Annotated in this window: 37 protein-coding genes; 22 read left to right on the forward strand and 15 right to left on the reverse strand. The window is 32.5% G+C overall.

Annotated features, from left to right (window positions below; genetic code table 11):
• Positions 1 to 189 precede the first annotated feature (189 nt).
• Genes ACIQ16_RS07150 through ACIQ16_RS07160 form a run of 3 tightly spaced genes read right to left on the reverse strand, consistent with a single transcriptional unit; the run spans position 190 to position 5,890 of the window.
• Entirely contained in the window at positions 190 to 1,236 is a 1,047-nt protein-coding gene (locus ACIQ16_RS07150; RefSeq protein ID WP_396150044.1) for a SusE domain-containing protein, read from the reverse strand.
• Between the two features lie 18 nt (positions 1,237 to 1,254).
• Positions 1,255 to 2,853, reverse strand: a complete 1,599-nt coding sequence (locus ACIQ16_RS07155; protein WP_396150046.1) for a RagB/SusD family nutrient uptake outer membrane protein — start codon at positions 2,851 to 2,853, stop codon at positions 1,255 to 1,257.
• A gap of 10 nt (positions 2,854 to 2,863) precedes the next feature.
• Positions 2,864 to 5,890: a SusC/RagA family TonB-linked outer membrane protein gene (locus ACIQ16_RS07160; protein ID WP_396150048.1), complete on the reverse strand. Its 3,027-nt coding sequence runs from the start codon at positions 5,888 to 5,890 to the stop codon at positions 2,864 to 2,866.
• Between the two features lie 291 nt (positions 5,891 to 6,181).
• On the opposite strand from ACIQ16_RS07160, the gene ACIQ16_RS07165 reads away from it, so the two are divergent.
• The 10 genes from ACIQ16_RS07165 to ACIQ16_RS07210 all read left to right on the forward strand — a co-directional run bounded on the left by ACIQ16_RS07165 (position 6,182) and on the right by ACIQ16_RS07210 (position 19,374).
• The gene (locus ACIQ16_RS07165) at positions 6,182 to 7,201 is read left to right on the forward strand and encodes a LacI family DNA-binding transcriptional regulator (RefSeq protein WP_396150050.1); all 1,020 of its coding nucleotides are present in this window, start codon (positions 6,182 to 6,184) and stop codon (positions 7,199 to 7,201) included.
• A gap of 207 nt (positions 7,202 to 7,408) precedes the next feature.
• The gene (locus tag ACIQ16_RS07170; protein ID WP_396150052.1) at positions 7,409 to 8,815 is read left to right on the forward strand and encodes an MFS transporter; all 1,407 of its coding nucleotides are present in this window, start codon (positions 7,409 to 7,411) and stop codon (positions 8,813 to 8,815) included.
• 9 nt (positions 8,816 to 8,824) lie between these two features.
• Positions 8,825 to 9,481, forward strand: a complete 657-nt coding sequence (pgmB, locus tag ACIQ16_RS07175) for a beta-phosphoglucomutase (protein ID WP_396150054.1) — start codon at positions 8,825 to 8,827, stop codon at positions 9,479 to 9,481.
• Between the two features lie 44 nt (positions 9,482 to 9,525).
• Positions 9,526 to 11,820 carry a glycoside hydrolase family 65 protein gene (locus tag ACIQ16_RS07180; protein WP_396150056.1) on the forward strand — a complete coding sequence of 765 codons (2,295 nt, stop codon included), beginning with the start codon at positions 9,526 to 9,528 and terminating at the stop codon, positions 11,818 to 11,820.
• A gap of 50 nt (positions 11,821 to 11,870) precedes the next feature.
• Positions 11,871 to 13,982, forward strand: coding sequence for a glycoside hydrolase family 97 protein (locus ACIQ16_RS07185; protein ID WP_396150058.1), 2,112 nt, complete (start codon positions 11,871 to 11,873; stop codon positions 13,980 to 13,982).
• Between the two features lie 65 nt (positions 13,983 to 14,047).
• Complete coding sequence (locus ACIQ16_RS07190; protein ID WP_396150060.1) at positions 14,048 to 15,886, forward strand: glycoside hydrolase family 13 protein; 1,839 nt, start codon at positions 14,048 to 14,050, stop codon at positions 15,884 to 15,886.
• 7 nt (positions 15,887 to 15,893) lie between these two features.
• A complete protein-coding gene (locus tag ACIQ16_RS07195; RefSeq protein ID WP_396150062.1) occupies positions 15,894 to 16,820 on the forward strand; it encodes an alpha/beta hydrolase in 927 nt (308 codons plus the stop codon).
• 2 nt (positions 16,821 to 16,822) lie between these two features.
• A complete protein-coding gene (locus tag ACIQ16_RS07200; protein WP_396150065.1) occupies positions 16,823 to 18,235 on the forward strand; it encodes an alpha-amylase family glycosyl hydrolase in 1,413 nt (470 codons plus the stop codon).
• Positions 18,236 to 18,246: 11 nt separating this feature from the next.
• Positions 18,247 to 18,936 (forward strand): T9SS type A sorting domain-containing protein, encoded by a 690-nt coding sequence (locus ACIQ16_RS07205; RefSeq protein WP_396150068.1) that lies wholly within the window; start codon positions 18,247 to 18,249, stop codon positions 18,934 to 18,936.
• Positions 18,937 to 19,374, forward strand: a complete 438-nt coding sequence (locus tag ACIQ16_RS07210; RefSeq protein WP_396150070.1) for a retropepsin-like aspartic protease — start codon at positions 18,937 to 18,939, stop codon at positions 19,372 to 19,374.
• On the opposite strand, the gene ACIQ16_RS07215 is transcribed toward ACIQ16_RS07210, so the two are convergent.
• The 6 genes from ACIQ16_RS07215 to ACIQ16_RS07240 all read right to left on the reverse strand — a co-directional run bounded on the left by ACIQ16_RS07215 (position 19,334) and on the right by ACIQ16_RS07240 (position 26,574).
• On the reverse strand, positions 19,334 to 20,593 hold the full coding sequence (locus tag ACIQ16_RS07215; protein WP_396150072.1) for a TCR/Tet family MFS transporter: 1,260 nt from the start codon (positions 20,591 to 20,593) through the stop codon (positions 19,334 to 19,336). The genes ACIQ16_RS07210 and ACIQ16_RS07215 overlap by 41 nt on opposite strands.
• 116 nt (positions 20,594 to 20,709) lie before the next feature.
• Positions 20,710 to 21,726, reverse strand: coding sequence for a type I restriction enzyme HsdR N-terminal domain-containing protein (locus ACIQ16_RS07220; protein WP_396150074.1), 1,017 nt, complete (start codon positions 21,724 to 21,726; stop codon positions 20,710 to 20,712).
• Positions 21,727 to 21,874: 148 nt separating this feature from the next.
• The gene (odhB, locus tag ACIQ16_RS07225) at positions 21,875 to 23,089 is read right to left on the reverse strand and encodes a 2-oxoglutarate dehydrogenase complex dihydrolipoyllysine-residue succinyltransferase (RefSeq protein ID WP_396150076.1); all 1,215 of its coding nucleotides are present in this window, start codon (positions 23,087 to 23,089) and stop codon (positions 21,875 to 21,877) included.
• A 54-nt stretch (positions 23,090 to 23,143) separates the two neighbouring features.
• Entirely contained in the window at positions 23,144 to 23,497 is a 354-nt protein-coding gene (locus ACIQ16_RS07230) for a DUF86 domain-containing protein (protein WP_396150079.1), read from the reverse strand.
• Positions 23,484 to 23,786, reverse strand: coding sequence for a nucleotidyltransferase family protein (locus ACIQ16_RS07235; protein ID WP_396150082.1), 303 nt, complete (start codon positions 23,784 to 23,786; stop codon positions 23,484 to 23,486). Before ACIQ16_RS07235 ends, ACIQ16_RS07230 begins: the two co-directional genes overlap by 14 nt.
• A gap of 19 nt (positions 23,787 to 23,805) precedes the next feature.
• On the reverse strand, positions 23,806 to 26,574 hold the full coding sequence (locus ACIQ16_RS07240) for a 2-oxoglutarate dehydrogenase E1 component (protein WP_396150084.1): 2,769 nt from the start codon (positions 26,572 to 26,574) through the stop codon (positions 23,806 to 23,808).
• Positions 26,575 to 26,699: 125 nt separating this feature from the next.
• Here ACIQ16_RS07240 and ACIQ16_RS07245 point away from each other — a divergent pair, with 125 nt between their 5' ends.
• Together ACIQ16_RS07245 and ACIQ16_RS07250 are read left to right on the forward strand one after the other, a co-directional pair.
• Entirely contained in the window at positions 26,700 to 27,254 is a 555-nt protein-coding gene (locus ACIQ16_RS07245; protein WP_396150088.1) for a hypothetical protein, read from the forward strand.
• Between the two features lie 59 nt (positions 27,255 to 27,313).
• Positions 27,314 to 28,639, forward strand: coding sequence for an alkaline phosphatase D family protein (locus ACIQ16_RS07250; protein WP_396150090.1), 1,326 nt, complete (start codon positions 27,314 to 27,316; stop codon positions 28,637 to 28,639).
• Position 28,640: 1 nt separating this feature from the next.
• Here the strand turns inward: ACIQ16_RS07250 and ACIQ16_RS07255 are convergent, their stop codons facing one another.
• On the reverse strand, positions 28,641 to 28,991 hold the full coding sequence (locus tag ACIQ16_RS07255; protein WP_353078524.1) for a hypothetical protein: 351 nt from the start codon (positions 28,989 to 28,991) through the stop codon (positions 28,641 to 28,643).
• Between the two features lie 78 nt (positions 28,992 to 29,069).
• On the reverse strand, positions 29,070 to 30,044 hold the full coding sequence (locus ACIQ16_RS07260; RefSeq protein WP_396150092.1) for a polyprenyl synthetase family protein: 975 nt from the start codon (positions 30,042 to 30,044) through the stop codon (positions 29,070 to 29,072).
• Positions 30,045 to 30,217: 173 nt separating this feature from the next.
• Between ACIQ16_RS07260 and ACIQ16_RS07265 the strand changes: the two genes are divergently transcribed.
• From ACIQ16_RS07265 to ACIQ16_RS07280, 4 genes are all read left to right on the forward strand, one after another.
• Positions 30,218 to 30,814 (forward strand): TetR/AcrR family transcriptional regulator, encoded by a 597-nt coding sequence (locus ACIQ16_RS07265; protein ID WP_396150094.1) that lies wholly within the window; start codon positions 30,218 to 30,220, stop codon positions 30,812 to 30,814.
• A gap of 10 nt (positions 30,815 to 30,824) precedes the next feature.
• The gene (locus ACIQ16_RS07270) at positions 30,825 to 32,162 is read left to right on the forward strand and encodes a TolC family protein (RefSeq protein ID WP_396150096.1); all 1,338 of its coding nucleotides are present in this window, start codon (positions 30,825 to 30,827) and stop codon (positions 32,160 to 32,162) included.
• Positions 32,163 to 32,180: 18 nt separating this feature from the next.
• Positions 32,181 to 33,308, forward strand: coding sequence for an efflux RND transporter periplasmic adaptor subunit (locus ACIQ16_RS07275; RefSeq protein ID WP_396150098.1), 1,128 nt, complete (start codon positions 32,181 to 32,183; stop codon positions 33,306 to 33,308).
• An 80-nt stretch (positions 33,309 to 33,388) separates the two neighbouring features.
• Entirely contained in the window at positions 33,389 to 36,850 is a 3,462-nt protein-coding gene (locus tag ACIQ16_RS07280; protein ID WP_396150100.1) for an efflux RND transporter permease subunit, read from the forward strand.
• Between the two features lie 58 nt (positions 36,851 to 36,908).
• Here the strand turns inward: ACIQ16_RS07280 and mscL are convergent, their stop codons facing one another.
• Genes mscL through ACIQ16_RS07295 form a run of 3 tightly spaced genes read right to left on the reverse strand, consistent with a single transcriptional unit; the run spans position 36,909 to position 40,401 of the window.
• Positions 36,909 to 37,283, reverse strand: coding sequence for a large conductance mechanosensitive channel protein MscL (gene mscL / locus ACIQ16_RS07285; RefSeq protein ID WP_291242620.1), 375 nt, complete (start codon positions 37,281 to 37,283; stop codon positions 36,909 to 36,911).
• Between the two features lie 50 nt (positions 37,284 to 37,333).
• Positions 37,334 to 39,766 carry a bifunctional UDP-N-acetylmuramoyl-tripeptide:D-alanyl-D-alanine ligase/alanine racemase gene (locus ACIQ16_RS07290; RefSeq protein WP_396150102.1) on the reverse strand — a complete coding sequence of 811 codons (2,433 nt, stop codon included), beginning with the start codon at positions 39,764 to 39,766 and terminating at the stop codon, positions 37,334 to 37,336.
• Between the two features lie 44 nt (positions 39,767 to 39,810).
• Positions 39,811 to 40,401 (reverse strand): thymidine kinase, encoded by a 591-nt coding sequence (locus tag ACIQ16_RS07295; protein ID WP_353079095.1) that lies wholly within the window; start codon positions 40,399 to 40,401, stop codon positions 39,811 to 39,813.
• A 181-nt stretch (positions 40,402 to 40,582) separates the two neighbouring features.
• On the opposite strand from ACIQ16_RS07295, the gene ACIQ16_RS07300 reads away from it, so the two are divergent.
• The 5 genes from ACIQ16_RS07300 (at position 40,583) to ACIQ16_RS07320 (ending at position 46,024) form a co-directional block, all read left to right on the forward strand.
• Positions 40,583 to 41,566 carry a hypothetical protein gene (locus tag ACIQ16_RS07300; RefSeq protein ID WP_396150104.1) on the forward strand — a complete coding sequence of 328 codons (984 nt, stop codon included), beginning with the start codon at positions 40,583 to 40,585 and terminating at the stop codon, positions 41,564 to 41,566.
• Between the two features lie 83 nt (positions 41,567 to 41,649).
• Complete coding sequence (gene rsmI / locus ACIQ16_RS07305; protein WP_396150106.1) at positions 41,650 to 42,327, forward strand: 16S rRNA (cytidine(1402)-2'-O)-methyltransferase; 678 nt, start codon at positions 41,650 to 41,652, stop codon at positions 42,325 to 42,327.
• A 54-nt stretch (positions 42,328 to 42,381) separates the two neighbouring features.
• Positions 42,382 to 42,693: a HopJ type III effector protein gene (locus tag ACIQ16_RS07310; RefSeq protein WP_396150108.1), complete on the forward strand. Its 312-nt coding sequence runs from the start codon at positions 42,382 to 42,384 to the stop codon at positions 42,691 to 42,693.
• 224 nt (positions 42,694 to 42,917) lie between these two features.
• The gene (gene recJ, locus ACIQ16_RS07315; protein ID WP_396150110.1) at positions 42,918 to 44,612 is read left to right on the forward strand and encodes a single-stranded-DNA-specific exonuclease RecJ; all 1,695 of its coding nucleotides are present in this window, start codon (positions 42,918 to 42,920) and stop codon (positions 44,610 to 44,612) included.
• Positions 44,613 to 44,782: 170 nt separating this feature from the next.
• Positions 44,783 to 46,024 (forward strand): MFS transporter, encoded by a 1,242-nt coding sequence (locus ACIQ16_RS07320; RefSeq protein ID WP_396150112.1) that lies wholly within the window; start codon positions 44,783 to 44,785, stop codon positions 46,022 to 46,024.
• Positions 46,025 to 46,152: 128 nt separating this feature from the next.
• Here the strand turns inward: ACIQ16_RS07320 and ACIQ16_RS07325 are convergent, their stop codons facing one another.
• Complete coding sequence (locus ACIQ16_RS07325) at positions 46,153 to 46,908, reverse strand: UDP-2,3-diacylglucosamine diphosphatase (protein WP_396150116.1); 756 nt, start codon at positions 46,906 to 46,908, stop codon at positions 46,153 to 46,155.
• 142 nt (positions 46,909 to 47,050) lie between these two features.
• Here ACIQ16_RS07325 and ACIQ16_RS07330 point away from each other — a divergent pair.
• The coding region (locus ACIQ16_RS07330) for a choice-of-anchor J domain-containing protein (RefSeq protein ID WP_396150114.1) at positions 47,051 to 49,010 on the forward strand (1,960 nt) is incomplete at its 3' end.

Below are 49,010 nucleotides of genomic sequence, written 5' to 3' on the forward strand. Positions count from 1 at the left end.
CATATAGAAATTAAATATTCTATTTTTTAAATTAAAAATGAGCTATATGAATTCATATAGCTCATTTCCTTTATTATAATTAAAATGAACTACAACTTAAAAATAGTAGTAATATAAAATAAATATTTCTCATAAAATTATGTAAAACAAAGGGCTGTAAAACAGCCCTTAATTAGTTTTGTTTTTTTATTATTGTATTGAATACGTGTAAGCTCTTGGATTACTTAAGTCTAAACTTACAAAGTAAGTACCAGCTGTTGCAACAGATAAGTTTGGTCCATCGTAGTTCATAGAACCATCTTGGTCGCTATCACCACCAATGTTGATTGTCCATGCATTGTTAGCTCTGAATTTAAATTCACCAGCAGTTAATGCCACAGTACCTTCCCATTTTTTAGTGGTAGCGTTGTATGTTAATGCTGTACTATTATCCCATCCTCCTGGAGTTGCAGCACCTACAATACCCCAATTTGTTAATGTTTCACTATATGTTAATGTAGTGGTATTTGCTTGAACTCTGTAGTATCCAGCTGTAGCTATACAGTCAGATTCTCCAGTAACTGCTAAAATACCAGCAAAAGAACCATTATCACCCCAATCTGTGTTTCCCCAGTTGTAATTACCAGCTGTATCAGGACCAACAAATTTATGTCCACCATCTAAATATACATATCCTTCATAATCTGTTAAACCAAAACCTGAAGCCGCAATTCTTGGTGCTGTACTAGGATTCCAACCTTGGTGGTTTCCTGGCACGGCTAATTTTGGTAATTCAGTAGTGTAAGGCGTAACTAAATATGTAATTTTACTTGAATATTTAGTCATTTCAGCATTTGTTCCAATTGTTGCTTTGATACGAATATCAACTCCGCCTTGAGTATATGGAGTTAAACCCGCGTCTACTACTGCGCCGTTCAAATCTTCTACGTTTACTGATGCAAAAGTATTGTTAGTTGATGTAACGTTAGTCACATTAGCAAAATTTGATCCAGCTAATGAAACTTGTACTGTATAATTTATTGCAGTTGGAGTTCCGAAATTTGCAGCTTCCCAAGTTAAACCTAATGCTGGATTAGTTGGATAATCTGGATTTAAAACTACACTACTACCTGAAGTTGGTGAAGTAATTCTAAAATCACCTGCTTCATTTACATACGCTAAGTTGCTTTCGTCTTCACAAGAAGTCATTGTAATAGCAACTAATATTGTCAAAATTGATTTAAAAATATTTTTCATAATTATTTATTTTATTTATTAATAACCTGTGTTTTGTGTTAAGTTTGAATTTGCTGATAAACTCAATGATGGAATAGGGAATACATTATAATGAGCTGGTAAAGCAATTCCATTAGAACCGTTACCTTTCCATACCCAGTTGTAGCTACCTCCAGCATATTTGTTAAAACGAACTAAATCTTGTCTTCTGTGTCCTTCCCAATGCAATTCTCTTGCACGTTCATCTAAGATAAAATCTAAAGTTAAATCAGTTGATGAGATATTTGCTGAAGTACCGTTGTTAGCGCGTTCTCTTAAATTATTTACATAAGTAACTGCTTGAGAAATAGTTGCGTTTCCAGCACCTCTTTTTGCACATTCAGCATACATTAAGTAAACATCTGCTAAACGGAATAAAGGGAAATCAGTATCTACAAACCCTTGGTTTACTCCTGCAGCACCTGTTGAAGTTTTATTTGAATATTTTGCTAATACAAACCCTTGATCTCTATCTGCAATAGTTGAAATTTCAATAGGTCTAGCGCCAGAAATGATTGTTTTTCTTTCGTCCGAATTAAATGATGATCCGTTGAATTTTTCAACAAATTGTTTTCTCAAACGTAAAGCACCACCCCAGCCACCTGAGCCAACACCCATAGCAGAACCATTTTGTTCAATTGAACCTACTTGGCCATTAATCATTACTGTTGTAGGACCGTAGTTTTGAGTTACGTTTCCATCAGATTGTAATGAAAAAATCATTTCAGTTGAAGTATGATTATCTGCAGTAAAGTTATGTAAGTAGTTCGCTTCTAGAGTATAACCGCCACCAATAACATTATTACACATAGTTACACATTGATCATATTTGTTTTGTCCAATATACACTTCAGCATTTAAATACATTTTAGCTAAAATCATCCATGCGAATGCTTTGTCTACTCTTCCGTATTCATTTGTTCTTGGTGCTTTTAAGTTTGGAACAATAGCATTCAATTCACTTTCAATGAATGTAAATAATTGTTGTCTGTTATATTCCGGACCTGCTTGTCCTACAATATCATTTTCAGTATTAAAAGCTGCTTTTCCAAACATATCCATTAAGTGGTAGTATGCTAATGCTCTTACCGCTCTTGCTTCGTTTCTGTAATCAGCAATATCAGCTAAAAGTTGAGAATTAGTAACACCACGATTACTTAATTTTTCAGAAGTTGTTTGTCTTAAATACTCATTACAAAAAGCAACTTGTGCCATTGATCTAGCAAACATTCCTAAAATTATTACATTGTTTGAAGTCCAAGTATTGCGTTGAATTTCAGCAACACCTGGGTCATTTTCATAACTCCAAATTACTTCATCCGTACTTAAGTTTTGTAAGTACCATAAACAACGGCCATATTGGCTTGTTCCTGCATCTAAACCTGAAATATTAGAAGAACCAGCTCCTGTTAATCCAGTTAATGATAAATTAGAATATACCCCTGCAATACCTTGTCTGTATGATTCAGGTGTACTAAAAAATGCTTCCGTTAAAAAGATGTCATCATCTTCTGGAATTACATTTAAGTCATCTGTACAAGAAGAAAATAGCATAGTGATTCCAAAGAATGCTATTAATTTTGCTTTAAAATTTTTCATATTAATTATTTTAAAATTTAACATTTACACCCAACAAAAATTGTTCTTGTCTTGGATAAATAGTGTTGTCAATTCCTCCAAATACTTCAGGATCTAACCCCGAATATTTTGTGAATAGTAAAAAGTTAGGATTTTGTAATCCAGCTGTAAATCTAATAGTAGATTTTCTTGTAGCTGTTTGTGGGAATGTGTATCCTAAAGTAATATTATCTACTCTTAAAAATGAAGCATCTTCTATATAGTAATCAGAAAAAATTACATTATTTCCTGAGCTTGTAAAGTTGCTATCAAATGTAGAACTTGGAACGTTAGCAATTGTACCTCCAACATCACTTAATAAAGTAGTGTAAGCATTTGCAGAATTCACGTTATTATAATTTTTATTTCCTAAACTAGCTCTCATATTGAAAGATAAATCAACATTTTTGTAACTCATACTAGATTGAAAACCTAATAAGGCAGCAGGGTCTGGATTATTAAAAATATATCTGTCATTTTCATTTACTATGTTATCTCCATTAATGTCTGCAAAAGCACCTTCAATAGGAGTACCATCTAAATTATATAATTGGTTGTAAACATAAAATGAATTTGGTGTCCAACCTTCGCTGAAAATTTGAATATTACCACCAGTACCACCACCAATACCTCCTACAGGAACATTGTTTCCTGCAGGTAAACTTTTAATTCTTCTTTCAAAAGTAGAAGCATTAAAGTTTACGTTCCATTTGAAATTAGTATCTCTAAAAATATCTGCATTTACATTAAATTCTATACCTTTAGTTGTAAAACTTCCTAGGTTTTGTGGTCCTTGATTAGAAAAGTTAGAACCGTCAGCAAATGGTGCATTACCGAATAATAAATCTTCAGATAATTTGTAAAATACATCTACACTTCCTGAAATTCTATTGTTCCAGAATCCGTAGTCAATACCTGCATTATAATTTGTAGTTTGTTCCCATTTTAATTGGTCATTAAAAGCTAATGGAGAACCTACGATAATTGGTGTGTTTCCGAAAGTATATTGAGAATCTGAATTACTAGTTTGATATCTTGGAATAAAGAAATCATTTACAAATAAATCTTGTTGTCCAGTAACACCCCAACCTGCACGTAATTTCAAGTCAGAAATTAAATTACTTTCTTTAAAGAAATCTTTGTTTACTTTCCAAGCAAAAGATGCGCCAGGAAAGTTACCATATTTTTCAGATTTTGGGAATCTTGATGAACCATCTTTTCTGTATGATAACGAGATAATATATTTATCACTCCAAGTAAAGTTAGTTCTTCCAAAGAAACCTAATAATACTAAATCTGGCGCTTTATAAGTATCTTCGTTTCTATTAGGATTGAAACTATTTCCAGAATTATATCTAGTTTGTTCAAATTTTTGATAAGAATAACCTGCCGTAGCATCTAAATCTAATTTACCGAATTTTTTTGCATAGTTTAAATATCCATCAAACAATTTGTTTGTTAAGTTGGAAGAATAAGACTCGTTAGAACCTAATTTATTAGATTGAACAGTTCCGTCTAAAATACTAAATGCTACAGAAGAATTTGCGTAAGTAGTATTTGTCCCTTTTCCTTCAGATTGATCCATACCTACATTAACTACGGCTCTTAATTCTGGTAAGAAATGAAATTTGTAGTCTACTTGAACATTTCCAAAAAATCTATTTACATTTGATAAACTACTATTTAATAATATGTTACCTACTGGATTTCTAGTTCCTCCTGAAGCCAATTGATTTGTTGTAGTATTCGGCGCTAAAAACTCAGTGTATCCACCCCAAGCAGAATTACCGCTTAAAACAGGTTTAGTAGGATCCATTCTTAAAGCAGCACCAATTGGTGTAGCTGCAAATTTGTTTTTCTCGTTTGAGTAATTTGCGTTAACATTTACTTTTAAGTGATTGTCTAAAAAACTTGGACTTAAAGCTAAACCTAAGTTGGTTCTGTTAAACTTGTCTGTTAAAACTAATCCTTCTTGATACGTATTACTTGCAGTTAATCGGGTAGGAATTTTGTTAAATAAACTTCCTCCTAAATTAATAGTATTAACTACATAATCTGTAGTTTTGTAAATTTCATCTTGCCAATCTGTATTTGAAAGTATTCTACCTTCTATTACTCCTGGTGTTGCTAAATTGTCTGTTAAAGTTGAATTTGGATCATCAATACCTAATTGATTTGTTAAATTAGGAAATTTAGATTCAATAGCATTAACAAATTCTGCAGCGTTTAAAACGTCAATTTTTCTTTTGTTTTGTCCTGAACCGTATTGAAAATTGTATTCAACACTTAACTTTTTACTCCCTTTTTTAGTTGTAATTAAGATTACACCATTTGAAGCTCTTGCTCCATAAATTGCAGTTGATGCTGCATCTTTTAATACAGTCATAGACTCAATTGTAGTTGGGTCAATTGTGGCTAAAAAGTTTCTTGAACCTGATGGAGTACCATCTGATGAATTTTGTAAAGGCAATCCATCAATAACAATTAAAGGTTCGTTATTAGCTGTTAATGAAGCTCCACCTCTAATTCTAATTGCAGATCCAGATCCTGGTCCACCACCAGTTGAAATTTGCACCCCAGCAACTCTACCATTTAATAAATTTTCAACAGTTGGTGTAGCACCTTTGTTAAAATCTTTAGCAGAAATTTGAGTTACAGCGCCAGTAGCGTCTTTTTTCTTAACCTTACCGTAACCTACTACAACTACCTCTTCAATTCCTTGGCCGTCTTGTTGTAAAGAAACTGAAATGTTTTGTTGATTTGTGTAAGCAATGGTTTCTGTTTTGAATCCCAAAAATGAGAAAGAAACATTGTCTCCTGATTTAACATTTTTCAAAGTAAATGTTCCATCAGAATTTGTGAACGTTCCATTTGTTGTTCCAGTAATTACTACTGAAACGCCAGACATAGCTTGATTGCTAGATGCGTCTGTTACTTTACCTGATAAGCTGTTTTGAGCCAAAACACTTAATGGTAAAACGAGCATAAAAAACAGTAATTTTTTTAGCATTGTTTTCATACATTTTGTTTAAATTAATAGTCAGTTTTTTGCTTATATATTCACTTCAAAGGTTAAATTTATGTAAAATTTTCATTAATCAAAATCTATTGAAATTTATTACGCAACGAAAACGTTTTCGTGTTGAAAACTTTATTATTTATGCATCTTTTTTACTGAAAATGAATAGGATAAATAATTTTTTTCGGATAAAAATTCCACTTTCGTAATTTCGAAAAAAAGTAGTCACTTTTCTACTTAAAATAAAAGAAGTATCTTGTAGCCGAAAATCAAATTTAATTCAAAATTATAATGAGAAGAAAAGTAACCTTAAAGCAAATTGCAAAAGAACTTGATATTTCTATTTCAACCGTCTCAAAATCATTACGAGACAGTCATGAAATTAGTGAAGAAACAAGACTGAAAGTCAAAGCGTTTGCAAAGTTGTATAATTATAAACCAAATAATATTGCATTAAGTTTAAAAAATAAGAAAACAAAAACCATTGGAATAATTATTCCAGAAATAGTGCATCATTTCTTTGCTACCGTAATTAGTGGAATAGAACATGTTGCCAATGAATTTGGCTATAATGTTATTGTGACGCTTTCGGACGAATCTTTTGATAAAGAAGTGATTAATCTTGAAATGTTGGCCAGCGGAAGTACGGATGGTTTTATCATGTCGCTTTCCAAAGAAACACAACTAAAAAAAGATTTTCACCATTTAGAAGAAGTCATTAACCAAGGCATGCCAGTGGTGCTTTTTGACCGCGTAACAAATGATGTTTTTTGCGATAAAGTAATTATTGACGATCAATTGGCAGCTTATAATGCAACTGAATTTTTTATCACAAATAAATATAAAAATATAGCCCTAATAACTACTGTTGACTATGTAAGTGTAGGAAAACTTCGTACAGAAGGCTATTTAAAAGCGTTGGCGGATTATGATGTATCAATTAATGATAAATTAATTATTAAAGTAGAAGACATAGACCATTGTCAGGATCAAATTATCGATTTAATTACAAATAATACAATTGATGCTGTTTTTGCAGTGAACGAACTATTTGCCGTAACAGCCATTAAAGCCATTAATAAAATTGGTTTAAAAGTGCCAGATGATATTGCAGTTATAGGGTTTACGGATGGAATTATTTCTCAATTTTCAACGCCAACAATTACTACGGTGAGTCAGAACGGAATTAAAATGGGTCAAAAAGCGGCAAAAATGCTAATTGAACGTCTTGAAAAAGAAGAAGATGACGAACAATACACTACAGAAATTATAGAAACCGAATTAATTTTTAGAGAATCTACGACAACGTAATAGTTTATATAACTAATTGAAAGTCAATATATTAAAAATTATTTTTTACTATATTCACTATTTTTTGAGGCAAATTTTTTAGATTATTTAAAATAATTTACTTTAATTTGTGTCAATCAAAGCTTATATTTCACTTCAAAAATTAAGTATAGTTTTGATAAGCACATAAAAAACGCTTATCGTAGTATTAATAACTAATTACGATAAATGGAAAAGCGTAAGTTACATTTCTGGGAAATTTGGAACATGAGTTTCGGATTCTTAGGGATACAGTTTGGTTTTGCCTTACAAGGCGGCTTCATGTCAAGAATTTTTCAAACCCTTGGTGCCGAAGTAGACGACATTCCAGGTCTCTGGGTTGCCGCACCTTTAACTGGTTTGTTGGTGCAGCCAATTGTTGGATATTTATCTGACAATACTTGGAGTCCAAAATTCGGAAGAAGAAAACCATTTTTTCTTATTGGAGCCATTTTAGCTTCTATTACTTTATTTTTTATGCCACATTCTCCTGCATTATGGATTGCAGCAGGCTTGTTATGGGTTTTAGATTCTTCTATAAATATTAGTATGGAACCTTTCCGTGCTTTAGTAGCTGATAAACTACCCGAATCACAGCGTTCAAACGGATTTGTGATTCAAACGTTAATCATCGGAATTGGAACCTGGATTGCCAGTAACTTACCGTGGTTAGTTAATAAATTAGGTGTAACTAATGAAGCAAAAGCAGGTGTTATTCCACAATCGGTAATTGTAGCTTTTTCTGTTGGCGCATTTGTGTTTTTTGCAAGTATTTTATATACTATATTTACTACAAAAGAAAATCCCCCAGAAGATTTAAATCAATTTCTTGCCGAAAAAAAAGAATCTCGCTTTGTTCCAGATTTACTAATTAGTTTGAAAGAAATGCCATCAACCATGAAAAAATTGGGATTAATTCAATTTTTTAGTTGGTTTGCATTTTTTACCATGTGGAGTTTATCCACACCAGCACTAACAGAACATGTTTTTCATTCTCCAAAACCAGATGTAAAAGAATTTGCGAAATTGGACGATAAAGGAGCTGTTCTAAAAAACAACAAAGAAGAAGTTGTTTTTCTAAGCACATTAAAAGAGCAAGAATATCAAGCAAAAGATAAAGTATACAATAATGCCGCCGATTTAGTAGGTTCTGCTACTGGTGTATATGGATTGTCTTCAATGGTTTTTGCCTTATTACTTACCTTTTATACGATGAAAAACAAAATAAATAGAAAATACATTCACATGGCTTCTTTGATTCTGGGTGGATTAGGATTTATTTACATGTTTTATGCCACACCAGAAACCTTAATGTATTCGTTTGTATTAATTGGTTTTTCATGGGGAAGTATTTTGTCGATGCCTTATGCTATGTTGTCAAGTTCAGTCAATCCAAATAAAATGGGAATGATGATGGGGCTTTTCAATATGTTTATTGTAATTCCACAAATTATTGCTGCACTTGGAGGAATCAATTATTTGTATAAATTAATTGGTGAAGCACACATTAATGCTATGCTTTTGGCTGGATTATTATTAATTATTGCAGGGTTATGTAATTTCTTTATTACAGATAAAAATGCAATTTCAGGTTAAACACACAGAATGAATAAAAAAGCATTTATATTCGATTTAGACGGCGTAATAGTTGACACCGCCAAATTTCATTTTTTGGCATGGAAAAAATTAGCCGATAGTTTGAATATTAATTTTACACACGAAATCAACGAACAACTAAAAGGCGTAAGTCGCGTGCGTTCGTTAGAAATTATTTTATCTCAAGGAAATGTGCAAGCGTCTCAAGAAGATAAAAACAATTGGTTGGTTCAAAAAAATGAAGACTATTTAGCATTTGTACATCAAATGGACAAATCTGAAATTTTACCTCGAGTAGAAGAAGTACTTCAGTTTTTAAAAACAAACAATCAATATGTTGTATTGGGTTCGGCAAGTAAAAATGCCCGACCAATTTTAGAAAAAGTAAACATTTTGCATTATTTTGATGTGCTTGTTGACGGAAATGATGTAACCAATGCCAAACCCGATCCAGAAGTTTTTCTGCAAGGGGCAAATCAAGTTCAGGTGGCTTATAAAGACGCTATTGTTTTTGAAGATTCAGCAGCTGGTATTCAAGCGGCAAATGTAGCTGGAATGACGAGTGTAGGTATTGGCGAGAAAGAAGTATTACACGAATCGGATTTTTGTTTTAGAGATTTTACAGAAATGAGTAACGATTTTATAATGCAATTAATTAACAAATAGAAATTGTCAAACTGACGAAAGAGAATTGACAAATTAGAAAGAAAATGAATCAGGATTATATCGTACCAAATAATTGGTCAATCATAGAAGAAGGATTTGAAGCGGATAGAGTAAAATCTTCCGAAAGTTTATTTAGTATTGGAAATGGTGCTATGGGGCAACGTGCCAATTTTGAAGAGCATTACTCAGGTGATACGTTTCAAGGTAGTTACATTGCTGGCGTATATTATCCAGATAAAACAAAAGTAGGCTGGTGGAAAAATGGCTATCCTGAATATTTTGCTAAAGTATTAAATGCACCAAATTGGATTGGTATTAATATAGAAGTTAATGGGGAAAATTTAGACTTAGCTACTTGTAAATCAGTTTCAAACTTCAGACGTGAATTGAATATGCAAGAAGGTTGGTACCAACGTTCGTTTCAAGCAGTACTTCAAAATGATGTAGCTATTTCAGTTGATGTTACTCGGTTTTTATCTTTAGATATTGACGAATTAGGAGCTATAAAATACCAAGTTACACCAATAAATACCGATGCCAAAGTAGTTTTTAAACCGTATTTAGATGCAGGTATTGAAAATGAAGATACCAATTGGGAAGAAAAATTCTGGGAAACCTTAGAAATTAAAAACGAAGAAAATAGCGCATTTATTGTGGCTCGAACTTTAAAAACAAAGTTTACAGTTGCCACTTATATGCAAAATCAAATTATAGTAAATAACGAAATTACCGATGTAAAACCTGTTGAGGTAACAAAAGAAGCTTCAAAAATTATGTTTTCTTATGAATTGGCTGCCACACAAGGACAAACAGTAAGTATACAAAAATTTGGTGGCTACACAATTTCTACCAATCATAAAGAAGAATACCTTATTTCTTCCGCAAAAAAAGTATTGCTTCAAGCGACTACTTTAGGCTATACTACTTTATTGGAAAATCAAAAACAAGCTTGGGCTAAAATTTGGGAAATGAGCGACATCACTATTGAAGGCGACACAAAAGCACAACAAGGTATTCGGTTCAATATTTTTCAATTAAATCAAACCTATTTAGGAAAAGACTCTCGTTTAAATATTGGTCCAAAAGGTTTCACAGGTGAAAAATATGGAGGTTCTACTTATTGGGATACCGAAGCATATTGCATCCCGTTTTATATGGCAACAAAAGATCAAAACGTTGCTCGTAGTTTATTAGAATACCGTTACAATCAATTGGATAAAGCCATCGAAAATGCTCAAAATAATTTAGGGTTTAAAAACGGTGCGGCACTCTATCCGATGGTAACTATGAATGGTGAAGAATGTCATAACGAATGGGAAATTACTTTTGAAGAAATTCACCGAAATGGCGCCATTGCATTTGCTATTTATAATTATTACCGTTTCACAGGTGATTACAGCTATATTCCTGAAAAAGGATTAGAAGTTTTAATCGGAATTGCTCGTTTTTGGCATCAAAGAGCTACTTTTTCAACAGACAAAAATCAATTTGTAATTTTAGGAGTAACAGGACCAAATGAATACGAAAATAACGTAAATAATAACTGGTATACCAATTATATCGCAAAATGGTGTATCAATTATACGTATGCTCAAATTGAAAAAGTAAAATCGGAATATTCTTCTGATTACGAAAGAATTATGAGCAAAGTAAACTTAAATGAGGCCGAATTACAATCTTGGAAAAATACCGCAGACAATATGTACTTCCCATTCTCGGAAGAACACGGTGTATTTTTACAACAAGATGGTTTCTTAGATAAAGAATTAGTAAAAGTTTCCGATTTAGACAAGTCACAACGACCAATTAACCAAAAATGGAGTTGGGACAGAATTTTACGTTCGCCATACATAAAACAAGCCGATACACTTCAAGGGTTTTATTTCTTTGAAGATAATTTTACCAAAGAACAATTAGAAAGACATTTCGATTTTTATGAACCATTTACAGTTCACGAAAGTTCACTTTCACCTTGTGTGCATTCTATTCAAGCAGCTGCTTTAGGAAGAATGGAGCAAGCATATACTTTTTATTTAAGAACCTCTCGTTTGGATTTAGATGATTATAATAAAGAAGTGCACGAAGGATTACACATTACATCTATGGCAGGAACTTGGATGAGTATTGTCGAAGGTTTCGGAGGAATGCGTGTAAAAAATAACCAATTGCACTTTGAACCAAGAATTCCAGAACAATGGAAAGGCTATTCGTTTAAAGTCAATTTTAGAAATGCTATCGTTAAAATAGAAGTAAACCATCAAGAGACCAAAGTTTCAGTTGAAGGAAATCAAAAAGTAGAAGTAATCATTAATGGCGCATCGCAATTAGTAAAAAATTAATAACATTCATTGTCATGCTGAACTTGTTTCAGTATCTAAAAACACTAATTATGAAAAATATTTTTTCGTTTATCCTTGTTTTAACAGCTATTTTTGGGGCTTCTGCCCAAGAATTTCAATCGCCAAATGGTAATTTTAAAATGTCGTTTTCACTTGGAAATGACGGTACACCTATGTATCAGCTTTTTTTTAAAAACAAAGAAGTAATTAAAAAAAGTAAATTAGGTTTAGAATTACAAAAGGATAAAAAGTCGTTAGTAAACGATTTTAAAGTGATTGATTCAAAAGAAAGCACGTTTAACGAAACTTGGAAAACAGTTTGGGGCGAAGAAACTCAAATTCAAAATCACTATAACGAATTAGCCATTACATTAAAACAAAATGAAACCGACAGAGAAATCATTATTCGTTTTCGTTTATTTAATGAAGGTTTAGGTTTCCGATACGAATTCCCACAGCAAAAAAACTTAATTTATTTCGTAATTAAAGAAGAAAGAACCGAGTTTGCCATGACTGGAAATCATACTGCATTTTGGATTCCAGGAGATTACGACACACAAGAATACGATTATACGGAAAGTAAATTATCTGAAATTAGAAGTTTATTTAGAGGTGCAGTTTCAGAAAATGCTTCACAAAAACAGTTTTCAGATACTGGCGTACAAACCTCATTAATGATGAAAACAGCTGACGGATTGTATATGAACATTCACGAAGCGGCCTTGATTAATTATTCGTGTATGCATTTGAATTTAGATGATAAGAATTTCGTTTTTCAATCGCACTTAACGCCAGATGCTAAAGGGAATAAAGGACATATTCAAGCACCAAGTGTTTCGCCTTGGCGAACCATTATCGTTAGTAATGATGCCAGAGAAGTTTTAGCATCAAGAATGACATTAAACTTAAACGAACCTTGTAAAATTGAAAATACTACTTGGATTAAACCTGTAAAATATGTTGGGGTTTGGTGGGAAATGATTACCGGAAAAAGCTCTTGGGCTTATACAGATGATTTGCCTTCTATTCAACTTGGTGTAACAGATTATACTAAAGTAAAGCAAAGTGCCAAACACGCGGCAAATACCAAACACGTAAAAGAATATATCGATTTTGCAGCATTACACGGTTTTGATGCCGTTTTAGTAGAAGGCTGGAACGAAGGTTGGGAAGACTGGTTTGGTCATGAAAAAGATTATGTTTTTGATTTTATTTCAGCGTATCCAGATTTTGATGTAAAAGGAATTCACGAATATGCAAAATCTAAAGGAATTAAAATGATTATGCATCACGAAACGTCTGGCGCTACAAGAAATTACGAACGCCATTTAGATGTAGCGTATCAATTTATGAAAGACAATGGATACAACGCTGTAAAAAGTGGTTATGTTGGAAATATTTTGCCTTTAGGTGAGCACCATTATAGTCAATCTATCTTAAATCATTACCAATATTGTATTGAAAAAGCGGTAGATTATGAAATTATGGTGAACGCACACGAAGCCGTTCGTCCCACAGGAATTTGCAGAACATATCCAAACTTAATTGGAAACGAATCCGCACGTGGAACAGAATTTCAAGCGTTTGGAGGTTCTAAAGCCAATCATACTACTGTTTTACCATTTACAAGATTAATGGGCGGTCCAATGGATTACACACCAGGAATTTTTGAAATGGATATTGCAAAATTAAATCCAGGAAATAATTCACATGTAAATACCACTTTAGCGAATCAATTGGGATTGTATGTGGTCATGTATAGTCCACTGCAAATGGCTGCTGATTTACCTGAAAATTATAACCGATTTTTAGACGCTTTTCAATTTATTAAAGATGTTCCAGTGGAATGGGCAACTTCAAAGTACTTAGAAGCAGAGCCAGGTTATTATATCACCACGGCTCGTAAAGATAAAAACTCAAATAATTGGTTTGTAGGAAACGTGAACGGAATAAACGCTAGAACGTCAACTATTTCTTTAGACTTTTTAGAAAAAGGTAAAAAATATGAGGCTACAATTTATGCAGATGCAAGCGATGCACATTACAAAACGAATCCGCAAGCGTATAAAATAACAAAACAAAAAGTGACGCATAAATCAAAACTAAAAATGGCAACTGCTCCAGGTGGCGGTTACGGAATTAGTATTGTTGAGGTAAAATAATAATTTCTTCTTTTTGTCATTCCGACGTAAGGAGGAATCTCATTAAGTGAATAAATAATTACATTATGAAAAAAATAATTTGCACATTAATAACATTAATAACACTTTCATTATCAGCACAAATTGATAAAGTAGAACCACCTTTTTGGTACGAGAACATGACAAACAATCAGGTTCAAGTTATGTTTTATGGTAAAAATATCGCTCAAAATACCGTAACAGTTTCAAACGGCGTAGTTATTACTCAGGTTCAAAAAACCGAAAATCCAAATTACGTTTTCGTAACGATTGATTTGAAAAATGTAACAGCACAAGAGTTGATGTTTACTTTCAAAAACGGTAAAAAATCATTTAATCAAGCATATTCGATTAAAAAAAGAAAGGAAAATTCGCGTAATCGTAAAAGTTTTGACTCTTCGGATATGATGTATTTAATTATGCCCGATCGTTTTGCAAACGGAAATCCAAACAACGATTCTTCATCAGAATTACAAGAAAAAGCTAATAGAAGTCTGCCTGGCGGAAGACATGGTGGAGACATTCAAGGTATCATAAATAATTTAGATTATTTGCAATCGCTTGGTGTAACAGCACTTTGGAGTACGCCGTTGTGTGAAGATAACGACAAAGGCTATTCGTATCATACGTATGGGCAATCAGATGTGTATAAAATTGATGCACGTTATGGATCAAATGAAGACTACGTGCGCCTTTCTTCAGAAATGAAAAAAAGAAATATGAAGTTAGTGAAAGATTATGTAACGAATCATTGGGGTGCTGAACATTGGATGTTTAAAGACATGCCAACTTACGATTGGTTTCATCAATTTCCTGGTTATAAACAAAGTAATTATCGCATGACCACGCAATATGACACAAATGCTTCTGCAATTGATGCAAAACTTTGTATGGATGGCTGGTTTGTGCCAAGTATGCCCGATTTGAATCAATCAAATCCTTTAGTATTAAATTATTTGACTCAAAATGCGATTTGGTGGATTGAATATGCTGATTTAGATGGTTTTCGAGTAGATACCTATTCGTATAACGATAAAGCAGGCATTGCAAAATGGACCAAAGCCATAACCGATGAATATCCGTATTTTAATATCGTTGGAGAAGTTTGGATGCACGATCAAGCACAAATTTCGTATTGGCAAAAAGACAGTCCAATTGCTAAAATTCAAAGTTATAATTCGTATTTACCAAGTGTAATGGATTTTACTATGCATGATGTTTTTGGAAATGTTTTTAACGAAGACAACACAAATTGGAACGATGGAATGTTTAAATTTTACGAAAATTTTGTGAATGATTTCCTATACGACAACCCAAATAATTTATTAATTTTTGCAGAAAATCACGATACCAACCGTTTCAATTATATTTATAAAAACGATTTAAATAAATATAAAATGGCGATGACTATTTTAGCTACGATGCGAGGGATTCCTCAATTGTATTATGGCTCAGAAATTGGTATGGCGGGTGATAAAGGCAAAGGTGATGCAGATATTCGTCAGGATTTTCCTGGTGGTTGGACTTCAGATAAAAACAATGCTTTTATAGCTTCAGGAAGAACAGCAGAACAAGCTAAGTATTTTGATTTCACTGCTAAAGTTTTCAATTGGAGAAAATCAAAATCAATAATTCATAACGGAAAATTAATGCATTATCTTCCAGATAATAACGTGTATGTTTATTTTCGTTACAACGACAACGAAAGCGTAATGGTTGTGGTTAATAATAGTAAAGACAAACAAATAGTAAAACTAGAAAGATTTAAAGAAAGTTTGGCTTCGTATTCAAGTGGAAAAGACATTATTTCTGATGCTAATTTCGATTTAAAATCAGAACTTTCAATTGAAGGAAAATCGAGTTTAATTTTAGAATTAAAAAAATAAGAATCATATGAGATTTTGGTTTTTAATAGCGTTTAGTTGTATGTGTTTTTCACAAGAATATATAAAAATTATTGATTTACAAAATAACAACGATTTTGTAGGACAAATAAAACGTATTGAAAACTTCCCATCAAAATATGTCGCTACCAGAACGGTGGATATTTGGTTGCCAAAAGCGTATTCCGAAACGAAAAAGTACCAAGTGTTATATATGCACGATGGGCAAATGCTTTTTGACGGGAAAACCACTTGGAACAAACAAGAATGGGGTGTAGATGAAAAAATAGATTCATTAACCCAAAAGAAAGCCATTAAAGAAGTCATTGTGGTTGCTGTTTGGAATATTCCAACCATTCGCCATTTAAATTATTTTCCACAGAAAGCAATTGATTTTTTAAGTGATGCAGATAAAAAGTTAGTCATAGATGAAGCAAAAAAAATCAATTTAGATATCACTCAAATTTCATCGGATAACTATTTAAAGTTTTTAGTTTCCGAAGTAAAGCCATTTATTGATTCTCATTTTTCAGTGAAAACCGATAAAAAAAATACCGCCATTATGGGTTCCAGTATGGGTGGGTTAATTTCTATGTATGCGCTTTGCGAATATCCAGATGTTTTCGGGAAAGCCGCTTGTTTGTCTACCCATTGGATTGGTTTAAAAAACGTTGAAAACAATCCAATTCCAAATGCTTTTTTCAACTATTTAAAGGCTAAATTACCCAATTCAAAAACACATAAAATTTATTTTGATTTTGGCACAAAAACCTTAGATGCGGAATATGTAAGGTATGAAAATAACGTCAATGACATATTAAAAGCTAAAGGATTTGATGCAACAAATTCTAAAAATTTAAAATTTGAAAACGCCGATCATACAGAAAATTCTTGGAACAAACGTTTAGAAATACCTTTACAATTTTTATTTAAATAGTTATGAAAAAATTAGCAATATTGGCAGTATTTGCCTTAAGTTTTACAAATAGTTATGCGCAAAATACATCTGATTTAACAAACGAAAAATTAGAAAACGCAGTTATTTATGAAGTAAATATTCGTCAATATTCACCTGAAGGCTCGTTTAATGCTTTCACCAAAGACATTCCAAATTTGAAACAATTAGGTATAAAAGTCATTTGGATCATGCCAATTTTTCCAATTTCGCAAACGAAAAGAAAAGCAACTGGTGGCGATGATAGTAAATTTGCATCAGAAATGCCAGCAGCAGAACAACATAAATATTTAGGAAGTTACTATGCGGTTTCTGATTTTAAGAAAGTAAATCCAGAATTTGGAACACTTGAAGATTTTAGAAATTTAGTAAAAACCGCTCATGAAAATGGTATTTATGTGATTTTAGATTGGGTGCCAAATCACACGGGTTGGGATCACGTATGGATTAAAGAACATCCAGAATATTATACAAAAAATGAAAAAGGGGAAATTATCGATCCAATCAATCCAGAAACAGGAAAAACTTGGGGATGGACAGATGTTGCGGATTTAAATTACGACAATCAAAACCTTAGAAAAGAAATGACTGCTGATATGAAATATTGGCTTCAAAAAGAAGGCATTGATGGTTTTAGATGCGATGTAGCCGGAAATGTTCCTGCCGATTTTTGGCAAAAAGCCATTCCAGAATTACGTGCTGTAAAAAACATCTTTATGTTAGCAGAAGCATGGGAACCAGAATTATTAAAAGATAATCTGTTTGATATGGCGTATGCTTGGGACGGACATCATACCAGTAATAAAATCGCACAAGGAAAAGATAATGTAACTGCTTTTGATACTTACATTACGGGTAAAAATAAGAAATACGAAGCCAATGATATTTTAATGAATTTTGTTGACAATCATGATGAAAACTCATGGAACGGAACCATTCAATCTCGATTAGGTGCTGCCGAAGAAGCCATGACGGCTTTAACGTATGTTATGCCTGGAATGCCTTTAGTTTATAGTGGTAATGAATATGGATTGAAACACAGTTTAAAGTTTTTCGAGAAAGATTCAATTCCAAAAACAAAAGGAAAAGAATGGGAATTACGAGCAAAATTAGGTCAATTAAAAAATGAAAATCCAGCATTAAATGGTGGAAAAAATCCAGCATCATATAAGCGTATTAAAACAAATGACGACACAAAAATTTTAGCGTTTGAACGTGAAAAAGACGGAAAAAAAGTCATCTATATTGCCAATTTATCGAATCAAACTATTGAAACAAAAATTCAATTAAAAGGCGATTTTACCGATTATATGTCTGGTAACAAAATACAATTTAGATCAGATGCACCAATTGGACTTAAAGCTTGGCAATATTTAATTTTAACGAATAAACTCTAAATTAAAACATCATGAAAAAATTTTTATATCTAATTACACTTTTTTTCATTCAAGTAAGTTGGTCTCAAATTATTATTACGCCAAACCCTTTTAGTATAAATTCGGGAACAATAACAATAACTTATGGTTCTGCTGGCAATTATTCGCTTTTTGACCCAATTAGCGATCCAAATTTGTATATTTACACAGGTTTAGAAACAGATGGTATTACAGCAACTTGGGATTATCATGACGTTTGGACGAATTTAACTACGTTAACTCCTTTAACATGGAATAGTGCTGCTAACGCATATGTGGCAACACTTAATATTGGAACCAGAAATTATTTTAGCGAAGCTACATCATCGATTACTTCACTCCCTAGTGGAACTACCGCAAATAACTGGTTTTTTATTATTAGAAATTTAGATGGAACTAGACAATCTACAGATTTATTAGGAGCTAATTTTGGCTTTGTTCCGGCAATTTTACAAACAGATTCATTTTTGTCTTCAAATGAAGTGATAATTTCAAACGGAAAAATTCAATCGGAATATTTGGAAACATTACAAGTTGAAATTTTTGGAATTGATGGAAAACAAATTGAAAAATTTAACTTAGAGGCTCAAACTACAAAAAACTTAAACTTATTGACTAAAGGAATTTATTTTGCTAAAATTACTAATAAAAATAAATTTAAAACCATTAAATTTATTTATTAAATGAATGCATTACCAGCGTTTTTAAAAGCCAAAAAATATAAAAAAATAAAATTTAAGTTTTTAAAAACACAACATTTACTAATTAAAGTAAAAGTAAATGGAGTAGCTGGAAATTTCATTTTAGACACAGGTGCATCGAATACTTGTATAGGTTTTGAATGTATTGAAAAATATAATTTAAACGCGGTGCATCATACGAATGTTGCCGCAAGTGCTAGTTCAACAACAATACCTACCAAAATAGCAAAAGACAATTGTCTTCAACTTGGTTCTTGGAAGCAATTGTCTTCTGTTTTTATACTTTTCGATTTATCTCACGTAAATGAAGCCTTATCCCAACAAAAAATAAAACCTGTCGACGGCATTATTGGTGCCGATGTGTTACTTAAAGGAAACGCTATAATTGATTATCCAAATCAGTATTTGTATTTGAAGTAGCGATTAATCGTTGTTTTTTAAACGAATAAAAAGCAATAATCGCGCTAAATAACATTAAAATTCCGCCCAAAACAAATGGAGCGCCAGGAAAATGAACCGCTGCATTTTTATTAGTAAAATTATAAAACACATTACTCATTAATGGCGGACCAATAATAGAAGTCACACTCATTAAACTGGTTAAGGTGCCTTGAATTTCGCCTTGTTCATTAGCAGGAACATTTTCTGTAATTACAGATTGTAAAGCGGGGCCAGAAATTCCGCCTAAACAATACGGAATTAAGAAGGTAAACATCATCCAGCTTTCTGTAGCGATGGCGAATAAAAACATCCCTAAAGTATATAACACTAAGCCGTAAATAATGCTTTTTTCATTTCCGATTTTCGGATTGATCCATCGGATTAAACCACCTTGTACAATTCCAACAAGTAAGCCAATGATTCCTAATGAAATTCCAACCATTTTTTCGTCCCATTTAAATTGGTACATGGTAAAGTAACTCCAATTGCTATGTACGGCGTGCGAACCAATATAAACCAATATAATGGATATAAATAAGCCAAATATTTTAGGGTATTTTTTTAAATTTATGATGGCACGAATTGGGTTGGTTTTGCTCCAATCTAAATCTCTTCGGTTTTCCTTTGGTAACGATTCAGGTAATACGAAATAACCATATAAAAAGTTAATGAAACACAAAACAGCTGCGGCATAAAATGGAACTCTTGCACCAAATTGCCCTAATAAACCACCAATTACGGGTCCGATGATAAACCCAATTCCGAAGGCAGCACCAATCATTCCAAAGTTTTTAGCTCGGTTTTCAGGTGTGCTAATATCGGCAATATAAGCGGTTGCTGTTGTAATACTCGCACCAGTTATTCCTGCAATAATTCTTCCAATAAATAAAAAAGTTATGGTAGGAGCAAAGGCTAAAAATAAATAATCCAATGAAAAACCTAAAAGTGAAAATAAAATGATGGGGCGTCGCCCATATTTATCACTTAAATTTCCAATTAGCGGCGACAATAAAAACTGAGTAAATGCATACGCAAATAGCAACCAACCTCCAATTTTAGATGCTTCACTTAAATCGCCGTGAATTAATTCTTGAATCAATTTTGGGATTACTGGAATAATAATTCCCCAACCCGTAATGTCAATTACTAAGGTTAAAAATATAAAACCAATCGCTGCTTTTTTCTCTGTTTTCTTCATAAAAACAAAGAAACAAAAAAAATCCCAAACTCTATTGAATTTGGGATTTCATATACTGGCAAACCTAACAGGTTTCAAAAACCTGTTAGGTTTTATATAATTATTTGATAAAAATTTTACTTTTGAAAGTAAATCATTGCGGCATCTAAAATTGTTTTCTTCATTGCAACAACACTTTCAATTCCTTTTACTTCATATTTTATTCCGTTAATTTCAAGTGAATAATTATTTCTTGAATTTAATATTTTACAAATAATTTTTTTGTTATTATCATCAACTAAAATATTAAAACTATTTTTTTGATCTCTATAGGTTATTCTATCTGCATCAATTTCTTTTCTATGGATTAGAATTGTTTTAATAGTGTGATAAATTTTTAACTCTTCGGCAGTCGTTATAATTAAACTTCCGTTTTTAGATTCTTCTTCAATTACTTTTTTAAGAGCATTTTGAATTGTATTTGAATTAATTTGTTCGCGAATTTTCAATTTAATTTGATCTGTCATTCTTTTACCATTCATTCTATTAAAAATAGCTTTGATAAAATCATCTGATGGATCATATAATTCATTGGCAAAAGCATTTGAAAAACCTTGAAGAAAATAAAAATCAGTTGCTTCTTCTAATAACTCTTTAATATCAATATTATTTTTATGTAGTTTTGATAAATTATCAATTAATGAATCATTGATTTCATTAAAGTTAAATACTAAAAAGGGATTCACATTTAGACTTGTTTCTTTGTTTGCTTCATCAGCACTATAAACTCTCCATTCTATTCCATTAGTTAGTATTCCTAATTTACAACTTGGTGTATTAATAAAATATCCGTTCAACTGCCAAGCTTCTTTATCAGTTAATGATTTGCCATATTTTTTACATTCGACAATTATTTCAGGATTTTTACCTTTAACTAATAATCCAATATCTGCTTTATCATTTTTTTGACCCCATCCTGCATTAATTTCAGTTAGCATATCATCCATTCTACTATAACCCAAAATCTCAATAATTGGCTCTATAAGATATTGTCGTGTTTGAGCTTCATTCGTGCATTTTTCTTCAAGTTTGCTGAAATCAATTTTAGCAAGAGATTTTTTAATAACGTTTGCTATTTGTTTGTTAATTGGCATATTTGGTAGATTTTTTTGGGTTTATTTTCAAAGATAAAAATTTCTTTTAATTTTGAGATGTTAACTAACAAAAAAAATCCCAAACTCTATTGAATTTGGGATTTCATATATTAGAATCTGAAACGAGTTCAGATTGACAAATTTTATTTTATAACTCCAACGCTTTCTTAGGATTGTTATCCATCAATAACTCCATTGGGTTTTCTAATGCTTCTTTAACCGCTACTAAGAAACCAACAGATTCTCTACCGTCAATAATTCTGTGGTCATAAGATAAGGCTAAAAACATCATTGGGTGAATTTCCACTTTACCGTTTACGGCAATTGGACGTTCAATAATATTGTGCATTCCTAAAATTCCAGATTGAGGCGGATTGATAATTGGCGTAGACAACATACTTCCGAAAACTCCACCGTTAGTAATTGTGAAGGTTCCGCCTGTCATATCGTCAACTGTAATTTGTCCGTCTCTTGCACGTAAAGCCAAACGTTTAATTTCTGCTTCTACACCACGGAACGTTAATAATTCTGCATTTCTAACTACAGGAACCATTAATCCTTTAGGTCCAGAAACTGCAATTGAAATATCTGCAAAATCAAAAGCTACTTTATGGTCACCATCCATCATCGAATTTACGTCTGGGTACAATTGCAAGGCTCTTGTAACCGCTTTAGTAAAGAACGACATATAACCTAATCCAAGACCATTGTGTTTCGCCTTAAATTCGTCTTTATATTGGTTTCTGATGGTATTAATTGGTGTCATGTTTACTTCGTTAAAAGTAGTTAACATGGCTGTTTCGTTTTTAGCTGCAACTAAACGCTCTGCTACTTTTCTACGTAACATAGAAAGTTTTACTCTTTCCGTTCCACGAGAACCTCCAGTTGGTGTTCCCATTGCTGGAATAGCGTTTGCAGCATCTTCTGTAGTAATTCTTCCACCTTTTCCTGTTCCAACGATGTCAGATGGACTGATGTTTTTTTCGTCTAATATTTTTTTAGCTGCTGGAGATGGTGCTCCCGTAGCATATGTTTTTTCTGCAACTGGTGCTGCTTTTACTTCTTCTTTTTTAACTTCTGGTGCTTTTTCAACAGCAGGCGCAGGTGTTGCTCCGTCTGGTTTAGCAGCTGCAGTATCAATATGGCAAACCACTTGTCCTACAGCTACAGCGTCACCTTCTTCGGCTTTAAGCGTAATAATTCCGCTAGCTTCTGCAGGTAATTCTAACGTAGCTTTGTCTGAATCTACTTCAGCAATAGCTTGATCTTTTTCAACGTAATCGCCGTCTTTTACTAACCAAGTTGCAATTTCAACTTCGGTGATAGATTCTCCCGGTGATGGGACTTTCATTTCTAAAATCATATTCTTTTTTAGTTTAAAAGTTTAAAAGTTTTAAGGTTTAAAAGCTTAAAACAGTTATTCTATTTTGTTGTTTTTTGTAATTATTAATTCAATTAAATCCAATAATTCTGGCACATTTTCTTTGGCTGTTATAAAAACCAAATTATAATCAACACCCATATAATCGTGAATTAATTTATCTCTCATTCCTGCCATAGATTTCCAAGGAACTTGATTGTATTTTAAACGGAAATCTAAACTCAAATTTTTTGTTGCTTCACCTACAATTTCTAAGGCTCTTACAACAGCTCTTTTTAAAATTTCATCATTAATAAACGAATCAAAACTTACTGAATTTGTTGCTTGTATTACAAATTTTAATTCTTCGTAAATATGACCAATAAATTCTAATTCATCAGATTTTGACATAATTTACTTCTTTTAAAATATGTGGACCAATATATTTACTTAATCCGTTTTTTGTAACAATATCTATTTTATTCTTGTTGAATAATGTTTCTATAAATTCGCAAGCGTTAAAATATTTTATGTATGATATTTTATCAATGTCATAATCAATTAAAATGTCAATATCACTCGTTTCCGTTTGCTCATTTCTTACATACGAACCAAACAAACCAATTTGAGTAACACCGAAACTTTTAATAGTTTCTTTGTTATCCTGAATGGTCTGAATTATCTCTTGTTTGGTTATCATATAACAAAATTACAACTTTTTATTGAAATAAATTTTTATCAAAAACCATAGCAATTGCGTTCGCTTGACGTTTTTTAGAACGTTCGTAACTTCCTGCTGCTGGCGCACTATATGCTTTTGGCGAGGCTAAACGTAATTTTACTAAATCGAAATTCATTAATAAATAGCCGTAAGCACCCATATTTTTTGGTTCTTCTTGTGCCCAAACATAATCGTCCACATTTGGATACGAATCGATAATCGCTTTAATTTGATCTGTTGCTAATGGAAATAATTGTTCAAAACGAATTACTGCTACATCACTTCTTCCTAATTCTTCTCGCTTGGCGATAATATCGTAATATACTTTTCCTGTACAGAACACTAAAGATTTAATTGTTTTTTTATCTGATACATTTGGGTCGTCAAGTATTTCTTGAAATTGTCCGTTTGCTAACTCTTCTGCTGAAGAAACAGCTAATGGATGGCGCAATAAACTTTTCGGTGAAAACACAATTAATGGTTTACGGAATTTTGTTTTCATTTGTCTTCTCATCAAGTGGAAGAAATTGGCTGGTGTAGTAACGTCTGCAATATACATATTGTGTTTGGCACACATCTGTAAATAACGTTCCATACGAGCAGAAGAGTGTTCTGCTCCCTGATTTTCATAACCGTGTGGCAATAAGAAAACCAATCCGTTTTGATTGTTCCACTTGTCTTCCCCTGCAGAAATGTATTGGTCAATCATAATTTGAGCTCCGTTAGAGAAATCTCCAAATTGCGCTTCCCAAATGGTTAAGGTGTTTGGCGAAGCTAATGCATAACCATATTCAAAACCAACTACACCATATTCCGAAAGGTGCGAATTGTATATATAAAAGTTTCCTTTTTTATTATTGATGTCGTTTAATAAAACCACTTCTTCTTCGGATTCTTCCACTTTAATTACGGCGTGACGGTGCGAAAACGTTCCGCGTTCCACATCTTGTCCAGAAATACGAACATCGTATCCTTCAGTAATTAAAGAACCATAGGCCAATAATTCTCCCATTGCCCAATCTAATTGGTCTTTTTCGAAGAACATTGCTTTTCTATCACCAATTAATTTTGTGATTTTGCTAATGAATTTTTTGTCTGATGGCAATTCCGTAATAGTTGATGCTATATCACTTAACTGCTTTTTATCAAATTTCGTATCAAATTTCGACAGCATCACATCATCTGAAACTTGTTCAAATCCATTCCATTCATTTTGCATAAATGGTGTAATTACAGTTAAACTTTTCTTACGAGATTCTTCTAAATTTTCATCTAATTTAGCTTTATATGTTTCTTCTAATGTTTTAACATACGTGCTATCAATTACACCTTCAGTTGTTAGTTTCTCTGCATAAATATCACGAGGATTTTTATGTTTGGCAATTGCTTTGTATAATTTTGGTTGGGTAAATCGAGGTTCGTCACCTTCGTTATGACCGTATTTTCTATATCCTAATAAATCGATAAATACATCGCTTCCAAACTCCATTCTATAATCTAAAGCAAATAACATGGCGTGAACCACTGCTTCTGCGTCATCTGCATTCACGTGTAATACCGGCGATAAGGTTACTTTTGCAATATCTGTACAATACGTGGAAGAACGTGCGTCTAAATAATTCGTAGTAAAACCAACTTGGTTATTAATAACTAAGTGAATGGTTCCACCTGTTTTATAACCGTCTAATTTTGCCATTTGTATAATTTCATACACAATACCTTGTCCGGCTACGGCAGCATCACCGTGAACGGCAATAGGTAAAACTTTTGAAAAATCATCAGCAAAATAGCGATCTTGTTTGGCTCTTGTGATTCCTTCAATTACAGCACCAACGGTTTCTAAATGTGAAGGATTTGGTGCTAAATTTAAGTTTATTTTTTTTCCTGAATCCGTAACTCGGTCGGATGTTAATCCTAAATGGTATTTTACATCACCATCAAAATACATATCGTCATCGTAGTCTTTTCCGTCAAATTCTGAGAAAATGTTTTGTGTGTTTTTCCCAAAAATATTGGCTAAAACATTTAAACGACCACGGTGTGCCATTCCCATTACAAATTGTTCTACTCCTTTTTCTGCAGCCGCTTCAATTAGTGCATCAAGTGCCGGAATTGCAGCTTCACAACCTTCTAAAGAAAATCGTTTTTGACCTACGTATTTTGTATGTAAGAATGTTTCAAACGAAACGGCTTCGTTTAATTTTCTTAATATATTTTTCTTAACATCACCTGAAAAATTAGGCTGATTGTCGTTAATATCCAATCTGTTTTTTATCCAATCCTGTACTTTAGGTTCTCTAATGTACATAAATTCCACACCAATAGATGAACAATAAACACTTTCTAAATGTTTAATAATATCCGCCAAAGTGCTTGGCTTCATATTAACTATTTTGGCAGCATCAAAAACGGTTGTTAAATCCGCTTGCGACAATTCAAAGTTTTCAATAGCTAAAGTTGGTGAAAACACCCTTCTTTCTCTAACTGGATTTGTTTTCGTAAATAAATGCCCTCGTGTTCGGTAACCATCTATTAGTTTTAAAACATTAAATTCTTTTTGAAGTTGTTCCGAATTCCCACCGGAAACAGCTCCGTTTGCAGTATGTGCAATTTGCTCACCTGGATTTGAAAATTCATTAGCAAAATCGAAACCTTGGAAAAAACTTCTCCAACTTGGTTCTACACTGTCTGGATTTTGTAAATATTGGTCGTATAAATCTGCAAAAAATGCAGTATGTGCTGCGTTTAAAAAGGAAAACCTATCCATAATTCTGTCTAAATGACGATTTGGTTAAAAAATTTTATGCAAAAGTATAAACTTTTATGCTAAATATTCAAAGAAATTAATACTTTTATCTTCAAATTAACAAATAAGTAATAAATACAATGAAAATGAAGAGAAAGTTATTAAATACATTTTTTTATACCCTTATTTTTTTCAATTCTGCATACTTGTTTTCTCAGCAAGACAGCATTCCTAAAACAAAATCTGTTTTTTGGCAAAAAGTTCAATTTGGTGGCGGTTTAGGATTGGCTTTTGGTAATGGCTTTTCGAATTTTTCCTTATCTCCAACGGGTTATTATCATATAAATAAAACAGTAAGCTTTGGTGTAGGAATTTCAGGAAGTTATGTTGCTCAAGAATCAAATCCATCAAATTATAATGCAACAGGTTATAAATCGACTATTTTTGGAGGAAGTTTAATTGGATTATTTCACCCAATACAAGATGTTCAGCTTTCTGCAGAAATAGAACAATTAGCAATAAACAGAAAATTTGATGCAGTGAATAGCAGCAAAGATTCATTTTGGAATACAGCTGTTTTTGTTGGTGCTGGATATCGGCAACAAAACGTAACTTTTGGGGTTAGATTTAATTTACTTCACGCAAATCAAAATAATATTTATGGGCAATCTTGGCTTCCATTTGTTAGAGTAATGTTTTAAAAGTAATTATATCTTAACATATATTCCATTTGAAATTCTTAATTTTACAAAAAAAAATTATGCGATTTATTCTTGCTTTTTTATTATATTCCGTAACACTTATTTCACAAAATAATTTACAATCTGGACCTATGGTTGGGTATTGTGAAATGAAAGAAGCCCTAATTTGGCTCCAAACGGAAAAGCCAGCTACGGTGTATGTTTCTTATTATTCTGTAGACAATGTTACAGAAGTTTTCAAAAGCGAAAAGTATACAACTTCAAAAGACAATGCATTTACTTGTCACGTGGTTTTAGATAAGCTTCAGCCAGGAAAAAAATATAATTATGATGTTTATTTGGAGAACAAAAAAATAATTTTGCCATATGAAACCTCTTTTTCTTCTAAAAAATTATGGCAATTTCGTGAAAAAGCACCCGATTTTACTATTGCTTTAGGAAGTTGTGCTTATATAAGTGAAGAAGCTTTAGACAGACCAGGAAAACCGTATGGTTCTAACTATTCCATTTTTGAAAGTATTGCCAAAAAAAATCCAGATATTATGATTTGGGGTGGCGATAATATTTATTTGCGTGAAGCAGATTGGGATAGTAAAACAGGAATTCATCACCGCTACACGTATTCAAGAAAGATAAAAGAAACGCAAGCGCTTTTAGCTAAAACTCAAAATTTTGCCATTTGGGACGATCACGATTTTGGACCAAATGATGGAGATAGAGGTTTTTATTACAAATATGAAACGCAACAAGCTTTTAAAGATTTTTGGGCTAATAAATCGTACGGGATGAATCCCAATCAAAAGGAAGGTATTTATTCTTGTTTTAATTGGGGCGATGCAGAAGTTTTTTTGTTAGACAATCGTTTTTTTAGATCGCCAAACGATAGATTAACTGGTGATAAAGTGCTTTTAGGAAAAACGCAAATAGAGTGGTTAATTGACGCCTTAGTAACGTCAAAAGCCAGCTTTAAAATTATCGTAATTGGCGGACAAGTTCTAAGTTCGGCAGCTGTTTTTGAAAATTACGAAAATTATAAAACAGAGAAAGAGGCATTGTTAAATGAAATTACAGCGAATAAAATCAAAGGAGTTACTTTTATTTCTGGCGACAGACATTTTACAGAATTATCAATGCTGAAAAGATCTGACACTTATTCTTTGTATGATTGGACGGTTTCTCCATTAACTTCTGGGTATGGAAATATTGAAAAAATCGCTAAAGAAGAAAATAAAAACAGAGTGGAAGGCAGTCTATTTGCGCAACATGTTTTTGGAACCTTATCATTTTCTGGGGAAAAAGAAACCCGACAAATGAAATTAACATTATTTGATAAAGAAGGAAAAGAATTGTGGAATAAAGTAATTTTAAAGAAAGACTTAGAATAAATTAATATTTATTTCTAAACCATACTTTTTGCCATTCGCGTTTTAAAATCAAAAACGTCACGTCTTCGGATAATTTAAAAACATCTGAACCGTCCAATTTTTTAATTTGATCTTCGGAAACATCAATAATATATAGTAAATTTAAGTATTCTGCGAATTTGTAATTGATTAATTTTATAATTTTCTCCTGAATCAAAAGCTTTAATTCGAACGGGAAAATATCCAAAGGAATATCAATATTTTCATTTGCTAAAGCAAAATCTTTATTGGTTTGCTCAATTAATTTGAAATATAAATCTTGCTCTTCAGCTTCTTCAATTAATGAATCGATGGATGTTGGTGGTAAATACATAAAATTCCAATTTTTTAAATTCCAAATTCCAAAATTTCTCAAACCAAATTTGGAATTTGAGATTTTTATATTGGAATTTTATACCTTTCTGTTCATTAATTTTTCGCCAAATAATTTTAAAACCATTTTTTTGTCTTCAGAAATTTTCATTTTTTCTAATGTTTCAAAGGCTATTTCTGTATAATTAGCAATCGCGTCTTGAGTGGCTTTGCTGGCACCTGAAGTATTAAAAATTGTTTTTACGGATTCAATTTTATCCGAATTGTCATTGGGTTGTATAGAAAATAAATGCAATAATTGTTGTTTGTTTTCTTCAGACGAAAACGCCATGGCTTTTAAATACAAATAGGTTTTTTTGTTTTCAATAATATCGCCACCTACTTGTTTTCCAAAGGTTTCTGGATTTCCAAACGCATCTAAATAATCATCTTGCAATTGAAAAGCGATGCCTAAATTTAGCCCAAAATTATATATTAAATCCGCATTTTCTTCTGAAGTTTCTGCAACAATTGCGCCCATTTTCATAGCTGCTCCTAATAAAACGGCTGTTTTAAATTCAATCATTTTTAAATATTCCGGAATAGTAACATCGTCCCGCGTTTCAAAATCTACATCGTATTGTTGTCCTTCGCAAACTTCTAAAGCGGTTTTGCTAAATAATTTCGCCAGTTTTTGAAATATATTTGGTTCGTACACTTCAAAAAATTGATAGGCCAAAATTAGCATAGCATCACCAGATAAAATTCCGGTATTAATGTTCCATTTTTCATGAACGGTTTCATTTCCTCGTCTCAAAGGGGCGTCGTCCATTATATCATCGTGAACTAATGAAAAATTATGAAATACTTCAACGGCTTTGGCTGCAGAAACCGCTTTTTTATAATCGCCATCAAAAATATCAGTTGCCATTAATGTTAACACAGGACGAATTCTTTTTCCGCCAAGCGATAAAATATAATCTATGGGTTCATATAAGTTTTTCGGTTGTTTATGAATATGAATATTTGAAAACTCTTCCGAAATAACATTTTGATATTCTGATAATGAAAGCATATTAGTAATTTTTTTGGCTAATTTAAGCTAATAATTGCATACTTGCGCCACAATTTTAATGTTAAATTTATGTGAAGATTACGGAAACTATTTTAGTTTTAAAAGTTTCCGTTGTACTTTTGTCATCGAAATTAATTATACACTATAAGTAATATCAAGAAATTACATTAAAAATGAAGGAAAAAATTATCAATAGAGCGAAAGAAATGTTTTTGAAATTAGGTTTCAAAAGCATTACTATGGATGATATTGCCTGCGATATGTGTATTTCAAAAAAAACGATTTATAAATATTTTTCAAATAAAGAATTGTTAATTGAGGAAAGCACACAATTGGTTCACAAGGAAGTTAGAGAAACTATAGACACAATTGTGGCAAAAAATTTTAACGCTATCGAAGAAAATTTTCAGATTCGAAGAATGTTTAAAGAAATGTTTAAATATAGCGAAACTTCTCCAGTGTATCAGTTAAAAAGACACTATCCTGAAGTATATCAAAAAGTAGTAGGCTATCAAATTGAAATATGTGAAGGTTGTTTTCGAAATAATATTTTAAAAGGAATTTCCGAAGGGTTGTACCGAGAAAATATTGATGTTGAAAATTATGTAAAATTTTATTACACCTTAATATTTAGCATTAGCGAGAATACCGCCTTAGAGAGAGATGCAAACAACTTAGAACACAAAGCATTAGAATATCACACTCGTGCTATGGCAACGTTAGCCGGAATTATAGAATTAGAAAAACAATTACAGATTATAAATAATTAAATTTAAAACAATGAAGATTAAAATAACAGTATTTCTGTTTCTTTTGAGTGCCATTCAAGTTTTCTCGCAAACAGAAACTACAAGTTTTACGCTCAAACAAGCTATTGAACAAGCCCAAAAGAACAATTACAGCATACAAAACGCTAACAGAGATTTAGAACTTGCAAAACAAAAAAAATGGGAAACCACTACAATGGGATTACCACAATTAAACGGTTCTGTAAATTACCAAAACACATTTGAATTTACCAAGCAAGGGGCTGCAGCAAATGCTTTTAATCCAATGGCCAATCCGAATGACATTATGTTATTGGCTTTTGGTACGAAACACGTCGCAATCGGAAATCTAACATTAAGTCAACTTATTTTTGATGGTTCGTATTTAGTAGGTTTACAATCGGCAAAAACGTATTTGAAAATTTCTGAAAACGCCAAAGAAAAAACGAATCAAGAAATTAAAGAAATTGTCATTAATTCATATGGTAATGTACTTTTAGCAGATGAAAGTATTTTAATTATCAATAAAAACAAATCAGTTTTAGAAAAAATTCTATCCGATACAAAAGAAATTTATAAAAACGGATTAATTGAAGAAGAAACGATTGAACAACTTCAAATTACATTAAATTCGGTTAATAATGCATTGGAAAATGTAACCAAACAAAGAGTTATTGCCTTAAATATGGTGAAATTATTGCTTGGAATTAATTTAGAGGAACCAATTGTTTTATCAGAAAAACTAAATGATTTAACTCAAAATAATATTGATTTACAACTTTTAATTTCTGAATTTAATGTAAACGAAAATATCGATTATAAAATTGGTAAAAACGTAGAAGAAAGCAAACAACTTTTAGTAAAATTAGAAAAAAGCAAAGGTTTACCATCGTTAGGAGCGCAAGTTAATTTTGGATACAATGCCTTTTCAAATGATTTTTCATTTATGAATGCAACTCAGAAATGGAGTAATTTTTCAAATGTTGGCGTGGGATTAAATGTGCCAATTTTTAGTAGTGGTGGAAGAAATTCTCGTGTTCAACAAGCCAAAATTGATTTAGAAAAATCAAGAACCCAACTTACAGAAACAGAACAAAAATTAAAATTACAATATCAAAAAGCCAAAAGCGATTACGAATATAGTATTAATCAATACAATAACGCTCAGGCCAATTTAAAATTAGCAGAACGAATTGAAGCCAAACAGCAAGTCAAATTCAAAGAAGGTTTGTCGTCAAGTTTTGACTTTGCTGAAGCTCAAAAACAATTATATGCTGCCCAACAAGAAACATTACAAGCAATGCTTGAAATTATAAATAAAAAAGCAACTTTAGAAAAATTAGTAAATTAAAAATAAATGAACTTAGATATGAAAAAAGTAGTACTTATTGCCACCAGTTTATTACTTATAGCTTGTGGAGAAAAATCAACAGATGATTTAATTAAAGATAAAAACATTACCGAATTAAAAAACAGAAAAGCAACCATTCAAGCAGAATTAGAAAAAATTGATGCGGCATTAGTAAATGGCAATAAAACCCCAGAATCTGAAGCATTAGTTTCGGTAGTAACAATTAAAGATACTGTTTTTAATCACTATTTAGAAGTGCAAGGAAATGTAAATACGAAAGAAAACATCTTAGTTCAACCAGAATTCAGTGGAACTTTAACCACTTTAAATGTAAAAGCTGGACAACGTGTTGCAAAAGGGCAAATTCTTGGTAAAGTTGACGATGCAGGAATGAGTCAGCAATTGGCAAGTATTGAAAATCAATATGCTTTAGCTAAAACCACTTTTGAACGTCAAAAAAATCTTTGGGATAAAAAAATTGGTTCTGAAATTCAGTTTTTACAAGCGCAAGCTCAAATGATTTCAGCTCAAAAATCAGTAGCACAAATGCGAGCTCAAGTAGCAAAAACCGTAATTCGTGCACCATTTTCTGGAACAATTGATGAGGTTTTCGTTGAAAGAGGACAAGTTGTCGCTCCAAGCCCACAAGGATTAATGCGCATTGTTAATTTATCCAATATGTATGTTTCTACTACTGTTCCTGAAACCTACATTGGTAAATTGAAAGTTGGAACAGTTGTAGATGTTTTCTTAACGTCTTTAGGAAAAACATATAAAGGAAAAGTTCGTCAAGTAGCTAATTTCATCAATCCAAGCAACAGAAGTTTTGGAATAGAAGTTAGTGTTCCTAATCCAGATAATTTATTACGTCCAAACCAAGTCGCAAAACTTAAAATAATTGATTACACAACAAACAACGCCATCGTAGTTCCTACAAACGTAGTACAAGAAGACGGAGAACATAATAAATTTGTTTTTATTGCAACTAATGTGAATGGAAAATCAGGTATAGCCAAAAAAGTACTTGTAAAAGTAGGTAAATCTTCTAACAATGTTACTGAAATTTTAAGCGGCTTAGCTGCAAATGATGTAATTATTACCGAAGGTGTAAATAACATCGCTGACGGAATGAAGCTTAATTTCTAAAATATAATTGTTTCAAGTTTAAGGTTTCAAGTTGTTCTCAAAACGCTTAAACCTGAAACTTGAAACCTGAAACTAAAAATATGTCACATAAAAACAAAGAATTCGGAATATCGAGTTGGGCTGTAGACAATCGAGTTACAGTATATATCTTAACATTGCTTATTGTTATTACAGGTGTCATTGCCTATGTAACAATGCCACGTGAAGATTTCCCAGAAATTATCGAAAATAAAGTATACATTTCTTCTGTTTTCCCAGGAAATTCAGCTGAAGATGTCGAAAAATTAATTATTAAACCACTTGAAAAAGAAGTTAAAAACATTTCGGGAGTTGAGAAAATTACTTCGAATTCGTTTCAAGATTACGGAATGATTATTGTAGAATTTGCAGATAATGTTACCATTGAAGAAGCTAAAACAAAAATTAAAGACAAAGTAGATGTTATAAAAGCAGATACCGATTGGCCTAACTTGGATAACGGAAGTAAAGTGGAGCCAAGTGTTTTCGAATTAAATATTTCGGAAGAAGTGCCCATTTTGAACATCAATTTAAAAGGAAATTACACGACACAACAACTTAAAAAATACGGAGAATTACTTCAAGATGATATTGAAGAAATCCCAGAAGTCAAAAAAGTTGATATTTTAGGTGTTGATGATAAAGAAGTAGAAATTGCCGTTGATATTTTCAAAATGACGGCAGCTCAGGTTTCTTTTGACGAAATTCAAAATGCCGTGAAGTATGAAAATATGACACTTTCTGGCGGAAATTTAATTTCGCAAGGTTCACGAAATAACATCCGAATTGTAGGTGAAATTAAAGATCCTAAAGAATTAGAAAATATTATTGTAAAATCTTTTGGAGGAACAGTTTACCTAAAAGACATCGCCGTTGTTTCCTTTAAAGAAAAAGAAAAAACAACCTATGCTCGTGAAAAAGGGCAAGAAGTGGTAATGTTGAATGTAAAAAAACGTTCCAATCAAAATATGATTTCTGCCATTGAGCAAGTGAAAGAAAAATTAGAAAAAGCCAAAGAATCGTATTTGCCTTCTAATTTAACTATCGAACTTTCTAACGATCAATCTTCTCGTGTAGAGCATCAAGTAGACGAATTATCGAACCATATTATTTTCGGAATTGTATTGGTTATGATTGTCTTAATGTTTACGATGGGATTACGAAACTCATTGTTTGTAGGAGCAGCTATTCCGCTTTCGATGTTAATGGCGTTTACTATTTTATCAGCTTTCGGTTTAACCTTAAATACGATGGTACTTTTCGGATTGGTAATGGGATTAGGAATGCTTGTGGATGACGGAATTGTAGTGGTCGATAATGTATTTGCCAATATGCAAAAAGGAATGGATAGGGTATCCGCTTCAAAAATTGGAATTGGCGAAATCGCTTGGCCTGTAATTTCTTCCACAGCTACTACTTTAATGGCCTTTTTACCATTTGCTTTATGGCCTGGAACGATGGGAAAATTTATGAAATATTTCCCAATCACTTTAACGGTTACGCTTACGGCTTCGTTATTTGTAGCTATGGTAGTAAATGCAGCTATGACAGGTGGTTCAATGGACACGGAAGACAGAAATGTTTCGAATAAATCAGCAAAATTATATACAATTATCTTTAGTGTAGTTGGAATTGTGTTTGTGTTTTTAGGTCATTTAACCGATTCTACATTTGCAAAAGCGATTGGGCATTTAGCTATTATTTCCTTAGGATTAATGTGGTTGTATAAAATAAAATTATACCAATGGACGCAAGATTTTCAGTACAACTTTTTCCCAAAAATGGAAAACAAGTACAAAAATTTCTTAGCTAAAATTTTAACTGGAAAAAGAGCTTGGTTGGCATTAGCAACGATTATTGGAATGTTATTTTTCTCATTTATTTTATTAGGAATTTTCCCAAGAAAAGTATTGTTTTTCCCTGATAATATTCCAAATCAAGTAATTACATATATCGAATATCCGCAAGGAACCGATATTGCAAAAACCAATAAGGCGACTTTGTTTGTTGAAAAACAAGTAATTGAAATCTTAAATAAATATGTAGATCCAAAGACTAATAAAAATTACTTAGCCGAAAGTATTGTTTCGCAAGTGGGAGTTGGTGCCGGTAATCCAAATGTTGATGCCGGTTCCGCTTCAGAAACGCCTTACAAAGGAAAAGTTACGGTAAATTTCTCGGAATATAAATTTAGAAATGGTGTTAACACTACTGAAGTTTTAGATGAAATTCGTGCGAAAGTAAAAGGGGTTGCAGGCGCTACCGTTACGGTTGAAAAAGACGCCAATGGACCTCCAGCTGGATATCCAATTAGCGTGCAATTAACAGGTACAGATTATCAAGAAATGTTAGTGGAGGCAGATAAAATGATTGCTTATCTTAACGCTAAAAACATTCAAGGAATTGAGCGTTTAAGTGTGGATGTAAACAAAGAAAGTCCAGAGTTAGAAGTAAAAGTAGACCGCGTGAGTGCAGGAAGCTTAGGCGTTTCTACAGGACAATTAGGATTTAATTTGCGTCGTTCAGTATATGGTCAAGAAATTTCTACCTATAAAGAAGGCGATGACGACTATAATATTACGATGCGTATGCAAGATGACCAACGTAAGAATGAAGACGTATTGTTTAATCAATCCATTACCTTCCGAAATCAGAATAACGGTCAAATGATGCAAGTGCCTATTTCGGCAGTTTCAGAAACTAATAAAACCACAACCTATAATCAAATCAAAAGAAAAAACCAGAAACGTATTATGACGGTGTATTCTAATGTGTTAACGGGTTATAATGGTGATGAAATTACGAAACAAATTGAATCGGAATTAAAATCGTATAAATTTCCAAAAACGGTGAGTTATTCGTTTTCTGGAGTACAAGAAGAACAAGGGAAAAACCAAAGTTTCTTAATGTATGCACTGTTTTTAGCGTTAGCCGGAATTACGATTATTATCGTGTTGCAGTTTAATTCGGTTTCTAAAACTATGGTAATTTTATTTACGGTTTTATTGAGTTTTAGTGGTGTTTTCTACGGATATGTAATCGCCAATATGGATTTCGTGATTTTAATGACGATGATGGGAATCATTTCATTAGCCGGAATTGTAGTGAAAAACGGAATTGTATTAATGGACTTCTTCGTCTTATTATTAGATAAAAAAGTAGCGGAAAACAAATTGCAAAGCCACGACGATTTATCATTAGAAGAAATAAAAGACATCATCATCGAATCGGGTAAAAACCGTTTAAGACCGGTATTATTAACCGCATTAACCGCAATTTTAGGATTAATTCCGTTAGCGATTGGGTTAAACTTTGATTTCTTCTCGTTAATTACCGAATTTAATCCACACTTATATATGGGTGGTGATAACGTAATTTTCTGGGGACCTTTAGCGTGGACCATTATCTTCGGATTATCTTATGCAACCGTGTTAACATTGGTTATGGTTCCAGTAATGTTCTACTTGGTAAAACGAGTGAAATATTGGTTAAGAGATAGAAGAGCAAACGACATAATGGATTAATTTTTAGTCTGCAATTAAAAAAGCTGTTTCGAGAGAAACAGCTTTTTTTATGTAAAGTTTATTTTTTTAATAAATCTCTAATTTGAGTTAGAAGTTCTTCTTGTGTTGGTCCAGAAGGTGTTGGAATTTCTTCTTCGGTTTTTTTAATTTTATTAAGTGATTTTACCATTAAAAAAATTACGAAAGAAATTACTAAAAACCCAATCACAGCAGCTAAAAACTTACCGTATAAAATACCTCCATCGGTTTTTAAAAGCGCTAAATCGGCTACGTTTGCTGCTTTTAAAGCAGGGTTAAGAATGGCTGGCGTAATTACATCATCAACGAGTGATTTTACAATGCCGCCGAAAGCACCTCCAATGATGACTCCAACAGCTAAATCCATTACATTGCCTTTCGCAATAAAATCTTTAAATTCAGAAATAATTTTCATATATGTTAAATTTGGTTACACGAAGTTATAAAAAAACTAAAAGAGTAGGTTTAATTTTTATAGAAAATTCTTTTTACACGCTGCGAAATACTGGTTAAAATTTCATACGGAATGGTATCGCAAACGCTTGCTATTTCTTGTACGTGGGGGTTTTCACCAAAAATTATTACTTCATCACGTTCTTCACACGGAATAGAAGTTACATCAACCATTAGCATATCCATACAAATATTTCCTAAAATGGTCGCTTTTTGGTTGTGAATTAGCACATAGCCTTTTTCATTTCCCCAAGCACGTCTAATTCCGTCTGCATATCCAATAGGAATTGTTGCAATTCGCATTTCTTTTTGAACTACAAATTTTCTATTATAACCAATGCTTTCGTTTTCGTTAACAGTTCTTATTTGCGAAATAATACTTTTTAAAACACTAACATTTTCTAGCGAAATTTGTTCTTCTTCAGAATTGCCTACGCCATAAATTCCAATTCCCAATCGCACCATTTCAAATTGATATTCTGGGAAATTAAAAATTCCGGAAGTGTTTAATATATGTCGAATAGGTTGAATTTGTAAAGTAGTAGAAATTTCTGTAGCAATGGCTTCAAATTGCTCAATTTGTTGTAAGGTAAACGCTTTAAAATCAAAGTTGTCTGATGCCGCTAAATGCGAAAAAATACTGGTTACTTTTACAAAATTATTGTGTTGTAATAATGTAATTAATTCTGAAACTTCCGGTTTTTCAAATCCTAAACGATGCATTCCAGTATCTATTTTTATATGAATAGGGTATCCGTTGAGGTTTTTTTCTTTGGCCAATTCAATAAAGGAAGTGATTCCAGAAAGAGAATACATTTCGGGTTCTAAATTATAAGCTATCATAGCTTTATAACTACTAATTTCAGGATTTAATACCATTATTGGTGAAGTTATTCCTGCTTTACGCAATGCGATTCCTTCATCGGCGAAAGCCACACCCAAATAACCAACTTTTAAATGTTCCAGTTGTTTGGCAATTTCATAGCCGCCATTTCCATAACCAAACGCTTTTACCATAACCATAATTTTGGTATTTTGGTGAAGTTTTTGTTTGTAAAAATTATAATTTGTAGTTAGAGCATCTAAATTAATTTCTAAAACCGTTTCGTGATTTTTTTCTTCTAATAAAACTACAATTTCATCAAAATTAAAACTTCTGGCACCTTTAATTAAAATGGTTTCGTTTTTAAACGAATCGGTATTAAATTGTTGTAAAAACGCCTGCGTGTTGGCAAACGAAATTACATTTGGCATATCTTGAAAATACTTTCCTATGGTTTCTCCGATGGTAATAATTTGTGCAATATTATTTTGTTGTAATAATTTGATTACATTACTATAAAGCTCATTTAAATTCAAGCCACTTTGAAAAATATCAGATAAAATAATGGTTTTTTTCTGATGCAGTTTTTGTTGTTCTAAAAAATCTAACGCCATTTTTAACGACTGATAATCGCTTGAAAAACTATCATCAATTAACAAACAATTATTAATTCCTTTTTTGGCTTGAAGCCGAATTTCTATATTATATAATTTTGAAATTCTTTCTTTAATGTTCGAAATAGAAACTTTTAAATACAGTAATGTACAAATACAAGTTATCGCATTTTCAATAGAAATTGCATCTGCAAAAGGAAGCGAAACAGTAAATACTTCTTTTTCAAACTGGATCTCTAAGTTGGTTTTCAGGTTGTTTTTTAGTATCGATTGAATAAAAACGGTTGCTTTATTATCTTCAAAACTCCAAGTAAAGGTAGGAATGGTAATGTGTTTTTCTATCCAATCGTTTTTTTCTAAAATTAATATTTCAGCTTTAGAAAATAGTTGACATTTTTCGATTATTTTTTCTTCAACAGTGGTAAATCCTTCTTGATGTGCGTTCCCTAAATGGGTAAAAATTCCAATATTCGGCTGAATAATTTCTGCTAAATGTTGCATTTCGCCTTTTAAAGAAATTCCGGCTTCAAAAATACCTAAGGTGTGATTTTCATTGATTCCAAATATAGAAAGCGGTACACCAACTTGCGAATTAAAGCTTTTAGGACTTCTAACAACAGCATATTCTGGACTTAAAAGAAAATTTAACCATTCTTTTACAATGGTTTTTCCATTACTTCCAGTAATTCCGATAGTTTCTATTTGAAATTGATTTTTATATGCTTTTGCTAAATTTTGTAAAGCGACGGTAGTGTTTTCAACTATACAAAAATGTGCTTTTCCTTTTACATTTTCGGGAATATATTCCACTACAAAATGTTGCACCCCTTTTTCAATTAAACTTTCAATAAAAATATGTGCATCATTATTTTGGCCTTTCAAACAAAAAAATAAAGAGGTATTTCCGTTTTGTAAACTACGACTATCAATAGAAATATGCTCAAATTCAATCTTAGAATTAGAGAAGTTAATATTTGCTTCGTGTAATATGTTAGATTTTACTACCATTTTCACTAATTAATTTGTTTAAATTCGTACAATTTGTGATGAATTTACTTTTCTTTTTCTTCACGCATCGCTTTATAATAAGCAGCTCTACTTAAAGGTTCGTATTCTTCAGTTTCGCCCAGCATTACTAATTTTTTATCATCCGATTTTCTAAAACTATAATTAGCTAAATTTCCAGTTCTGGTGCACACTGCGTGAACTTTCGTAACATATTCCGCGGTAGCCATAAGCGCAGGCATTGGCCCAAAAGGATTGCCTTTAAAATCCATATCCAAACCGGCTACAATTACTCGAATACCACTGTTGGCTAAATCATTGCAAATTGTAATTATTTCATCATCAAAAAACTGGGCTTCATCAATACCTACAACATCGCAACCTTGGGCTAAAATTCTAATATTTTCTGCAGCTGGAACTGGAGTAGAACGAATTTCGTTTTTATTGTGTGATACTACCATTTCATCATCATATCTAGTATCTACAGCAGGTTTAAAAATCTCCACTTTTTGTTTGGCAAATTGTGCGCGTTTTAATCGTCTAATTAATTCTTCTGTTTTGCCTGAAAACATAGAGCCACAGATAACTTCTATCCAACCAAATTGTTCTTCCTGATTTACCGTATTTTCTAAAAACATTTTTTAATCTAAATTAATTAACTTCAAGATAAAGGTATAAAAATATGTGTACATTTATGTTGAAAAAAAAATTGTAAAAATACTTTCTACAAGAATTTATACACATAATTTCTTTTACCTTTGTAATTATAACAAAAATATAAAAATCAACGCTATAAAAGTTCAACACAAACAAAAAGTTATGAAGAAAAAAATTGAAGGCGAATTAATTAGCATTGCGCACCGTTTATTAAAATTAAAAAATCATACAGAAACCATTCAATTACTTGAGGAAGTAAAAAAATTGTACGAACAATTAGCGCTTTTAAAATTTTACGAAGCGAATACCGCTTTGGTAAATGAAGAATTTTCTGAAGAATTGTTTGAAGAAAAAGTAGAAAAAATTATAGTAGGAACCATTGATGTTGTAGATGAAGAAGAAATTTATGTAGAAATGGCTTCAAAAGAGCATATTGCACAAATTGAAGAAGAACTTTTTGAAAAAAATGAAATTTCACACGAACTTTTCCCTTCAAGCGATATTGTAGAAATTGAAAAAGAAGAAATTCTTTCTGAAAGCATTGAGGAAGAAACACCTGAAGAAGAATTACTTGAAGAAGAATTACTTGAAGAAAAATCAGTTCAAGAAGAAGCGCCAGAACAAGTAATTGAAACTCAAATAAAGAAGAAAAAAACGACTTCAAATCCTGAAATTATTGGTACAAAAGTGACCAAACAAATTTCAATGGAAGACATCTTAGTTCACGATTATCAAGATACGTTTTTTGAGAAAAAAGAAGCTACAAATGAGCCAACTTCTGATAGTTCTGAAGCTGTAACAGAAGAGGAAATTATTGAAGAAATAAGTATTGAAGTAGAGTCAGTATCTGAATCAACTCCAGAAGTTGAAATAGAAATAGTGTCGGAAACAAAAGAAGAAATTCCAGTTGTAAACGGAAAAGCTATTGTTTTAGGGTTAAACGATAAAATTGCTTTTGAGAAAAATTTATTTGCCGGAAACGGCGACGATTTAAATAGAGTATTATCTCAATTAAATACTTTCACAAATTGGGAAGAAGCGAAGTCTTTTGTGTTAGATTTTGTTAAACCAGATTATAATAATTGGGAAAATAAAGAAGAATTTGAAGTACGATTTTTAGAAATTGTAGAAAATAAATTCAATTAGTTTGTAGTTTATTGTTATTGGTTTTTTTAATTCATTTCTATTTTAACCACAAACAACAAACCATAAACAACAAACAAAAATAAATGAGTAAATTATACATAGTTCCTACGCCAATTGGCAATTTAGACGATATGACGTTTCGTGCCATTCGCGTGCTAAAAGAAGCCGATTTAATTTTAGCCGAAGACACACGTACCAGCGGAAAATTGCTAAAGCATTTTGAAATTACTACGCATATGCACAGTCACCATATGCATAACGAACACAAAACGGTAGAAAATGTAATTGCTCGATTAAAAGGTGGTGAAACCATTGCTTTAATTTCCGATGCAGGAACACCAGCCATTTCTGATCCCGGATTTTTATTAACACGCGCTTGTGTGGAAAACGGAATTGAAGTAGATTGTTTACCTGGAGCCACAGCTTTTGTACCCGCTTTGGTGAATAGTGGTTTGCCGAATGATAAATTTATTTTCGAAGGTTTCTTGCCTGATAAAAAAGGACGACAAACACGTTATTTGGCTTTAGCTGAAGAAACACGCACCATGATTTTATACGTTTCTCCCCATAAATTATTAAAAACGTTAGCTGAATTTATTCAATATTTCGGTGCAGACAGACCCGTTTCTGTTTCCAGAGAAATTTCAAAATTACACGAAGAAACTATACGTGGAACAGCCGAAGAAGTTTTAAAACACTTTGAAGCAAAACCGGCAAAAGGGGAAATTGTTGTGGTTGTAGGTGGCAAATCTTTGAAATAAAACATAAAGACCTGACAGGTTTTTAAAACCTGTCAGGTCTAAAAATAAAACCTAATGGAACTACTCAACAAAAAATCTTTCCCAGAAACCATCACTTACATTGATGAAAACTATACCTTCACACCAACAGCTTTTAAAAATGGAAATCAATTAAACAATGCTGGTGAAAATAATGGTTCGTGTAAAATTTTTGCATTTGCTCAATTGCAGCAATTTACCAAAGAAGAAACGTTATTATTATTCGGAGATTTCTATCAAGATGTCTTAAACACACCAGAAGTCACCGACCATCAAAATATAAGAAATTTTATGATTTTCGGTTGGGATGGCATTCATTTTGAAGGTTCGGCTTTAGAGAAGAAATAGTTTTTTTAACATATAAGTCATATAAGCTTTTTTGACTTGATAAAATGTTATTATTTTGACTACGACAAAATTTAAATGTGCTTTTTAAAGTTATAAATTAGCATATGTAAGTTATTCAGTAAAAAATTAAACTTATATGACTTATATGTTTAATTTTTATAAATTTGTAAATTAATACTATTCGCCAAAAATCGTAAATCACAAATCGTAAATCCAAAATCACTATGCGTTGGAATCTAAAATCAAAGCCAGAAAAAGAAAAAGTACAAGCCTTACAAAATGCCCTGCAAGTAGATGAAATTATCGCTACTTTATTAGTTCAAAGAGGAATAGAAACCTTCGAGCAAGCCAAAACCTTTTTCCGTCCCACTTTAGAAGACTTACACAATCCGTATCTTATGAAAGATATGGACAAAGCGGTTTCTCGTATCGAAAAAGCTATTGCCAATAACGAAAATATCTTAGTTTTTGGCGATTATGATGTAGATGGAACAACCGCTGTTTCCTTAGTTTCTAGTTATTTACGAAGTTTTTATCCAAATGTGGCGACGTATATTCCAGATCGATATAACGAAGGTTACGGCATTTCCTATCTCGGAATTGACTATGCCGAAGACAACGATGTTTCCTTAATAATCGCACTCGATTGTGGAATAAAATCAATCGACCACGTGAATTATGCCAAAGCAAAAAACATCGATTTCATCATTTGCGACCATCACCGACCTGGCGATTCATTACCCGATGCTATTGCGGTTTTAGACCCAAAACGTACTGATTGCAGTTATCCGTATGACGAATTATGTGGTTGTGGAGTAGGTTTTAAATTGATTCAAGCGTTAGCCGAAAACAGAAACCAAACCATTGAAGATTTACTTCCTTATTTAGATTTGGTTGCGACAGCTATTGCCGCTGATATTGTTCCAATTACTGGTGAAAACCGAGTGTTAGCCAAATTTGGATTGGGAGTTATCAATACCAATCCACGACCAGGAATTAAAGCATTAGTTCAAAATGTAAAGAAAAAAGTCTTAACGATTACCGATGTGGTTTTTATCGTAGCGCCAAGAATCAATGCTGCAGGAAGAGTGAAACACGGTAACGAAGCCGTGGCACTTTTAACCGAATATAATTTAGACCAAGCGGAACAATTTGCTTCTGAAATTGAGCAACACAATTCAGACAGAAAAGAATTGGACAAACAGATTACCAAAGAAGCGTTACTTCAAATCGAAGAAAATAACGAGCAAAACCGATTTTCAACGGTTGTTTATCAAGAAAATTGGCACAAAGGCGTCATCGGAATTGTGGCTTCTCGTTTGGTTGAAAAGTATTATCGACCAACTATCGTTTTTACAAAAAGCGGGGATAAATTAGCCGCCTCGGCACGTTCGGTAAAAGATTTTGACGTCTATAATGCGTTAGAAGCGTGTGCCGAACATTTGGAACAATTTGGAGGACATATGTATGCTGCGGGAATGACATTGAAAGAAGAAAATTACGAAAAATTCAAAGCAGCTTTTGAAAATCAAGTCAAAAAAACCATTCATCCCGATTTATTAATTCCTGAAATCTCAGTAGATTTAGAAATGAATTTTTCGGATCTTGATGAAAAATTTATGCGCATTCTAAAACAATTTGAACCCTTCGGTCCAGAAAATATGACACCTGTTTTTTTATCTAAAAAAGTAATCGATTCGGGTTATGCGAAAACATTAGGTAACGATGCGGAACATTTAAAAGCCTTCGTGAAACAAAATAATTCGCCAAATTTCAACGCCATTGGTTTTGGACTTGGAGATAAAATAGATGTTGTAAAAAATAGAAATCCGTTTGAAGCCGTTTATGTTTTAGAAGAAAACGAATGGAACGGAACGGTTAGTTTACAATTGCAATTGCGCGATGTAAGAGTCAACTAAAAGTAAAAAGTAAAAAGTAAAAAGTGAAAAGCGTAAAGCGAAAAGTCATTCGCCATTTACAATTCATAATTTCATTGTGTGCTTTGCGAAAAACTTTGCGAACTTTGCGGTTAAGAAAAAGAAAAAATTTTTCCAATTAATATAATCTGTTTAATCTGTGTACCCATAGAATGACAAAAAAAGACCCATTTTCAGCCTTAAAAATCCCAGAATTTCGTTGGTTTATACTTATGCGATTAGCCATTGTATTGGCTTGGTCTATGCAATTTGTCTTAATAGAGTGGGAAGTATACCGAATTACCAAAAACCCGTGGTCATTAGGATTAATTGGGCTTATGGAAGTAATTCCAGCTATAGTTATGGCACTGTTTGCCGGTCATATCGTAGACCAATCTGAAAAAAGAAATATGTTGCTCAAATGTTTTGCAGGAACGGCAACAATCAGTATTTTATTTTGTTATTTGGTTCATCCTGAAACCGCAAAAACCATTGGAAAACAACCTTTTTTATATGCCATTTATGCGTTGGTTTTTTTAGGCGGCATCATTCGGGCATTTATCATTCCATCTGTTTTTAGTTTGTTAGGATTAATTGTTCCAAAAACACAATTTACCAATGCGGCTACTTGGAGCAGTTCATCTTGGCAAGTTTCTGCCGTAATTGGGCCCGCTTTAGCTGGATTTTTAATTGGCGGAATTGGCGTTTTCAACTCTATGATTTTCGTGACAATTTCTATTTTTTTAGGAATTTTTATGTTGTTGCAAATTAGTAAAAAACCTATTTTAAATAAAAAAATTGGCGAACCCATTTCAGAAAGTTTAAAGGCCGGAATTAGATTTGTATTTCAAAATAAAATTATTTTAAGCGCACTTTCGTTAGATATGTTTGCGGTTTTATTTGGTGGGGCAGTAGCTTTATTACCTATTTTTGCACAAGATATTTTACAAGTAGGTTCAGAAGGTTTCGGAATTTTAAGAGCCGCACCAGCTATTGGTGGATTGCTAACTATGCTGGCTTCTACGATGTTTTCTATTGAAAAAAATACTGGTAAAAAATTACTATTAGCCGTTTTCGGATTTGGAATTTGTATTATCGTTTTCGGATTATCCCAAAACTTCTGGATTTCGGTAATTGCATTATTTTTAAGTGGTGTTACCGATGGATTTTCAGTAGTTATTCGTTCCACAATTTTGCAAATTTACACGCCGGATGATATGCGCGGAAGAGTTTCATCCGTAAATTCAATTTTTGTCGGTTCTTCAAACGAATTAGGAGCCTTTGAAAGCGGACTCACTTCTAAATTATTTGGAGTTGTAAACGCTGTAGTTTTTGGAGGTATAATGACGTTATTCGTAGCAGGAACCACCGCAGTGGCTTCACCAAAATTCAGAGATTTACAAATAGAAAAGTAATTTTTTGGGCGTTACCACAAGGGTCGGGCTGTACGCTATATCTTTTTATTTCGCCTTGCTTTAGGGCAGTCAAAATAAAAAGGATGCCGCTTCCATCCCTAACGTAAATTCGTTTTCAATAGCACTTTTTATTCGTATTTTTTCAATTCAAATGTTTCGCCATCAAAAACACCATAGGTAAAATAACCAATCCAATCTCCTAAGTTGATGTATTTTGACTGTTCATTTAAAGTAATTTCCATAGGTAAATGGCGGTGTCCAAAAACAAAAAAATTGTACGATTTGGTTTCTAATTTACGTTTGCAATATTGAACCAACCATTCGTTTTCTTCGCCTAAAAATTTCACGTCTTCCGCGCCAGAAATAAGCTTGTTTTTAACCGATAAGTATTGCGCAAATTTCACGCCAATATCAGGATGCAACCACCGGAACAACCATTTTGAAAACGGATTCGTAAACACTTTTTTCATTCGTTTGTAACCCATATCGCCAGGACCTTTTCCGTCGCCGTGACCAATTAAGAAGGTTTTTCCGTTAAAGGTAAATTCTTGATTATCGTGATAAACAGGAATATTGAGTTCTTTTTCAAAATAATCGCCCATCCATAAATCATGGTTTCCAACAAAAAAATAAATAGGAATTCCGGCGTCTCTCAGTTCAGCTAATTTTCCTAAAACACGAACAAAACCTTTAGGAACAACCGTTTTATATTCGAACCAAAAATCAAATAAATCGCCTAGTAAAAAAATGGCATCAGCGTCTTTTTTAACCTCGTCTAGCCAAGCTACAAATTTTTGTTCTCTAGGAAAACTAATTTCTGAAGTTGGCGCACCAAAATGCTGATCGGAAGCAAAATATATTTTTTTCGAATTCAAAATATTTATTTTTTACAAAATTAGCAAAAATTAACATACAAAAAACAGCTTTTTATCGTCAAAAACATACTTCTTGTCGATATATTGATAGTGTTTGCTAAAAATGTATATTTTTGTATACTTAAAGATATTAATTAATCACAATATTATAATGAAAAAACTACTTTTATTATTACTTATGTTTGCAGGTTTCAGTGTTTTTGGACAAATTTCCCAAAACTTTGAAGGCGCAACATTCCCGCCATCTGGTTGGACAACATTTGAAACAGGAACTGGAGCAGGTCAAAGTTGGTCTGAAACTAACTTAACTGTTTTTACCTACGGAGGAGTTGGTAAATCCGCAATGATTAACAAAGAAAATGTAACTACAGGTCAAGCGATTGACTGGATGGTTACTTCTGCCGTTACTGTTCCTGCCAATGGTCAGTTAAGGTTTTATACTAAAACCATTCAAACTGGAGTTCAAGGTAGTTTATTTGACATTAAAATTTCTACTACTTCACAAACAAATACGGCTAGTTTTACCAATCTTGTTTCTTATGACGAGGCTTCTTTAACAGCAGTTGCAAATGTTTATGAAGAAAAAGTAATTGATATACCGGCAACATATCCAGCAGGTTCTACTATTTATATTGCTTTTGTAATGACGAATGACAATGGGGACAGATGGTTAATTGATAATGTAAATGTGGTACAAAAATGTAATGCGCCTGTTGGGCCTTTAGCTACTGCTAATGAAACTACAACTAGTGCTCAATTAAGCTGGGGGAATCCAGGTGGAATTACTGCTTGGGAAGTTGAAGTAGTCCCATTTGCAAATGCCTTTACAGGCGTTCCTACTTATACAAATGTAACGACAAATCCATTTACTGCAACAGGTTTATTACCAAATACGTTATATAAATTTCAAGTTCGTTCTGTTTGTACTAATGGTTTTGCTAGCGATTGGTTTGGACCAAGAAGTTTTCAAACGGCTTCATTTGGAGATACCTGTGCGGGTCCAATTGTAGTTGGAGCTTTACCCTACCAAACAGTTGACAACACAGCCAATTATTTAGATTTATTTGACACTCAGCAACCACTAGGTTGTAGTGGATCGGCAACAAATTATATGGCAGGTAACGATGTATTTTATTCCTATACTGCAACATTTACGGGTAATATTGCTATTTCTTTATCGCCTACCAATGTTAGTTCAAGCATACACGTATACAGTGCTTGTCCTGGGACAGCAGGAGCCACTTGTTTGGCGGGACAGGCTAATGCTACATCAGGAATTAGAGACATAAATCCATTTCCAGTAGTTACGGGAACTACCTATTATATTATAATATCATCAAGTGCGGCACAACAAACTGTTGGCTACACCTTAACGATTCAACAAGTTTTTTGTAATCAACCAACTGCTTTAGCCGCACCAATTACTTCATCTACAACCGCTAATTTAACTTGGGCTGCCGCAACGGGAATTACTACTTGGCAATATTCAGTTGGAGCAGCACCATACGGATTACCTACAGGAACTACTTTCACATCAACCACTTCTAATACTACAAATACTTTTACAGGAATTCCAGGTATTGTATATCAATATTATGTAAGAGCGCAATGTAGTGATGGAAATTACAGCATTTGGGCAGGCCCATTTCCATTTACATTACCACAAGTAGCTACACCATTAAACTTTACAGATGGATTGGAAACCTTAACAGGTTGGACATTAAATAATGGGACACAATCTAATAAATGGTCAGTTGGTTCAGCAGTAAATAATGGCGGAACAAAATCGTTATACATAACAGACACTAATGGTGCAACTAATACGTATAACAATACGTCCGCATCAGTAGTTCAAGCATTTAAAGATTTTGTAATTCCAGCCGGAGCTACTCAATTGGATTTTACATTCGATTGGCGATCTGTTGGTGAAGTACAAGATTACATTCGAGTATGGACAGTCCCTACGACATTCACGCCAACAGCAGGAACACAAATTACCGCTGTGGCGAATAGTAGAATAAAAATAGGACCAGATTTCACATCAATACCAAACTTTATTACACAAAATTACACATTAAACGCTACGCCTTATGCTGGTGGCAATATGCGTG

The organism is Flavobacterium sp. (assembly GCF_044360715.1).
Lineage (GTDB): Bacteria > Bacteroidota > Bacteroidia > Flavobacteriales > Flavobacteriaceae > Flavobacterium.

Excerpts from the sequence above, each read along its gene's own strand:
- ACIQ16_RS07155 (WP_396150046.1), bottom strand. The coding sequence starts at position 2,853 with ATGAAAAATTTTAAAGCAAAATTAATAGCATTCTTTGGAATCACTATG.
- ACIQ16_RS07275 (WP_396150098.1), top strand. The coding sequence starts at position 32,181 with ATGAAAAAAGTAGTACTTATTGCCACCAGTTTATTACTTATAGCTTGT.
- odhB (WP_396150076.1), bottom strand. The coding sequence starts at position 23,089 with ATGATTTTAGAAATGAAAGTCCCATCACCGGGAGAATCTATCACCGAA.
- ACIQ16_RS07290 (WP_396150102.1), bottom strand. The coding sequence starts at position 39,766 with ATGGTAGTAAAATCTAACATATTACACGAAGCAAATATTAACTTCTCT.
- ACIQ16_RS07295 (WP_353079095.1), bottom strand. The coding sequence starts at position 40,401 with ATGTTTTTAGAAAATACGGTAAATCAGGAAGAACAATTTGGTTGGATA.
- ACIQ16_RS07250 (WP_396150090.1), top strand. The coding sequence starts at position 27,314 with ATGCGATTTATTCTTGCTTTTTTATTATATTCCGTAACACTTATTTCA.
- ACIQ16_RS07190 (WP_396150060.1), top strand. The coding sequence starts at position 14,048 with ATGAAAAAAATAATTTGCACATTAATAACATTAATAACACTTTCATTA.
- ACIQ16_RS07310 (WP_396150108.1), top strand. The coding sequence starts at position 42,382 with ATGGAACTACTCAACAAAAAATCTTTCCCAGAAACCATCACTTACATT.
- recJ (WP_396150110.1), top strand. The coding sequence starts at position 42,918 with ATGCGTTGGAATCTAAAATCAAAGCCAGAAAAAGAAAAAGTACAAGCC.
- pgmB (WP_396150054.1), top strand. The coding sequence starts at position 8,825 with ATGAATAAAAAAGCATTTATATTCGATTTAGACGGCGTAATAGTTGAC.
- ACIQ16_RS07220 (WP_396150074.1), bottom strand. The coding sequence starts at position 21,726 with ATGCCAATTAACAAACAAATAGCAAACGTTATTAAAAAATCTCTTGCT.
- ACIQ16_RS07255 (WP_353078524.1), bottom strand. The coding sequence starts at position 28,991 with ATGTATTTACCACCAACATCCATCGATTCATTAATTGAAGAAGCTGAA.
- ACIQ16_RS07165 (WP_396150050.1), top strand. The coding sequence starts at position 6,182 with ATGAGAAGAAAAGTAACCTTAAAGCAAATTGCAAAAGAACTTGATATT.
- ACIQ16_RS07200 (WP_396150065.1), top strand. The coding sequence starts at position 16,823 with ATGAAAAAATTAGCAATATTGGCAGTATTTGCCTTAAGTTTTACAAAT.
- ACIQ16_RS07185 (WP_396150058.1), top strand. The coding sequence starts at position 11,871 with ATGAAAAATATTTTTTCGTTTATCCTTGTTTTAACAGCTATTTTTGGG.
- ACIQ16_RS07205 (WP_396150068.1), top strand. The coding sequence starts at position 18,247 with ATGAAAAAATTTTTATATCTAATTACACTTTTTTTCATTCAAGTAAGT.
- ACIQ16_RS07280 (WP_396150100.1), top strand. The coding sequence starts at position 33,389 with ATGTCACATAAAAACAAAGAATTCGGAATATCGAGTTGGGCTGTAGAC.
- ACIQ16_RS07170 (WP_396150052.1), top strand. The coding sequence starts at position 7,409 with ATGGAAAAGCGTAAGTTACATTTCTGGGAAATTTGGAACATGAGTTTC.
- ACIQ16_RS07160 (WP_396150048.1), bottom strand. The coding sequence starts at position 5,890 with ATGAAAACAATGCTAAAAAAATTACTGTTTTTTATGCTCGTTTTACCA.
- ACIQ16_RS07300 (WP_396150104.1), top strand. The coding sequence starts at position 40,583 with ATGAAGAAAAAAATTGAAGGCGAATTAATTAGCATTGCGCACCGTTTA.
- ACIQ16_RS07210 (WP_396150070.1), top strand. The coding sequence starts at position 18,937 with ATGAATGCATTACCAGCGTTTTTAAAAGCCAAAAAATATAAAAAAATA.
- ACIQ16_RS07320 (WP_396150112.1), top strand. The coding sequence starts at position 44,783 with ATGACAAAAAAAGACCCATTTTCAGCCTTAAAAATCCCAGAATTTCGT.
- rsmI (WP_396150106.1), top strand. The coding sequence starts at position 41,650 with ATGAGTAAATTATACATAGTTCCTACGCCAATTGGCAATTTAGACGAT.
- ACIQ16_RS07215 (WP_396150072.1), bottom strand. The coding sequence starts at position 20,593 with ATGAAGAAAACAGAGAAAAAAGCAGCGATTGGTTTTATATTTTTAACC.
- ACIQ16_RS07235 (WP_396150082.1), bottom strand. The coding sequence starts at position 23,786 with ATGATAACCAAACAAGAGATAATTCAGACCATTCAGGATAACAAAGAA.
- ACIQ16_RS07230 (WP_396150079.1), bottom strand. The coding sequence starts at position 23,497 with ATGTCAAAATCTGATGAATTAGAATTTATTGGTCATATTTACGAAGAA.
- ACIQ16_RS07150 (WP_396150044.1), bottom strand. The coding sequence starts at position 1,236 with ATGAAAAATATTTTTAAATCAATTTTGACAATATTAGTTGCTATTACA.
- ACIQ16_RS07270 (WP_396150096.1), top strand. The coding sequence starts at position 30,825 with ATGAAGATTAAAATAACAGTATTTCTGTTTCTTTTGAGTGCCATTCAA.
- ACIQ16_RS07195 (WP_396150062.1), top strand. The coding sequence starts at position 15,894 with ATGAGATTTTGGTTTTTAATAGCGTTTAGTTGTATGTGTTTTTCACAA.
- ACIQ16_RS07245 (WP_396150088.1), top strand. The coding sequence starts at position 26,700 with ATGAAGAGAAAGTTATTAAATACATTTTTTTATACCCTTATTTTTTTC.
- ACIQ16_RS07265 (WP_396150094.1), top strand. The coding sequence starts at position 30,218 with ATGAAGGAAAAAATTATCAATAGAGCGAAAGAAATGTTTTTGAAATTA.
- ACIQ16_RS07180 (WP_396150056.1), top strand. The coding sequence starts at position 9,526 with ATGAATCAGGATTATATCGTACCAAATAATTGGTCAATCATAGAAGAA.
- ACIQ16_RS07260 (WP_396150092.1), bottom strand. The coding sequence starts at position 30,044 with ATGCTTTCATTATCAGAATATCAAAATGTTATTTCGGAAGAGTTTTCA.
- mscL (WP_291242620.1), bottom strand. The coding sequence starts at position 37,283 with ATGAAAATTATTTCTGAATTTAAAGATTTTATTGCGAAAGGCAATGTA.
- ACIQ16_RS07240 (WP_396150084.1), bottom strand. The coding sequence starts at position 26,574 with ATGGATAGGTTTTCCTTTTTAAACGCAGCACATACTGCATTTTTTGCA.